The organism is Fibrobacter sp. UWB15, assembly GCF_900177705.1.
GTDB lineage: Bacteria > Fibrobacterota > Fibrobacteria > Fibrobacterales > Fibrobacteraceae > Fibrobacter.
The window spans coordinates 1-56,944 of sequence record NZ_FXBA01000009.1 but is presented as its reverse complement, the minus strand read 5'-3'; the positions used below and the strand labels follow the sequence as shown (position 1 = coordinate 56,944).

General features: G+C 49.5%; 61 protein-coding genes and 1 tRNA gene (1 of these 62 cut by a window edge). 11 read left to right on the top strand and 51 right to left on the bottom strand.

Going from position 1 to position 56,944, the window contains the following annotated elements:
• Both B9Y58_RS11880 and B9Y58_RS11875 read right to left on the bottom strand, forming a co-directional pair.
• Nucleotides 1–498, bottom strand: partial view of an NYN domain-containing protein gene (locus B9Y58_RS11880; RefSeq protein WP_073057124.1) — the 5' portion only. 201 nt of this gene lie to the left of the window's left edge; the window shows 498 of its 699 coding nt (coding positions 1–498); it begins with the start codon at nt 496–498; its stop codon lies off the left edge, out of view.
• Nucleotides 499–610: 112 nt separating this feature from the next.
• On the bottom strand, nt 611–1,546 hold the full coding sequence (locus B9Y58_RS11875) for a tetratricopeptide repeat protein (protein ID WP_233247953.1): 936 nt from the start codon (nt 1,544–1,546) through the stop codon (nt 611–613).
• A 410-nt stretch (nt 1,547–1,956) separates the two neighbouring features.
• On the opposite strand from B9Y58_RS11875, the gene B9Y58_RS11870 reads away from it, so the two are divergent.
• Complete coding sequence (locus tag B9Y58_RS11870; protein WP_073057121.1) at nt 1,957–2,172, top strand: hypothetical protein; 216 nt, start codon at nt 1,957–1,959, stop codon at nt 2,170–2,172.
• A 97-nt stretch (nt 2,173–2,269) separates the two neighbouring features.
• On the opposite strand, the gene B9Y58_RS11865 is transcribed toward B9Y58_RS11870, so the two are convergent.
• The gene (locus tag B9Y58_RS11865) at nt 2,270–4,063 is read right to left on the bottom strand and encodes a penicillin-binding protein activator (RefSeq protein ID WP_073057119.1); all 1,794 of its coding nucleotides are present in this window, start codon (nt 4,061–4,063) and stop codon (nt 2,270–2,272) included.
• 1 nt (nt 4,064) lies between these two features.
• Nucleotides 4,065–4,379: a DNA polymerase III subunit beta gene (locus B9Y58_RS11860; RefSeq protein WP_073057116.1), complete on the bottom strand. Its 315-nt coding sequence runs from the start codon at nt 4,377–4,379 to the stop codon at nt 4,065–4,067.
• 50 nt (nt 4,380–4,429) lie between these two features.
• Here B9Y58_RS11860 and B9Y58_RS11855 point away from each other — a divergent pair, with 50 nt between their 5' ends.
• From B9Y58_RS11855 to B9Y58_RS11835, 5 genes are all read left to right on the top strand, one after another.
• On the top strand, nt 4,430–5,647 hold the full coding sequence (locus B9Y58_RS11855) for a metallophosphoesterase (RefSeq protein WP_073057113.1): 1,218 nt from the start codon (nt 4,430–4,432) through the stop codon (nt 5,645–5,647).
• 130 nt (nt 5,648–5,777) lie between these two features.
• Complete coding sequence (locus B9Y58_RS11850; RefSeq protein ID WP_073057110.1) at nt 5,778–6,248, top strand: hypothetical protein; 471 nt, start codon at nt 5,778–5,780, stop codon at nt 6,246–6,248.
• Nucleotides 6,249–6,257: 9 nt separating this feature from the next.
• Nucleotides 6,258–6,719, top strand: coding sequence for a hypothetical protein (locus B9Y58_RS11845; RefSeq protein ID WP_073057107.1), 462 nt, complete (start codon nt 6,258–6,260; stop codon nt 6,717–6,719).
• On the top strand, nt 6,719–7,840 hold the full coding sequence (locus B9Y58_RS11840; protein WP_143154702.1) for a RodZ family helix-turn-helix domain-containing protein: 1,122 nt from the start codon (nt 6,719–6,721) through the stop codon (nt 7,838–7,840). Before B9Y58_RS11845 ends, B9Y58_RS11840 begins: the two co-directional genes overlap by 1 nt.
• Nucleotides 7,841–7,850: 10 nt before the next feature.
• Entirely contained in the window at nt 7,851–8,633 is a 783-nt protein-coding gene (locus tag B9Y58_RS11835; protein ID WP_073057102.1) for a hypothetical protein, read from the top strand.
• A gap of 44 nt (nt 8,634–8,677) precedes the next feature.
• Here the strand turns inward: B9Y58_RS11835 and B9Y58_RS11830 are convergent, their stop codons facing one another.
• The 9 genes from B9Y58_RS11830 to B9Y58_RS11790 form a co-directional block, all read right to left on the bottom strand.
• A complete protein-coding gene (locus B9Y58_RS11830; protein ID WP_073057099.1) occupies nt 8,678–9,343 on the bottom strand; it encodes a hypothetical protein in 666 nt (221 codons plus the stop codon).
• Between the two features lie 9 nt (nt 9,344–9,352).
• Complete coding sequence (locus B9Y58_RS11825) at nt 9,353–21,187, bottom strand: LamG-like jellyroll fold domain-containing protein (RefSeq protein ID WP_073057096.1); 11,835 nt, start codon at nt 21,185–21,187, stop codon at nt 9,353–9,355.
• A 23-nt stretch (nt 21,188–21,210) separates the two neighbouring features.
• Nucleotides 21,211–22,107 (bottom strand): hypothetical protein, encoded by an 897-nt coding sequence (locus B9Y58_RS11820; protein ID WP_073057093.1) that lies wholly within the window; start codon nt 22,105–22,107, stop codon nt 21,211–21,213.
• Nucleotides 22,104–22,847, bottom strand: a complete 744-nt coding sequence (locus B9Y58_RS14775) for an esterase/lipase family protein (RefSeq protein WP_073057090.1) — start codon at nt 22,845–22,847, stop codon at nt 22,104–22,106. The genes B9Y58_RS11820 and B9Y58_RS14775 overlap by 4 nt, the downstream gene beginning before the upstream one ends.
• A gap of 20 nt (nt 22,848–22,867) precedes the next feature.
• On the bottom strand, nt 22,868–23,794 hold the full coding sequence (locus B9Y58_RS11810) for a hypothetical protein (protein ID WP_143154701.1): 927 nt from the start codon (nt 23,792–23,794) through the stop codon (nt 22,868–22,870).
• A gap of 96 nt (nt 23,795–23,890) precedes the next feature.
• Nucleotides 23,891–26,380 (bottom strand): alpha/beta hydrolase, encoded by a 2,490-nt coding sequence (locus tag B9Y58_RS14770; protein WP_073057085.1) that lies wholly within the window; start codon nt 26,378–26,380, stop codon nt 23,891–23,893.
• 7 nt (nt 26,381–26,387) lie between these two features.
• Complete coding sequence (locus B9Y58_RS11800; RefSeq protein WP_073057080.1) at nt 26,388–27,329, bottom strand: hypothetical protein; 942 nt, start codon at nt 27,327–27,329, stop codon at nt 26,388–26,390.
• A gap of 230 nt (nt 27,330–27,559) precedes the next feature.
• The gene (locus B9Y58_RS11795) at nt 27,560–28,765 is read right to left on the bottom strand and encodes a glycosyltransferase (RefSeq protein ID WP_073057077.1); all 1,206 of its coding nucleotides are present in this window, start codon (nt 28,763–28,765) and stop codon (nt 27,560–27,562) included.
• 2 nt (nt 28,766–28,767) lie between these two features.
• Nucleotides 28,768–29,220, bottom strand: a complete 453-nt coding sequence (locus B9Y58_RS11790) for a hypothetical protein (RefSeq protein ID WP_073057074.1) — start codon at nt 29,218–29,220, stop codon at nt 28,768–28,770.
• Nucleotides 29,221–29,248: 28 nt separating this feature from the next.
• On the opposite strand from B9Y58_RS11790, the gene B9Y58_RS11785 reads away from it, so the two are divergent.
• Entirely contained in the window at nt 29,249–31,126 is a 1,878-nt protein-coding gene (locus tag B9Y58_RS11785; protein WP_073057071.1) for a DUF4954 family protein, read from the top strand.
• Nucleotides 31,127–31,131: 5 nt separating this feature from the next.
• Nucleotides 31,132–31,710, top strand: coding sequence for a M48 family metalloprotease (locus B9Y58_RS11780; RefSeq protein WP_073057068.1), 579 nt, complete (start codon nt 31,132–31,134; stop codon nt 31,708–31,710).
• Here the strand turns inward: B9Y58_RS11780 and B9Y58_RS11775 are convergent.
• A complete protein-coding gene (locus tag B9Y58_RS11775) occupies nt 31,707–33,062 on the bottom strand; it encodes a sodium:solute symporter family protein (RefSeq protein WP_073057065.1) in 1,356 nt (451 codons plus the stop codon). The two genes, B9Y58_RS11780 and B9Y58_RS11775, sit on opposite strands and share 4 nt — an antisense overlap.
• Nucleotides 33,063–33,135: 73 nt before the next feature.
• On the opposite strand from B9Y58_RS11775, the gene B9Y58_RS11770 reads away from it, so the two are divergent.
• The gene (locus B9Y58_RS11770; RefSeq protein ID WP_233247952.1) at nt 33,136–34,137 is read left to right on the top strand and encodes a hypothetical protein; all 1,002 of its coding nucleotides are present in this window, start codon (nt 33,136–33,138) and stop codon (nt 34,135–34,137) included.
• A gap of 6 nt (nt 34,138–34,143) precedes the next feature.
• On the opposite strand, the gene B9Y58_RS11765 is transcribed toward B9Y58_RS11770, so the two are convergent.
• The 5 genes from B9Y58_RS11765 to B9Y58_RS11745 form a co-directional block, all read right to left on the bottom strand.
• Nucleotides 34,144–34,632 carry a hypothetical protein gene (locus B9Y58_RS11765; protein ID WP_073057062.1) on the bottom strand — a complete coding sequence of 163 codons (489 nt, stop codon included), beginning with the start codon at nt 34,630–34,632 and terminating at the stop codon, nt 34,144–34,146.
• A gap of 36 nt (nt 34,633–34,668) precedes the next feature.
• Nucleotides 34,669–35,952: an ATP-dependent Clp protease ATP-binding subunit ClpX gene (clpX, locus tag B9Y58_RS11760; protein ID WP_073057059.1), complete on the bottom strand. Its 1,284-nt coding sequence runs from the start codon at nt 35,950–35,952 to the stop codon at nt 34,669–34,671.
• On the bottom strand, nt 35,952–36,542 hold the full coding sequence (locus tag B9Y58_RS11755; RefSeq protein ID WP_073057056.1) for an ATP-dependent Clp protease proteolytic subunit: 591 nt from the start codon (nt 36,540–36,542) through the stop codon (nt 35,952–35,954). Before B9Y58_RS11755 ends, clpX begins: the two co-directional genes overlap by 1 nt.
• A gap of 12 nt (nt 36,543–36,554) precedes the next feature.
• Nucleotides 36,555–37,814 carry a trigger factor gene (gene tig / locus B9Y58_RS11750; RefSeq protein WP_073057055.1) on the bottom strand — a complete coding sequence of 420 codons (1,260 nt, stop codon included), beginning with the start codon at nt 37,812–37,814 and terminating at the stop codon, nt 36,555–36,557.
• A 38-nt stretch (nt 37,815–37,852) separates the two neighbouring features.
• Nucleotides 37,853–37,932 (bottom strand) — tRNA-Leu (locus B9Y58_RS11745).
• Nucleotides 37,933–38,039: 107 nt separating this feature from the next.
• Here B9Y58_RS11745 and B9Y58_RS11740 point away from each other — a divergent pair.
• A complete protein-coding gene (locus B9Y58_RS11740; protein WP_073057052.1) occupies nt 38,040–39,032 on the top strand; it encodes an acyltransferase family protein in 993 nt (330 codons plus the stop codon).
• Nucleotides 39,005–40,237 carry an oligosaccharide flippase family protein gene (locus B9Y58_RS11735; RefSeq protein ID WP_073057049.1) on the top strand — a complete coding sequence of 411 codons (1,233 nt, stop codon included), beginning with the start codon at nt 39,005–39,007 and terminating at the stop codon, nt 40,235–40,237. Before B9Y58_RS11740 ends, B9Y58_RS11735 begins: the two co-directional genes overlap by 28 nt.
• On the opposite strand, the gene B9Y58_RS11730 is transcribed toward B9Y58_RS11735, so the two are convergent.
• The 32 genes from B9Y58_RS11730 to B9Y58_RS11575 all read right to left on the bottom strand — a co-directional run.
• Nucleotides 40,178–41,521, bottom strand: coding sequence for an O-antigen polymerase (locus B9Y58_RS11730; RefSeq protein ID WP_083532334.1), 1,344 nt, complete (start codon nt 41,519–41,521; stop codon nt 40,178–40,180). The two genes, B9Y58_RS11735 and B9Y58_RS11730, sit on opposite strands and share 60 nt — an antisense overlap.
• A gap of 3 nt (nt 41,522–41,524) precedes the next feature.
• Nucleotides 41,525–42,727, bottom strand: coding sequence for a Wzz/FepE/Etk N-terminal domain-containing protein (locus tag B9Y58_RS11725; protein WP_073057045.1), 1,203 nt, complete (start codon nt 42,725–42,727; stop codon nt 41,525–41,527).
• A gap of 6 nt (nt 42,728–42,733) precedes the next feature.
• The gene (locus tag B9Y58_RS11720) at nt 42,734–43,903 is read right to left on the bottom strand and encodes a polysaccharide biosynthesis/export family protein (RefSeq protein WP_073057041.1); all 1,170 of its coding nucleotides are present in this window, start codon (nt 43,901–43,903) and stop codon (nt 42,734–42,736) included.
• A gap of 153 nt (nt 43,904–44,056) precedes the next feature.
• Nucleotides 44,057–44,521 carry a 50S ribosomal protein L17 gene (gene rplQ / locus B9Y58_RS11715; protein ID WP_072799958.1) on the bottom strand — a complete coding sequence of 155 codons (465 nt, stop codon included), beginning with the start codon at nt 44,519–44,521 and terminating at the stop codon, nt 44,057–44,059.
• 2 nt (nt 44,522–44,523) lie between these two features.
• Nucleotides 44,524–45,498, bottom strand: coding sequence for a DNA-directed RNA polymerase subunit alpha (locus tag B9Y58_RS11710; RefSeq protein ID WP_072799957.1), 975 nt, complete (start codon nt 45,496–45,498; stop codon nt 44,524–44,526).
• Between the two features lie 18 nt (nt 45,499–45,516).
• The gene (gene rpsK / locus B9Y58_RS11705) at nt 45,517–45,957 is read right to left on the bottom strand and encodes a 30S ribosomal protein S11 (protein WP_083532333.1); all 441 of its coding nucleotides are present in this window, start codon (nt 45,955–45,957) and stop codon (nt 45,517–45,519) included.
• Nucleotides 45,958–45,968: 11 nt separating this feature from the next.
• A complete protein-coding gene (gene rpsM / locus B9Y58_RS11700; RefSeq protein ID WP_073057038.1) occupies nt 45,969–46,337 on the bottom strand; it encodes a 30S ribosomal protein S13 in 369 nt (122 codons plus the stop codon).
• Nucleotides 46,338–46,346: 9 nt separating this feature from the next.
• Nucleotides 46,347–46,463, bottom strand: coding sequence for a 50S ribosomal protein L36 (gene rpmJ, locus B9Y58_RS11695; protein ID WP_014546097.1), 117 nt, complete (start codon nt 46,461–46,463; stop codon nt 46,347–46,349).
• Nucleotides 46,464–46,491: 28 nt separating this feature from the next.
• On the bottom strand, nt 46,492–46,710 hold the full coding sequence (gene infA / locus B9Y58_RS11690; RefSeq protein WP_014546098.1) for a translation initiation factor IF-1: 219 nt from the start codon (nt 46,708–46,710) through the stop codon (nt 46,492–46,494).
• On the bottom strand, nt 46,710–48,071 hold the full coding sequence (gene secY, locus B9Y58_RS11685; RefSeq protein WP_073057035.1) for a preprotein translocase subunit SecY: 1,362 nt from the start codon (nt 48,069–48,071) through the stop codon (nt 46,710–46,712). Before secY ends, infA begins: the two co-directional genes overlap by 1 nt.
• On the bottom strand, nt 48,071–48,514 hold the full coding sequence (gene rplO, locus B9Y58_RS11680) for a 50S ribosomal protein L15 (protein WP_072799954.1): 444 nt from the start codon (nt 48,512–48,514) through the stop codon (nt 48,071–48,073). The genes secY and rplO overlap by 1 nt, the downstream gene beginning before the upstream one ends.
• A gap of 1 nt (nt 48,515) precedes the next feature.
• Nucleotides 48,516–48,695, bottom strand: coding sequence for a 50S ribosomal protein L30 (gene rpmD / locus B9Y58_RS11675; protein ID WP_072799953.1), 180 nt, complete (start codon nt 48,693–48,695; stop codon nt 48,516–48,518).
• Between the two features lie 13 nt (nt 48,696–48,708).
• Nucleotides 48,709–49,191, bottom strand: coding sequence for a 30S ribosomal protein S5 (gene rpsE, locus B9Y58_RS11670; RefSeq protein ID WP_072799952.1), 483 nt, complete (start codon nt 49,189–49,191; stop codon nt 48,709–48,711).
• 11 nt (nt 49,192–49,202) lie between these two features.
• The gene (gene rplR, locus B9Y58_RS11665; protein ID WP_072799951.1) at nt 49,203–49,574 is read right to left on the bottom strand and encodes a 50S ribosomal protein L18; all 372 of its coding nucleotides are present in this window, start codon (nt 49,572–49,574) and stop codon (nt 49,203–49,205) included.
• Nucleotides 49,575–49,583: 9 nt separating this feature from the next.
• The gene (gene rplF / locus B9Y58_RS11660; RefSeq protein WP_073057031.1) at nt 49,584–50,123 is read right to left on the bottom strand and encodes a 50S ribosomal protein L6; all 540 of its coding nucleotides are present in this window, start codon (nt 50,121–50,123) and stop codon (nt 49,584–49,586) included.
• Between the two features lie 2 nt (nt 50,124–50,125).
• Nucleotides 50,126–50,521 (bottom strand): 30S ribosomal protein S8, encoded by a 396-nt coding sequence (rpsH, locus tag B9Y58_RS11655; protein ID WP_073057028.1) that lies wholly within the window; start codon nt 50,519–50,521, stop codon nt 50,126–50,128.
• 13 nt (nt 50,522–50,534) lie between these two features.
• Entirely contained in the window at nt 50,535–50,720 is a 186-nt protein-coding gene (locus tag B9Y58_RS11650) for a type Z 30S ribosomal protein S14 (protein WP_072980638.1), read from the bottom strand.
• 9 nt (nt 50,721–50,729) lie between these two features.
• A complete protein-coding gene (rplE, locus tag B9Y58_RS11645; protein WP_072980636.1) occupies nt 50,730–51,269 on the bottom strand; it encodes a 50S ribosomal protein L5 in 540 nt (179 codons plus the stop codon).
• A 9-nt stretch (nt 51,270–51,278) separates the two neighbouring features.
• Complete coding sequence (rplX, locus tag B9Y58_RS11640) at nt 51,279–51,578, bottom strand: 50S ribosomal protein L24 (protein WP_072799947.1); 300 nt, start codon at nt 51,576–51,578, stop codon at nt 51,279–51,281.
• Nucleotides 51,578–51,946: a 50S ribosomal protein L14 gene (gene rplN / locus B9Y58_RS11635; protein WP_072799946.1), complete on the bottom strand. Its 369-nt coding sequence runs from the start codon at nt 51,944–51,946 to the stop codon at nt 51,578–51,580. The genes rplX and rplN overlap by 1 nt, the downstream gene beginning before the upstream one ends.
• Before the next feature lie 21 nt (nt 51,947–51,967).
• Nucleotides 51,968–52,222 carry a 30S ribosomal protein S17 gene (gene rpsQ, locus B9Y58_RS11630; protein WP_072980632.1) on the bottom strand — a complete coding sequence of 85 codons (255 nt, stop codon included), beginning with the start codon at nt 52,220–52,222 and terminating at the stop codon, nt 51,968–51,970.
• A gap of 18 nt (nt 52,223–52,240) precedes the next feature.
• Nucleotides 52,241–52,432, bottom strand: coding sequence for a 50S ribosomal protein L29 (gene rpmC, locus B9Y58_RS11625; RefSeq protein ID WP_072799944.1), 192 nt, complete (start codon nt 52,430–52,432; stop codon nt 52,241–52,243).
• Nucleotides 52,432–52,845, bottom strand: coding sequence for a 50S ribosomal protein L16 (gene rplP / locus B9Y58_RS11620; protein ID WP_072799943.1), 414 nt, complete (start codon nt 52,843–52,845; stop codon nt 52,432–52,434). Before rplP ends, rpmC begins: the two co-directional genes overlap by 1 nt.
• 2 nt (nt 52,846–52,847) lie before the next feature.
• Nucleotides 52,848–53,507 (bottom strand): 30S ribosomal protein S3, encoded by a 660-nt coding sequence (gene rpsC, locus B9Y58_RS11615; protein ID WP_072980628.1) that lies wholly within the window; start codon nt 53,505–53,507, stop codon nt 52,848–52,850.
• Between the two features lie 5 nt (nt 53,508–53,512).
• A complete protein-coding gene (gene rplV / locus B9Y58_RS11610) occupies nt 53,513–53,860 on the bottom strand; it encodes a 50S ribosomal protein L22 (RefSeq protein WP_072799941.1) in 348 nt (115 codons plus the stop codon).
• Complete coding sequence (rpsS, locus tag B9Y58_RS11605) at nt 53,860–54,144, bottom strand: 30S ribosomal protein S19 (RefSeq protein ID WP_072799940.1); 285 nt, start codon at nt 54,142–54,144, stop codon at nt 53,860–53,862. The genes rplV and rpsS overlap by 1 nt, the downstream gene beginning before the upstream one ends.
• A 3-nt stretch (nt 54,145–54,147) precedes the next feature.
• On the bottom strand, nt 54,148–54,978 hold the full coding sequence (gene rplB / locus B9Y58_RS11600; protein WP_073057025.1) for a 50S ribosomal protein L2: 831 nt from the start codon (nt 54,976–54,978) through the stop codon (nt 54,148–54,150).
• 2 nt (nt 54,979–54,980) lie between these two features.
• Nucleotides 54,981–55,289, bottom strand: coding sequence for a 50S ribosomal protein L23 (rplW, locus tag B9Y58_RS11595; protein ID WP_072799938.1), 309 nt, complete (start codon nt 55,287–55,289; stop codon nt 54,981–54,983).
• Complete coding sequence (gene rplD / locus B9Y58_RS11590; protein WP_073057022.1) at nt 55,289–55,909, bottom strand: 50S ribosomal protein L4; 621 nt, start codon at nt 55,907–55,909, stop codon at nt 55,289–55,291. The genes rplW and rplD overlap by 1 nt, the downstream gene beginning before the upstream one ends.
• Nucleotides 55,909–56,526 (bottom strand): 50S ribosomal protein L3, encoded by a 618-nt coding sequence (rplC, locus tag B9Y58_RS11585; protein ID WP_072980618.1) that lies wholly within the window; start codon nt 56,524–56,526, stop codon nt 55,909–55,911. The genes rplD and rplC overlap by 1 nt, the downstream gene beginning before the upstream one ends.
• Nucleotides 56,527–56,531: 5 nt before the next feature.
• Nucleotides 56,532–56,840, bottom strand: a complete 309-nt coding sequence (rpsJ, locus tag B9Y58_RS11580) for a 30S ribosomal protein S10 (protein ID WP_073057019.1) — start codon at nt 56,838–56,840, stop codon at nt 56,532–56,534.
• A 9-nt stretch (nt 56,841–56,849) separates the two neighbouring features.
• Nucleotides 56,850–56,944, bottom strand: a 95-nt coding sequence (locus B9Y58_RS11575) for an EF-Tu C-terminal domain-related protein (protein ID WP_139258114.1), incomplete at its 5' end; no start/stop codon positions are given.

The following is a 56,944-nucleotide window of genomic DNA, read 5'->3' as shown; positions in this document are numbered from 1 at the left end:
CTTGTACTTCGCCTTGGGATAGACAAAATCCCAACCCAGCACCAGCGTAGGCACTCCCATGAGCCGGAGCCTGTCCGGAAGCGGCGCATACTCACCCTGCGTACTTAAAAGCACTACCGCATCCAGCTTGCGGTACATGGCCATCAGCAAGGCATCTTCCATCAACGACAAGTTCGGCCCCACGCAACTCGTTTCTGCGGGGTTGTTGAAATGCACGCTGTAGCCGCATTCCATAAGGGTCTGTTCCAGCCTGAACACGCCCTCGCAGTTACGGGCATACACATGCGGATCGCGATACGGGTGATAGTAATGGGATTCCATTTCCAGTTTGCGGTAACGGTCCCCTTCAAAGTAGCGGATTGCCTGCATCTCAACCCAGAGCCTAAGGCTCCTGAAATCCAGGCTAGAATGAAACCGGTGAACGTTGCGGTAGTAGTCATTCACCTTCTTGAGTGTATAACCATCTAGGAAAAATCCTATACGGAGCGGTCTCGGCATAATACCTCCATCAAAAAACGTGCCTCTTTATTAACACGCTTTTTTCGGGGTACTGAATACCGTTTTCAGATGTTAAATTTTCTATACAAACTATCAGACACTTTCGACACACTTAAAGAAGCTTTCGATTCTTCAAGTCATCCATCAGCGAACCCGGCATCCAGGCCTTGAGTTCGTTGTACTTCGGATCGTCTAAAGTCTTGCGCCACTGTTCCGCTTTAGCCTTGTCGCCCTTGTCGCTGTAGATACGGATCAGGTTCAGCGCCGAGCACCAGTAACGGATACTTTTGCCCGTACGCTTCAAGTAATCGGCAGCACTCTTTTCATAAATGTCGGCCGCTTCGCCATAGCGCTTCAGGCGGTAGAGCATGTCGGCCTTGATCTGCAGCAGGACCGGGTGATTCGGCGCGCGCTTGAGACCGCGTTCGGCAAGTTTCAAGCCTGTCGCAAAGTCTTCCTTGTCGTAATGCATCCAGATGAGCGGCGTCAAGAACAGCGGCCAGAATCGTTCGGACTTTTGCGAGGCGCTATCGAGAGTGGCCAAGTAAAGTTCGCGGTTGTCCGACTTGAAGGGCACCCAGCTAAAACTCTTGTCGATGTAGTAGGCGTAAATGGCAAAAAAGGCACGGGCCTCGAGTTCCTTGGAGTCTTCGAATGCCTTAGCCGCAGAACGCGTCGTCATGGCCCCCTTGACCGAATGCCCCGTCTCGCCCTGTACGTAACCGATTTCAAAACGGCGCAATGCATCCCAAAGTCCACCGGTCTTGCAGCTTTCCAGGTACTTGCCCGCCTTTATGAGTGCAGTCGTATCGCCCTTGTCGTCGTACACGCTAATGCGTACCACGTTTTCGAGCACGCAGCCGACACCCTCGTTTTCGGCTCGCAACTGCTTGGACAGTTCAAAAGCCTCGCCATAGCGCAACGCCATGGTGGCAGAAGTCGCTCTGGACCAAAGTTCGGCTTGCTCCTTGGGGAGCGAAAGCGTAAGAGGTTCGCCGGCAACACAAACAGTAGCCAAAGCAAAAAAGATCGTCTTCAAGAATCGCATTAATGCAAATTTAGAAAATATGACAACCCGTGAAACCCCTAAAAACTGTTGATAAACTATGGACAAAAATCACGAATTCACTATTTATCCACAAAAAATGGCTCCGTTTGGACAGTTTCAGAAGGCCCGATTTGCTTACTTTTTAGTCCAAATTGGAATATAGTCGAAAGCCTTTGACTGGGGTCGCAAACGAGGTGTGAAGGCGCATTCTAACGCGTTGACAGGCAACAATTTAGCAAATGCCATTTTGGACAAATATGCCAAAATTTCGCAAAATTCCCCAAAAATACGGAATTGTTTCTTAAACCTTACATGAATTTTTAGTATTGCCTAGTCACCCAAAATTATCTATAACTGGTATAGGAGGTCAACAACTTATCAACATGTAAGTAACACGCGACGGAGGTCTTATGAAACTTTTCCATAAAACATCTGCATTGTCATTCTACATGATCCACTCCGGCTTCATGGCATTCAAGGCCCGCGTCAAGGAAGAACTCGACGCTGCCGGCGGCGGGAACCTGGACGACCTCCTGGACGACGACAGCCTGCATGCCTATTACCGCAACGGGGACTCCCCGGACTACGTGGCGGCATCGCTCTGCCCCACCTGCGAAGACGACTGAATTTCTCTCCCTCCTAGAAACAAAAAAATTCCCGCAGCTCGCCGCTGCGGGAATTTTTTGATATCTATTCTAAGTTCTAAGCTCTACCAACTAAGCTCTATTTCGCCGGGCAGCCTTCGACGGTTTCGAACTTGCCCTTGTTCACGGTCACGATCTTGGTGTTCATGTTCATGCCGCGCTTGAACTTGATTTCGCCGTACACGCCCTGGAAATTCGCAGTGTAGTTAATCAGGTTCGTGAGGCTGTTCGGGTTCTTGGCCATGGAGTTGAACACGATGTTGGCGGCGTCGTAGCTGAGTCCGCTGACTCGGTCTTCGCCGGGTTCTGCACCCCAGCGTTCCTTGAAGTCGCTCACGAATTTCTTGAGGCCGTCGTTGTTGCCGCCCATGTCCATGGCAGGCACGCTAAAGTAAGAACTGTCGACCTGGCGCTTGCCCTGGATCAAAAGTTCGCGGCCGTACCAGCCGGAAGCACCCAGCAACGTTCCCGAAATCTTGTTAAAGGCCACCTGGCCCGCCATGAGGCCGGCATCGCCCGGGTTCGTTGCCGGAATGAAGATGCCCGGAATGTTGAACGTAGAATCCTGCATGTAGAAGCGGCGTTCCTTGGCGTTCACGGCGTCGAGATCGGAGGCACCGCGGGCAATGTTCTGGCGGCGGTTCAACTGCTTGAATCGCACGTCGCGAAGCAGGCTGAATTCGGTCTTGTAGTCGGGGCGGCCTTCTTCATAGTTACGGAAGGCAATCACGGAGCCGCCGCGACGTTCGACGGCGGTGGTAAAGCTCTGCGACATCGAGGCGCCATAGCCACCGAGCGGGCTTAAGATGGCGTATTCGCGGATGTTCAGGCACTTGGTAGCGAAGTCGGCGATGCTCTTTGCCAGGTTATCCATGGTGATGTTCACCTGGAAAATGTTCGGGCCCATCTTCGCAATGCCGTCGTCGGTTGCTGTCGGGGTGAGCATCGGGATGTGCTGGAAGTTACTGCCAAGCCAGGCGGCAACGGTCGCAGCCGGGGCACTCATAATGGGGCCGATAACAGCCACAATGCTATCCTGGTTAATGGCCTGCTGCGTACGCAAAAGCGCCTGGGCGGCGTCAGCACGGGTATCGGCCACGCGCAGGTTCACCTTGCCCTTGAGTCCGGCTTTTTCTTGGGCGAGAATCACGCCCTGGATAGCCGCCGCGCCAAATTCGGCATAGTCGCCCGAAAGGGGGGCGAGCACCAAGACCGTCGGCATACCGGCGCCGCGGTCTTCCAAAGATTCAAGTCCCTTCTCGGCAGTGTTGGAGAGGTTTTCGGCTACCCCACCTGCAATCACCTTCTTGTACCAGTAACGGGCGGCTTTGTAGCGCTTGGAATTCTGGCATTCGCGGCCGATCTGCAGCTGCATCCAGCCCACAATGTCCTTATCGACCGGGTACTTTTCCAAAAGGGCCTGCAACTGGTCGGCGGTCAAGAGAGAGGCGGCCAACGTCTGGATGGCGACATCCTTGGTGCGGCTGCGGGCAGCCGGATTCTTGGAGTAGGCCAGAATGCGGAGCATGGCTTCTACACCTTCGTAAACGCTACCCTTTTCGACCAGCACGATCGCGTTAGCCAGTTCCATGCGTTCGCGGTAAATCGTGTTCACGTAGTATTCCAGGAATCGGGAAGAAAGCTTCAAGGCTTCGTCGCGCTTGTGTTCGCGCAAGTAGCATTCCGTGAGCATCACGGCGGCCTTTTCGCCCGAGGATTTGCGGAAGCTGGACTTGTAGACCTTCTGGAGCGGGGCAATCGCCTCGGCGCACTGGCCGTTCTGGATTAAGTTCTTTGCCTCACGAATTTCGTCCTGGGCAAAAGCGAAAGCGGCAAGCATTGCCACCAAAGCAAAGGGTAAAAGACGTTTCATACTAGGATTCCGCAGCGGCTTGAACCACGTCGTGTTCTTTCTTGATTTGTTTTTGGAGAGATTCGGGGAGCTTAGCCCAGTCCATGACATCGACCCGGAACGGGAGTCCGCTATCGACAAAAGCCTTTTCGACGGCGGTCATCGCCTCGAAAGAAAGGGGACTGTCTGAAATAACCACCAACTCCAGTTCCGTATCGGGCGTGAGATCCACCCCCGTCACGCGGGCTCCATGCGCCCAAACTTCCAGCCCCTCGAAATGGAGGGCCAAGATCCTCTGGACCTTTTCCAAATGATCAGATTCAATACATAAAGCCATACGGGGTCAAATATAGCTAAACTCGAAAAAAGTTTTGCTATTATTGAAACATGATTGCCTTTCTATTTATACTGCTTATAGGCCTTGTGCTGATTTATATTAACGTGAGCAGCGTCGCCAAGGGAAAAACGGGTAAAATTATCGGTGCCGCAGTGCTGTTCGTGCTCTTTTTGGGCATGTTCTTGCGCTCTACGCTTATCGGAAGTTTGATTGTCACCTTTTTTGCGGTTTGGCTCCCGAACTCTCTAATTCTTTACATTCCCTGGACGCTCTACAGAATCGGTTACTACTTTACGCAACCGCATCACTTGAGCCGCCACCTGGTACGCCGCGTAAGCCGCTACCTGCTCGGAATCACATGCGCATTCACGTTCATATTCATCGGCTACGGCATGCAGCACAATGACGATTACAAAACGAACTTGCTCACTATCGATTTGCCGAGCCAGTATACCGAAAACTTCACCGCGATATTCTTTAGCGACATTCACGTAGACCCGCTGTTCAAAGCCCAAAAGCTTGAACGCTTTATTGCACAGGTCGATTCTATTAAGCCCGACTACTTGTTATTCGGCGGTGACCTCGCAGATATTACCACCGAAAAGATGGACCACGCGGGTTACGATAGTTTGTTCAAAAAACTGACCGCCGGAGCGAAAGTGGCGGCAGTTGCCATCAACGGAAATCACGAAGCGTTCATGGCGAACTCGGACAACAGCCCCGAAGAATGGATGCGCAAGGTAGGCTTCGTGGTGCTCGACGATTCTACCGCATGCCTCGGCAATGTCTGCTTTACGGGCCGCACCGACTTTACGGTTGCCCGCAGCAGGGACACCGAACGCAAGCCGCTTAGCGAACTCATTCCCGATTCTATAAAGATCGTGGAACACGTAAAAGATTCTACGGACTCGCTCGCAGATTCTACAAGGACAGTTGCCGCCGCCCCTGCAATTACTTACGACACGATTCCGCTTTACCGCCCGTGGATTCTCTTGGACCACCAGCCCAAGGGAATCGAAAAAACGCATGCCGGCAGACTCCCGGACTTCGCGCTTTCGGGCCACACGCATAACGGCCAATTCTTCCCGGTCACCTTTCTTATCGACTTCGTGTGGAAAATCGCCTATGGCAAGGGCGCACTCAGCGGCGTGCTCTGGCTCGTGAGTTCCGGCTTCGATTGCTGGGGCCCGCCTGTGCGCCTAGGGAGCGACTCCGAAATCTGGGTGATTAAATTCAAGGCGAAAGAAGCCGATTCAAGCGATCAATAACAGCAGAGCGACACATAGGTTTTCATTATAACTAAAATAAAACCTTGACCCTTTGCAATTGTTTTGATATATTTACATTAGACTGATGAAAATCCGGACTCCTTCCGGATTTTTTTTGAGGGAGCATTTTATGAAAAAGAGCATTTTCGCCTTAATCGCCTTGACAGTGTTATTCCTTACCGGTTGTGCATCCACATACGGCCTCAAAGAAAACTGGGTCGATGACGATGACATGCAAACCATTCTCGCCGAACCGAACATCCAAAAAATCGCGCCGCTTCTCGGCACACCGGTCTTTACCGAATACCGTGGCGACACCGTGGAATTCGTGTACAACTACAGACCCCACCTTTACAAGTCCGTGCGTGACGGGCGCGACTTTAAGCCAAATGACAAGGACCGCGTCGACTTGTGGAGCGTTCGTACCGAACTTGTGGGAATCCTGGTCGTGAACAACCGCATTATCGGACTTCGCCCAAGACCCGACTACGCCGCAATCCAGAACAACACCGAAGTGTCGCAACATACCCCCGTTTGGTTAATTCTACTTGGCATTTTAGCCATCGCAGGAGTCGTGACAGCGGTTATTCTTTCTGAGTAGGGGAATGTCATGCTCAAGTTGTTTTTATCCATTTTATTCGCTAGTTCGTTTGCCTTTGCCGTAACAAACGATGCCGCCTGTGTCGATTTCTGCAAAAAATGCACCGAAGAACAGTCGGAATTGTGCACCGAAATCATCGAGACATGCCAATGCAACGAGTCTGGCGAAACTGTTGTAAATGACGATGAAAGCGCACAAGCCGAAGAACCCGAAACCGTGAGCGAAACCGTCGAGCCCGCTCCAAGCGCACCTATCATGAAGGCTTCTTTTGCGCCGCCTCCAGAAAAAAAGAAAAAGAAAGACGGCGCCATCATGAACGTCAACTTCGGTTACAAGGGCGACAGCGAATACACCGCCGAACTGCAAGCCGACGGTTCTTACGAAATGAAGGAAAAGAGTAATACGGGGATATGGGTTGCCATTGGGGGCGGCATCGTGTTAGCACTCGTCATCATCTTAGCATCACTATAATGAAAAATAAAATCCTCCCGTACCTTTTATTCTTATCAATTAGCGTTTTCGCTAACGACACCTGCATTGAATTTTGCGGATCCTGCATGGGCAAAAGCGATTCCCCCGCTTGCGCCAAGGTGGAACTTCTTTGCAAATGCTCCGAGATGATTGACAGCATTCCCGCAAATACCGTTGCCGCAGACACCGTTTTAAGCGATACCGCACAAAGTTTCGACTCAACCGCTGTAACAGAAGCTGATTCTGTAAACGCAGCTGACACTTCGGCAAGTATCAGCGACAGCTCTGTTGTTCCGCCACAAGACGCCATCGCCATAGACACTGCAACTCGCGATACCGCCACTCAAGAGGCGGCCCCCGACACAAACCATGCAATCATTACGCCCTCCGCCCCGCAACACGTGGAAGTGAGTCCAGACCAAAGGAAGCGTTCTTTCTACAAGGGCATTTCGCTTGGATTTGATTATTTCCAGGAATATGAAGTCGCGAACCACGAAGTGAATCGGATACACGATTTCGGAACCGATCACATCGGAGCGAGCCTAGGCTTTTTATTACGTTGGTATTTTTACCAATGGGGTTCTTTCCAGACGGGATTAAATATTGTATACCACCATGCAGACTATTACTTTAAAGAAGATGACTTGTATAACTACAATGCCGATAATGCCTATGGCGAAATAGACTATCACAGCATTCTATTTGAAATTCCCCTGCAATTCCGTTTTGGATTCCCTATCGGGAAAACAAAAGAAATCAGTCCCTTCGCAAGCATAAGTACGCTTATCAGAAAACCCATATACGCCTGGATTCCCCACTACTATGCAGACTGGAGCTGGGAAAATAGAATATATGATGATTATTATTACGGCTACGACAATGGTTATAACACCTATTATACTAATTATTACCATACAGACAATTCATTTGATTGCGACGGGGCATTCACTATCGCGGACTGGGAATTTCTTGAACACCTGGGATTCGGTATAGAATTCTATAGGCATTTTTCAATACAATGGCAGATTCTCTTGATTTCGTTACGAACGAATGTTGATGAAATTTTCGCCTACGTGAGCGGCCTCTATACTTGGCGAATAAGCATGGATTTTGCATGGTAGGAGATTCAGTATGAAATTCTTTAAAAGCATTATCAGCATTCTATGTTTAGCTTCTACCATTCCGTTTACGGCATGCAGCAAAGAAAGCCCTTTTGAAGTGGCAGAAGACGAAATAGCAAACGCCAGCGACGATGTTTACGACGCCAAAAGAAAAAGCATGTGCTTTAACGACAAGGACGAATACAATAGCTGGTGTTGCGAAATGTTTGGCGAAAAATGCAGCGTCAAATATTCCAGCAGTTCCAGCTACGTAAGCGAATCCGAAAAATGCCGCCTGGGTACAAGTACTTACAGTAACAGTTACTGTTGCTCCAATTATGGGTATCAATGCAGCTATTCTAGCAGTTCCTCCCGCTATGTATCTAGCAGTTCCAGCGCTCTCTATTACTTGACCACAGCAAAGTCAATGAAAATTACCCTGACCTATTACAAACAGCTTTCAAGTAATTGGGACGGTTTAGACAACGCTGGCGACCCGGAAGTTTCGTTCACGATTTACACTTACAGCGACGGCGTTTTAGGGCAAACCATAAACACCACCACCTTTATCGACAAGCAAGATACCAGGCTATGGAGCGGTTCCGTCACCAAATCCTATACAATCAACAAGGGGACGGACCAGATTAAAATTTGCCCCAAAGTCATCGACGAAGATGTTTCGGTAAACGACTCTTATACTTCAGGTAAATGCTTTACGACTTCCAATATCGGGTACCTAAAATCTACCGATATCAAGGAGCACGAAGATTACAACAGCAACTACGACCTTGAATGGAAATGGTACTTGTTTTAGCTTGTTGTAAGCGTCTTTGAGAAAAATGCAGTCTTTCTGCAACCTCACTCCACGTCAAACATCTTCATCGGAAGAACGCGTCTTTGTTTTGCCTTAAGTACTTCTAAAACAACCGTACTTTCGCCGCCCTGAGGCGCGGAAGTCCTTATCGTCACCTTCTTAAGCGTTCCCGGCAACGGGCAAGAATTGTCGCAATATTCGAACTCGCTTACGGCATTCGCCCCGTTCACGACTACAGACATTTTCATGACGCGCTTTTTCTTTTGTGAATAGTATAGCGTTGGCTTGGACGGGTCCTTGGGTGTAATCTTCCAGAGGTTCCCTTCGGCGACAGGATTGTTATAATCTTCGGGAGAACCCATCTGTTTGTTCACATCGGCTGGGTTCTGCGCAGGCATATTCTGCGCCGGGAGTTTTTTCCCGGTTTTCAAGTCCGTGACCTTCATGCGTCCGTTGTTCTGTACCATTTCCATCTGCATCATGCTGGACTTGATGGTTGTAATGGACTTGTTTTCACCGGCGGTAAGCAGGGCCATATTCACAACCTGAGGGGACATATTGGGAAGCGTCACCGTGGTACGCATCTGCATTTCGCAAGTATCCGGGAAAGCGGATTTCTTCTGGTTGTCAAAGACCGTCTGTAGACTCAGTGCATTGGCTTGAATGACAACAAAGGAAACGGCGGCAAAAATTTTAAACAAGTTATTCATTATTTATCCTTACAGCAAAGATAGATTTTTCGTTGATTTAATTGAGCCATTCACCTTGAACATCAAATACGTTTTATTCATGTCAATACCGGCCCAGTCAACCCGCACAAATTGTTCGCCCGGAGCAAGAGTACCGGCAAAGATATTTTTTACGGGAGCACCCTTTGCCGTCACCAGACTCAGTTCTACATAGGACCAGTTATCCATCGTGACAACGAGTCCTTCCGGCGTACGTATCACGGGTATGGAATTGCCCGGCGCACGGTAGCCGAAATCGACATTATATACGGAATCAGGGTTGACTTCATCCGGAGCGGGCAGTGCCCAGACAGGCGTATTGCCGTAGAGCATGTACCCCGTGGAATCGAATACGCATATGCCGCGAGTTTCACGCACAGTCGTTCCCAGACTATCGTGACTCGGGTCATCGTTCGCATTCCATATTTCCGCCCAACCCGGCAAGTGCAGCGCAACCTTCACCGGATTCTGCCACGTCTTACCCGCAGCAAGCGGCTTGTCGCAATGGACCGTCACCTGCCAACGGCCAGAGCCGAGGTTTTCCATCGAAGCCGATGCACACTCTGACTTGTCGTCGAGTTCATAATCAGGTGCGAGCCCCTCTTCTACGAAGAAGTAGTAACGCACGTCGAAGTTCTTCAACGAGACATTGCCCGTATTTTCCACATTGAAGTGAATCTCGCTTGCCAGCTTGTCGCCACGCACATCGGCAGCCAGCACACGGACCTTGGTTTCGAGCGATACGGGATCTTCCATCTCGGCGCAGGAACCGCCTATCAGGTTATTGTCCTTATCCAGGACGACAACGCCAACATCTTCATAGAAGCCGTCAATATTTGCAACCAGGCCAGAATTCGGATCCACGAAGGACGGGTCGTCGGAAGCATCCCACGGCACATTGCCGGAATTATAGAGACCGAAATGCGGCCCGTCGCCACCGAACACTGTTCCGGCAACCGGAATCGTTTCGGCAAACGACCATTCCACGTAACCCGTATTGGCGCTCTCGGAATGAACTGCAGGGAATGTTGGTCCGTAGTTCGGCCAATAACGGTCAACTCCAGCCTGCGAGGCATCCTCGCCACGGAAATAGTAGCGGACAGAGAACCCATTCACGGGCTCATTGGATACGTTACGCAGGCGAATGCGCGGACGGAGCGTAGATGATTCCGGGTACCCCTCGTAGCGCAAGTACGACTTAACCTTGCGAGCCGTATCGGCAGGTACAATTCCTGCCACCTTGTCAGAGGTGCTTACACCCCAGGCAATCATCGAGGCTGGAATGTTGACCGTCGTAAGTGCCGCGCCACCAATCTGAACACCGGCAGGAACCCTCAGCGTCAACGTATGCGTACCCGCTGCAAGATGAACGGACACGCCAGAAACAGTCACCGCGCGCCAGGTATTGGAAACGGCAGCCGTCCCGGCCAGCAAGCTTGATTCGCCGACATAGACCGGCTTATCGCCAGCCGTAGCGGATCTTGCGTACAGCACGACATTATAGTCCGCAGCATTTTCGACGATTACGGACATCGCGAGTGTCGCCGAATCGCCCGACACAAGGTACTTGTTACCGGCTACGGAGCAGGAGAATTCGTTCAAGAATCCGCTCATCGCCTCCATATCCTTCACGGCGATGACGATGACATCGGAAACCTCGCCCGCATCGGTGACGGGCTTCGAAAGTTCCTCGACCTCCGCAGCAGTCAACGCACGCGAATACATGCGTATATCCGCGATGTTTCCGATATAGGAAGGTTCGCTACCCGCCTTGCCCATAGAGAACACACCTTCCATTTCACGTTCTAGAGAAATCCCGGAATTACGAGCAGCCTTCGATTCGCCGTCGACATAGAATTTCACGGAATCCGAATCTACCGTAACGACAACATGTGACCAGGACTTGTTTGTGATCGGCAAGATGGAACCCGTTTTCCAGTTATGCGAACACTCAACAAGCATCAAGGCCCGCTTATTCTGCAAAAGGCGAATGTCAAGAGCGTTTACGCCCTTAAAACTGAGTATTTCATGCCAAGCATTATCGTTGGGGTTCCCCGGCTTAATTCGGGCCTCGAAAGAATAAGAATTCGTGCTGCCAAAATCGACCGTGCCATTGCCATAGATATAATCCGTAGACTTGCTAAAATACAAGCCGGCATCGCTGCCCCAAGGACCGCCCATCTTTTTAAACAAATCAAGATCATGGCCCGTTCCCAACAACTCATGCACAAGGCGACCACCACCTTCACGCGCCGGGTACCACAGGGCAAGTTCCGTCGGATACGGGTAGAGTTTTTCAGATACATGTTTCTGTTCCGCATGGTTATGACCATAATCTTCCACACGAACTTCCATGGAGAGGTAGCAGCCGGTACATTCGGCAAGCTGCTTTCGGGAAATACGGATACTTGCAGACACATGACCAGCAGAATCAGGCACCACATTCATGACACGCAATGTATCGCCACCGAACACCGGCGTCACGACCACGCGGGCAACACCCGACTCGGAATCGTACACATCCGCAGTCGCCGTAAAGATGCGGTCAAGGACCTCGGAAGAATCCTGCACGGAGAAGTTCCTGATGGCAGGACGTGCAGAATCCGTATGGATTCTTGGCCCGGCCATCTGCATATCCATACCGAGTGCAGAGACTCCCACATAGCGAGATTCATAGACGCCCGTGGAAATTTTGCCCAAGCTTGACGCTCCGGTAGTCTTGGAACCGTCATAGATTACCGTATCAGGGATTTCGCCACGAATTTCGGCCACGACTCGTCCATCGCGATAGAGAGACACAAGTCCATACCCAGGATGCGTACAACTAGCTCCATAGGCCATGTAACCGTTGTCTAGACCGAGCCACAGCGAATCGGACGGAACGGTGCATGCGAACTGAGTATTCACGGTCAATGCACGAGCCACCGCCGGAGCAGCAGGCAATTCAACCACAGAACCATTCGAATCCGGTTCACTCAACGCAACCACAAACACATAACTTGTATCAATATTATTATTACGCGACGGCAACGTCACATGCGCAAAACCATTGGAATCCGCCGTAAATGCAAGAGTGTCTGGCGGGGTGACATCGTCACGGTTGGCCAACAACGAGTCATCATCTACGTACAGCCTAAATCTCGATATGCCGTCCACACGAACGGTACGATTGACAGCCGCAGCAATTTCGGGCAGGACGGTCACGCTGAAATTCGGAGTTTCCGCAATGGCGGAATCCATCGCTGTAAACACAGAGAACGTTTTTGTCTCAGCGGAAATCAGCAGGTAGGCCCATTGAGGATCTTCTCCTGCACAGCGAGTATCCGTCGTCTTGTTAGCATTGTTGCATTTAAGAGTATCAGTTCCATCCATAACAGCACTTCCATCTGCATTCAGGAACCCGTAAAGAGCGCTTTCAAGCGGGACAAACTGTTTATTTGCAAAATCAACCTTGTATAATTTTACCGTCTGCGGGGTAGCATTCATCGCAACCATTTCTTCACGACTTATCTTCATCTGGATTCGCGGAAGAGCTGTGGTATCCGCAAATGTCATCGATGGCAACACCTCGACAATCGGACCATTTAATGCCAGGTTATTGAAAACATCAAACGAATTATCCGCATCAACTGTACGGACAGTGATATCTTTGTTTTCAGTTAAGGAATTATCAAAGAACGTGACCGAAGCATCTTCCAAAGGCGAAATCACCGTTCTGGAAGCCCCCTTCGCAACAGCACCTCCCACAATCAAGTCAAATGTACTGTAATAATAGGCTTTACCATTCTGTGAGTTACCCCAAGTAAGCAGGAACTGCGTATTTCCTTGCAGCTTGTTCACATTAAACCAGCCAAGCCGATAATCTCCTGAAGAATCCGTCCATATGCTGTCACGCCATACAGAATCTAGCATTGATTTCGGAACAGAATAAAAAGTATTTCCGTTCATGTAAGCCAAGCTGTATTTAGTTTTCTCCTTCAGTTTTGCGCGAAGTTCAACATATTCTGGAATACGTTTTTCGCCGACTTTATCCTTATATTTAATGACAAAGTCTGACGCTGCGGGAAAATTCCCCGCGGCTTCGAAATGGGAATGTTCCGACGAATCAAGGAACATAAGGTAGGCAGAATCAATGACGACTTCCTTTTGCCACTGATTCGGCTCATAAATTACATCCATTCCAACACGAACAGGCTTTGTACGTTTCGGAATTTCCATTTTTTTCTCAATCCGGCGAATATATTTATGAGCGTTCCATCTTTGGGCTTTCACATACAGAGTATCATTTGACTGGCTATACAAAGATGTATCTAATCCGTCAAGGACATAGTTCAGATAATACTGCAAGCCAGCTTCGCTTCGAGGCGCTTTTCCAAGCGCTGCATAATATCGGCGAGAAGATTCATCATATTTACGAGAATCCAAGGAAATTATAACATTTCCCGAATCATTTTTAGTAATCAAAGAATCAATTAGACCTAATTCTTTTATGGAATTAGGATCCACATCCAAATTTACATCTAGTAAATTCACAAAACCAGCAGAATTCGCCAAATTCTTGAAATATGTTCCTCTAGAAAAGACTCTCTTCCATTTAGAACTATTGTAGTCATTCACATAATAATGAATTTTTGATGCAGCAGCATAATACTTAACCGTATCATTGCTTTCAGGAATAGAATCTTTTGCTAAAGGAAATGTAATCCAATATCCTGTAGTATCATTGAAGAACTTATCTGTTTCCGCAACGACCTTGTTATAACTGACAAAGACATCCATATCACCATGTTTGAGCATATCCGTAGAAAGAATACCGTTCTTTAGACTTGTAACCCAATTATGATAGGGAGTGCCGTTCTCTTCTTTTGCAATCACATCCGCAATAAAATGAGATAACGTATCTTTATCATAGAATTTAAATGTAAAACGAGATGGTTTTTCATAGTTTTTAATTTCATCTGGGAAAAGGAATATGTTTTCTTTAATATCCATTTCGGACGCCTTGAAAAACGGCAAATGTTGCGTTTCGAAGGCTGTTACACGTCCATACTTCTTATTGAAAGTCCATTTCGTTCCGTCATAATAATTATTGCGACGCGGATCTTTCGACAGACCTTGAGTTTTTTCAATTGCAAGCAGATAGCCCGATGTATCACCATAAATGGTCCCGTTCGTAGCGTCAAAACGAATTGTACGATTCACTAAATTGTCATAGCCAAAACCAGCATTCCAATAGAAATTAGGAATTCCAATCTGCAAAGTGAATGAAATTTGCTCAAAGCCTCTGTCATTATTATAGCACGATTCTCCATTTCGAACCTGGCCAAGATTATGATAAAAATAAGTCTTGTGTATAGGACATTGCTCTAAACCAATATCAGCCCAATCCATAGTCCATACCACCTTTGGATAACTATATTTGCGAATTGATTCACATTTAATTGATTGTGGTACAATTTCTAACATGAATAAATTCGCCTCGGAATTGTACCCCTCACTCTTGTACGTACAATCATGCAACGAATCTGCAATACATCCATCAGGCAGCTTGTTCCACGCCCCCCACTTGACAGCTATATCATTTTCATGGTTCCTTGTAGGAATAGGCATAGTATAATTAAACCAAGCAAAAGCTTGCCTCACATTACTAGCCAAAGCCTCTACAGAAGAATCCTTCATATACGCAGGAAATGCATAAACTTTCAACACTGAATTCTCATGTATAGAGAACGCACGGCCATCATCAATGGATCCTACATTTGCCGAGAAAAACAATGTATCAAGTTCCGTTTTACCCTTATAAAACCGAATGAATTTTTTCCTATACGCATGGTGCGATTCTCCATCATAAGTGGGCTTTCCCGAATCGCATCCGTTCTTATCCAATTTTTCATCAAAATCAATCAACACCACCAAATCCAAGGTGTCTCTCTGCCTCAAGATTCCGAGGCTGAATCTTTCTGCTTCGAAACCTAGAGGTTTCTGTTTACCCGTAACAGCTGTTTTCACATTCAACGAATCGCGAAGACTGTCCGGCAAATACCATCCACTTAAATTTGTACGCAAGAGATAATCGGCAACAGGTTCGTAACGGTATTTATCTCCAGAATAAGGGTCTTTTTTCGCCTCCGAAACATAGATACTGGGGCTAGTAGAATTCTTCGGGTCTTCAGGAGTCATCTTAAGCATTGACTCGGCATATTTTACGTTAAACGTCATCTCAGTAGAATCCGTTTGCACGGAATCCTTTCCAGAATCGCTACCAATAAATGATTTCGCCTTTAGCACAACCGTATATAATCCATCTGCATTTTCCGGGACATCAAAGGCATTTTTTCCGGACCATCTAATACTGTACGCAGAGTCAGATGCAAAAGCTCGATGCGGTATGCTATCCAGCAAGCTTGTGGCAAATGTCCCCTTCGAATCCTTTATGTACATCCAAACGCAAGCATCCCGGTTCTTGATGCCGTAGCGAATTTCCATGGAATCTAGCCGGTAAGCCACAGAATCCCCATTATCAATATTCTTGTTGAGAATAAGAAAATCCGGCACGGTGTTTGGAAGAACCACCTTGAGTACTGGTAGCTCCACATTTATCACCTTGGTTTCTACATGTACGTGCGGAGCTTTTGTTGTATTTTCTGTCACCTCGGCAACTAACCTTACAGGTCCTTCGGCAGGGAATGCCCCCGTTTCGGCCAACCCGTTCCACACAAAATTCAAACCATATCCCTGCGGATCAGCCGTCCATCCTGTCGTGAGCGGTGACATATACCGTTCTTCCAGGCCATTTACCCAATAAAAACCACTTTCTAGACTATTACCAAAATAAACTGGGATATTTACTCGATTTGTATCAACAACATAGCCCCTATCTAGCGCTATGCGGAAGGCCGCCTGTGCATTAAGAACAATATGCCCCGACTGCACAGAAAGTTTCATCACGCTGTCCGTATACGATGGCGGGATCCATTCGGGATAATCTTCCAGGTAAGTTTTGACAATGCTGGCAGAGGTAAAATCGAACAGCATCGATTCAATTTCACATCCCGATTCCATATTCTTGCCTTCGGGCTTCGCACAAGTCTGTCCCATTTTTTTCGAATCGTACATCACCTGTAGCCCAAGCGTATCACCGATATTTTTCCAGCGGAGATGATATGTCCCGGCTGAATCTTGATAGAACCAAACGCCCGAAGATGTCGCATTAACTAGTGAATCCGAGGGAATCCCATAATAAGGATTACGCCATACCTTTTGGGCGGCCCAGTCCTTTAAACCAACACCTTTTTTATCTTCCGCATATACACGAAGCTGGTAACTACTATTAAATGCGCCCTCAAGATGTAGTGTCACAGAAACAGAATCGTCACCAGCGGTAAAAGACTGTTTTGAAACATTGAAAACAACTGTCGGATGATTTACAGCACCGCTATCTTCAGGTGGAGTAACAATCACTTTTGACACATCCGCTTTCCAGTCATCACAAGTCAAACAAGATGATACCGCTAACTCGATACAAACAGAATCTTCGTCAAAGCCCTCATTTTTTAAATAACCAAGCACGCCTTCGGTACTCTGTGATATGCGTGAATAATTATGCAAGGAATCCTTTTGTTGCCGATTTGAGGCAACAACATCAATTTTATCTCCCAGCCATTCCTTATCGGCACATTTCTTGTAACGAAGCCGATAAACTGCAGTAAGGGAATCACTTGATGAAAGTGGCGGAGCTATTCCTACAATCGGTATAAGTCTTTCTGATGATTCTGTTTTGTTCGCAACAGGATATACAATGTTCGGTGAACGGAAACCTATATGGAACAAATCTGTACGCACAGATGCATTTCCTGCAGCATCTATACATGCCACCTCAAGATAGCGTTTTCCCTTTTCTGTTCCAACAGCGGTGCTATCTAGCGCAAAAGAAACCGAGTCCGATTTCAACAAGGAGTCTTTTCCGTTGCGTGAAATCACACGCCATGTTCGGTCGGCATCACCACCCGAAACACGATAATGGCAATACATTCCTGTTTTGTTGGAATCGGCATCATATGACTGATTGACCCTAATGGTTGCCGAGAAGGCATTGTCATCGTCCGGATAAACGAGGCGGCGACTTACGAGACTCACAATATTCGGCGCAGTACGATCTACACGGACCATTTTCATAGCAGTAGAGTCTGACACATTCCCTGCTCTATCGCGAACATTTGCACGAATCTTATAAATACCATCTGCCAGACGCAATCCCGATGGTTCTATCCAAGACTTTGTCGCGAGATCTTCTTTCACCCAAACAGAATCGCCAGCACGACTAACCTTCGCGGAGTCTCCGACATGCTCAAAATTCCAAGATACCAGAGCCAAAGCCGAATCTTGATCAGGATGAAGTTCTTTAATCTTATACGAAATTTTAAGAAGACTATCATCTGCAACATATGTAAAGCGACTGTCTCGCACCGGACGGGAAAGGGATGCATAAGGATTCGCCAAAATTATTCCTGTAGCAAAAGATGTACCCGTAGTATCAACAGCAAATGTCGCGCGCGGTTCTATTTGACTTACAATAGGGGCGGTCCTGTCTATACGGAACATTGCGTAGACAGTCGTATCGTTTAAGCGGGCAGAAGAATCACGGACACATTTCCAGTCCGCATCTGTCAAACTTTTGGGACTACCCATAATCTTGTTGACAAGGACATTCACGGAATCATACATCGCGCGATTAGGCACAGCATAATCCAAAGCGTAAGCCTTAATGCGATATAGGCCATCAGCAAGGTTCCTGCGAGTATCAGCAGAAATTTCATCCCACGAAATGGCAAAATTCCTAGCGGCCGCGTCATACATTGCAGGAAGACTAATAGAACCCGAACAAACCGCTTTACTTATAGCCGAATCACCATGAGCCAATACGCACGCCGTATCAAGATTCCAACGCATAGCGCGAATATCTGGGGTCTTAGAATCACCGCCATCCCATTTGTACCGAACGACAAAACTAGCGCTGTCTGGATTGACAAATCCGTTGTCCGTATACAGACTGAATTTTGGAGGAATTCGGTCGATTGTAAATGATGCGTTATAGAATTTTGATGTGTCAAGGGCCTTTTCCAGCGAATTATAGGCATAGGCTCTAAACTGCCATGTATATTGTCCATCAGAGAGCTTATCCATCTGCTGACGGGATTCAAAATCCATATCTTGCTCGCCATTTGGCGTTCCAGTCATCTTTAGACGGGTTCCGTGTTCAATATCGTCCCCCTTATAAACGACATCATAGGCACTGTCAACTCTAAAGCCTTGATAATTAAGAACACTTGCATGCGCTTCGAAACCTTCAACACTATTGAGCACCACATCTCGCGTAGGCCAATTGGATCCAAGCAAATCTTCAGTCGCTTTGTACATATAATAGAAGCGTTGCGTATTTGAAAGACCAATCTTGTTCACCGTCGAAATCGTAACTGTGTTCTGGTTGTCCTTCTGAATTGCTAACTTATTTGTTATGCCGTAATCGTCGGGAATAAAATCAAACTGGCCATTTTTCTTGACAGGGTGGCGAACCGTCTTTTTTGACTTACCCCAAGACTCGCCCGCACTCCGCTGATACACCTTACAAGCTTTTTCATCATCCTCTGCTTTTGTAATATCACACTCCCAAGCAATCTCAGTAACAAAATTGAAATTCATGCGTATTTGGCGTAACCTGTGCGGCATCAGGTCATCAACGACAAAAGAGTACTTGTTTATCCAGTCCTCGACCGTAATCGCGGGGACTTCATAACGCTCCACATGGCGAATAGGGACATAGTCCGAGGTATCCTTTCCTTCAGGGGTAAGTCCGTCCACTTTTTCCCAGCGGTCCACCTTCACGCCCATCTTGGACCAGTCGGATTCCGACTTGAAGCGGAGAGGCGTTGTCAAGCCCGAAAGGGATTGATTCTTATGGGTTGATGTCAAATCGTTTGACGACTTGAATAAACCTACAGCACAACTTGTCGTCTTTTTGACTACAGCGTCTTTCGCCGTATCGCCAGAAGCAATGTAATAGCAGTTATGGTTCAGGGTGGAGACATCCCGTGCGGAATCACTCATCCCCTGAAGTTGGTTCAATGTCGCCGTATCGTTCAACGCCAAGTTCACGAAAGGACGCTCGTAAAGGAAATCTTCCATGAGGTATGGAGTATATGAAGACGTCCCTGACTGTATCGGAGCAAAAAAGTTTTCGGCAGACTGCATTGTATCCAAATTAGATGCATAAAGTGGGATTTGATGAGAATTCGTAAGATCACTTATTCCTGACTTTAATGATAAAGCCATAGAATTGGCTATAAGAATCGCAGAAGCTGTTCCTAAAGCCATTTTTGCAATTTCAGCGGATGTTGGGAACAATAGCCCCACAGTGTAGTCAATTAGAAGTATTGCATCGGCACTCGTTTCAAGGATAAAAGCGGCATCACCAACATCACTTGATGTTGCAGGAGCCGCATTAAAATATGAACGATTCACATCAACTTCTTTATCATTGAGAATATCAACATTCTTTCCTTCGCTTGAAGTTGCAGGAACAATGCTACTTCCATTATCTTGTACTGGGATACCAGCAAAACCCATTATCGCAGATGTAATTGCATTCGCATTTCGCGCAGAAATATCCCCCGTTCCCATCAGTTGACTACCAAAATTTGCAAGCGGGAGCGTAAAATTGTCTGGAAATAGATAACGAATGAATTCAAAAAGTCCGTAATCAATTAAATCTGGATCTGTAAAAGTCATACCGTGTTTACTCGCAAGAATTCGAAACATCGGTAGCGAGTCTATTTTATTCTTGAAACTGAGTTTGTTAAGAGAATCTATTGTTTGATAACCGTCATTCAAAGGATCAACATAATAGACTAAGGAGTCGTCAGGATAATAGTATTCGGGGGCATTTACTTGAGTCAACCCATTTCCTATTTTTTCAATCGCAAAAGTCGCCCCCAACATACTCATTGCAATTTTAAACGCAGGGGCACTACCTTTCACTAAAAAACAAGGTACGGCAACTACCACTGCTGCGGGAATCGCCTTATAGAAATCTTTGACTATTTGTTCTGTAAAATTATCTATCCGAATACCTTTTTTCAATTGCATATTCAAAGCACCGGTCCCTTCATGCGGGCTATCAAGCGTGATTATCTTGTCCACATCGCCATTGTAGAAGTTTCCTTGCACATACTCGCGAGAAACAACACCACCCATCGAATGGCCGATAAGGATGTAACGGGAAGCTAGTTGACGGTAAAGATCAGGGTATTTACGGATGGAATCGAGGGCTGTCTGACCATGCAAGTCTTTTGTTGAATCATTTTCGTCAACAGCAAATCTTGCCTTCACTTCTTGAGCTTCTTCAAACAATGCACGCCGTTTACCAAATTTGAGATTACCATTTGTCTTAGCATTCCACATTCGGTCACCCATCTCATGAGCATTGTTCAAAGAACTATTTGCAGGATTTGTAAAGGAACGCCAATTGTAAATGTAGGCATTAGAAGGATTTCGTTCGTCTCCAATATCAGGTTCCTCAAAAATTTTTGAACCGATCCACTTTGTAATGCGGTTATCAGAAGTATAGGATCCAAGTGTAGCGTCACCTAAGTATTCTGAGGTAGAGTCAGCTTCCTTTAAATTTTTGTCCTCATCAATCCCTTTATCTGAACCATATGCTCCATGAACCATTAGAACATTGTAATTCGTTATAGCTTCCATTGGTTTTGGAACAGCCCAAGATATAGCAGTAAAAGCCATCAAAAGAAGACATACAATCAACCGCTTCATTATTTATCCTTTTTTTTCAACCCCTAATATGTAATGTATACATTGTTATCTTTATTTTTAAAGGAAATTCCTTTAGACGAAGCTGATGCAAAGCACGTAATTTTTCCATTCTCTAGCAGACAAACATCTCGTTCCAACAAAAGAATATGCCCCTGAAATTGCAAGACGGCTTCTGCAGTCCAGGAATAATTATTTTCCAATACGTGTTCCAAGCTATCATTTATAAACAACGAGGAAGTTCTTTCTTCTTTATCAAATTTCAAACAGTAAACATCATCACCCCATGCCCGTATATCACCACACTTCTGAATCCACTTTAAATTTTTATCCAGTCGCTTATAAGTTAACGTTTTCTCTACCGTATCCAAAACTGCATATTGACAACTGTCACCTCCAGCAAAGAGCTTTCCACCCAATGCAATAAAGCTATCGCCCAGCCACTGATGCATACGATTAACTTCAAATGTTTGCGAACATTCTTCGTTTTTTTTAAGCAATTTTATCTCATGAGCTGTTTCGCCAATTTTCCATAATAGAAAGTTTTTTCCTTCCCAACGCCATATAATAGAATCAGTCAATTGATACCATCGATAGCCGCCGCTTTTGTTTGTAAGGGAATCTGTCCAACGAGGTCCATTTTCCTGCACTCGGTAATTGTATATCAACATTCTATCATGGCCACAAGATGTTTCCTCGCTGTAGGATCCATTCCAACCTTCCGTAATCTCATGCCAATGTCTGCAATCCGTCACAATCACAAGCGAATCATTAACAAATCCAGCAACAGATTCATCACTGCGATATTTTCCCCATTCAAAAGAAACCTTGTCTCCGCACCCCCACATGCCTACACACGCAAACGCGAGCGCCAAAATCGCAAACAATCCTTCAATTTCAGACTTTTTCAACAAATTTTTCATACTCTATTCTCCTTAAAACTTTTTCTGCGCATTTTACTACAAAATAATAGCAAACCAAGTTGCATATTCAGTGCACCGGTCCCTTCATGCGGGCTGTCTAGAGTAATTATCTTGTCTACATCGCCATTGTAGAAGTTTCCTTGCACATACTCGCGAGAGACGACTCCGCCCATGGAGTGACCGATTAAGATATAGCGAGAAGCTAGTTGGCGATACAAATCTGGATGATTGCGCATAGAATCAAGAGCTTCTTGGCCATGCAAGTCCTTCGAAGTATCATTTGGATCTACTACAAACTTAGCCTTCACCTCCTGCGCTTCTTCAATCAAAGCCCGACGTTTTCCATATTTATCATATTTGTTCCAAGTTCTATCGCCAAGTTCCACAGCATTGTTTATAGAACTATTAGCAGGATTCGTAAACGCCCTCCATGTGTATATAGAAGAAGCACGAACAGCATCTTTAGCATTATCCCAATCAGGTTCTTCAAAAATATTTCGGCTAATCCAGTAAGTAATACGATCCTTGTGGTCGCCATATCGTCCAATATGACCAGACCCTCGATAACTGTCATATGTCGCCTCTGGAATTGATTTGTCTGCACCAAAGCCTTGATCAGCTCCTAAAGCACCATGAATCATCATCACATTGTAATTCGTAATGCTTTCCATAGGCTTAGGAACGGCCCAAGACACAGCTGTAAAAGCTACCAAAAGAATACACGCAATTAATCGTTTCATTATTTAACCTTTTTCAAGCCCTAATATGTGATGTATACATCGTCTTCTCTATTCTTAAAAGAAATTCCATTAGACGAAGCTGATGCAAAGCACCTAATTTTTCCATTCTCTAACATGCAAACATCTCGTTCCAACAAGAGAATATGCCCTTGAAATTGCAAAATAGCTCCTGCAGTCCAGTAATAATTATTTTCCAAAACGTATCCCAAGCTATCATTTACAAACAACGAAGAAGTCCGTTCTTCTTTATCAAATTTCAAGCAATACACATCATCATCCCACGCTCTAACATCATCACATTTCTTAATCCATCTTAAATCGTCGCCCAGTCTTTTATATGTAGTTGTTTTTCGAATCGTATCCAGCACAGCATACTGGCAGTATTCGCTTCCCAAACTATCCAAATCAAAACCCTCAATATCGGGATTTAATTTATTGCCCATTACCAGTATTTTCCCATCTAACCAAGGCCGCAATTTCGTGGAGTAACGAACATCTATAGAACATCCGTCAAACACTTTTTTTACTTTCATCTTGTGTGGCTTTGAGCCTATTTTCCAGAACGACACTTCCGATTTTGGGTCTCCGCCCCATATTACAGAATCTGAAAGTTGTCCCTTAACATAATTAAAATCTTCTATATCATCGTTATCCAACGTATCCGACCATCTAGGCCCATCTTCTTGAACGCGATAGTTAAAGACACGGAGCCTCTGATGACCAAAACCACTTTCATCACCATGATCTTGCACAAAGCTTCCCAAATCCCGGTGCCATTGCTGGTAATCATACACAATGGCCAAGGAATCATCAACGAAACCAATTACTTGAGCAGCTGATTTAGGAAATGTTTTAGACCATTCCACATCGCCACCGCACCCCCACATGCTTACACAAGCAAGTGCAGCCAAGGCAACAACAAATAGTTTTTTTACTTCAACCATCATAAAGGAGACCTCCTTTGTCACCAGTCCATAACTAGGAACGGCTCGGGAATATGTGACGAGAAACTCACATAAATATACTTTATATTTTGTACAAAATCAAGCAATACTGTAGAACCGCTGCGTGTTCGAAAGGCCTATCTTGTTCACCGTCGAAATCGTGACCGTATTCTGGTTGTCTTTTTGTAGCGCAAGTTTGTTATAGTAACCGTAATCATCGGGATTAAAGTCAAACTGACCGTTCTTCAGCACAGGATGCTTGACAGTTTTGAGGGTTCTTTGCTTCGCAACCTTTTTCCCATTTTCCATAACAGTGTCAACCACGACAACGGAATCCCACTGTCCGCCGCCAGTACGTTTATACACATTACATGCATCATCTGCCTGCGGATCCTTCTTTATATCGCACTCCCATGCAATTTCTTCCTGGAAGTTGAAGTTCATGCGGATCTGGCGCAACCTGTGCGGCATTAAATCATCAACGACAAAAGAGTACTTTTCGATCCAATCTTCGACCGTAATCGCGGGGACTTCATAACGCTCCACATGACGGATGGGGACGCCTTTCTTGTTTTCAGAGCCGTCCGGATGCAAGCCGTCCACTTTTTCCCAGCGGTCCACCTTCACGCCCATCTTGGACCAATCGGATTCGGACTTAAAGCGGAGAGGCGTTGTCAAGCCCGAAAGGGATTGATTCTTATGAGTAGATGTCAAATCGTTAGACGATTTGAACAAGCCCAAAGCACAGTTTACTCCATTCTTTGAACCAATGTAATAACAGTTGAGGTTTAGTGTTGATTTTTCACGGTCCGTTGAAGACATTCCCTGAAGTTGGTTCAATGTCGCCGTATCGTTCAACGCCAGGTTCACAAAAGGACGCTCGTACAGGAAGTCTTCCATAATCAGCGGGTTTATCGTCGTGTCGTTTACGGAGGAACCCGCAATCGGCGAAACCGAATTCGAATAATCCGCATGCCAGGTATTTTGGTTTGCATAAACACTATCTATTGGCAAATTATGCGATTTTATTGGCAAATTATGCGATTTCTCAATTTCTGCAAACAAATTTTCAGAAGCTAGTGATACAGCAATATTAGTCCCTGCGGCAACCGATCCCACACCCAAAGCGATATTTGCTGCCATCCTGGCACCTTCAAACCATGATAGCGAAACATCAACGGCCATACAAGCGAAAGCCGTTGACAACGTAATTGCGCTAACCACTCGCCATCCGTCCTCATCGTCAATCGGAGCAGCATCAAAATGGAAGCGTTTCACATCGGCAACTTCATCCTTCAAACTTTTGGTATTCTCCGCCCAACTTGAAGCTTTTGGCACAATATTTGTCCCCTGCTCATGAACAGCGGCAGACGCCGCAAAGCCCATCGTTGCGGCTTTGGACGCAAGGGTAAAAGCTTCTAGACTTGTAAAATCATCACTTTGGTCCAACTGGGATACAAAATTAACAACAGCATGTATTATTCCTTCGGGGATAAGATATCCCAATGGGGTCGTCACATACTTGTACGGATCTGAATAGGTAATGCTCTTCTCGCCACCCATTAGCCTAAACATGGGTTGATTTTCACTTGCTTCAATTTCTTTCAAATATGAGATATTCCCTTTTTGGGGTTTGTCACTTGGATTTACATATTTAACCAGAGGGTCTTCATCCGTGTAATCCTGCAAACCACCCTCTATTATGAACGGAGCAATGCTATTTGAAAGTCCATGCACGGTAGCCCAAATGGCAGCACCAAGTCCAACCATCTTTGACATAAATGAATATCTAGTATTTAGGGCAAAAAGACCCCATGCCACAGCAGTTGACACGACGCTTTCTGAAATATTGAAGCCATGCTTGACCAAATTGAGTTGCATCTCAAGTGCACCCGTGCCCTCGTGTGGAGAATCTAGAGTGATAATCTTATCTACATCACCATAATAATAGATGCTATTCTGCGTGTACTCACGAGCAACCACTCCGCCCATCGAATGACCGATTAGGATATAGCGAGAGGCTAATTGACGGTATAGATCAGGATTTTGGCGAATTATTTGGAGAGCCTTCTGCCCCTCCACCATTTGTCCAAGAGAATCAGGAACTTTCCATGTTTTAACTTCCTGAGCTTCTTCCACAAGTGCTCGGCGACCACCAAACTTTCCATCCGCATTCCATGTCCTGTTCCCCAATTCAATCGCATTTTCAATCGAACTATTTGGGGGAAGCGAAAATGCTCGCCAGTGATATACGCAGGAATTATGTACAGCCTCATAGGCACTGTCGTATACAGGTTCCTCGAATATTCGTGTTCTTAGCCATTGGTTCAAACGAGGTTTTTTCTCATTCACTTTTTCAACATAACGGCCAATATTCGCATTGCCAAGATAATTCATCGCATCGTAAGCTTGCGGAAGATTTGAATTTTCCTCAAAGCCCTGCAATTCTCCATCATCATTCTTATGGCCATAGGCTCCATGCAAAAGCATCACATTGTAGTTTGTAATACTCTCCATAGGTCTCGGAACAGCCCAAGACACAACGACAAAGGTCATCAAAAGTAAGCTTAACAAAAAAATTTTCTTCATATTTTCCCTATTTATAACTTACAATTTCACCACTTTCATTTTGGAATTCCGGTCTGCTAGCCGACAGCAAATAAGTTTCGTACTGACGAATAATTTTTCTCTTTTCAAAATCAACAGAATGTATGTTTCCATTAATTCTGAGCATTTTTCCGTACAAAATAAAATTTCTATTTCCCATATAACTTTTGGTCCATTCTGGATGTTCAATCATGTCTGATTCATCATTATCCACCCATAGACTAATTCCCAAAGAGTCTCTTTTCAAAGCAATACAAAAAATTTCATTATTATACGCACTCACGTCATCACATTTTTCAATCCACTTCAAGTTTTCGTCTAGTTTCTTATACGTAATCGTCTGCGCCACCGTATCCAAAACGGCGTACTGGCAAGCATCACCAGTAGCATTTAGAGATTTCTCATCCAACGCAAGAATGGTTCCGCCAAGCCATTTGCGTAATCTACTAATGCGAAAATCAACTTTACAACCATCCAAAACCTTTTCTATTTCCAGTTCATTCGGTTTTTCGCCTATTTTCCAAAAAGTCATCACAGGCCCTTCCCATACTTCAGTGTAAAGAGAAGTTTGCCCCCCCCATATAACAGAATCACTCAACTGGCCCAGGGCATAATTACATTCATCATTAAAATTATCCAACGTATCCGTCCACCTAGGACCAGCCTCTTGTACCCTATAATTGAAGACGCGAAGGCGCTGGTGACCACGCCCTTCAATAGCATACCCATCGCTAGTTTCTTGGGTCCATTCCTTGTCATCGGCAACAATTACCAAAGAATCGTCAATAAACCCAACAATATGGGGACGACTATAATAGCCAAAGAACTCTCTTTCCCCATCTTCAGGAAACCAATCCCCACATCCCCACATGCCTACACACGCGAGCGCAGCCAAAGCAACAACAAGTAGTCTTTTAATTTCAACCATCATAAAGGATACCTCCTTTGCCACTAGCCCAAAACCAGGAACGGCTCGGGTATACGTGACGAGAAACTCACATAAATATACTTTATATTTTGTTCAAAATCAAATATAGTGGCTTGGACCAGTCTGATTCGGACTTGAAGCGGAGCGGCCTTGTCAATCCCGAAAGAGACAGATTCTTTTGAGTTGAATTCAAGTCATTTGCCGACTTGAAAGGAGCTTGACATGGGATTCAATTATTTCAAGACTTTGTTGTAAACTTCAATCTGGCGGTCAATGATTCCGTCCCAGGTGAAGCATTCGTGGATGCGCTTCTGGGAACCCACGAGCAATTGCTTTACGAGCTCGGGCTCGGCGGCGAGGCGCTTGTAAGCGTTTGCGAGGGCCTCGGGGTCTTTTTCGGGAACGAGGATTCCCGTTTCGCCGTCAATGACAACGTCAGGGATTCCGCCCACATTGCTTGCCACAATGGGGAGGCCGAGTTCCATGGCCTCAATCAGCACGACGCCGAGGCCTTCGGTGTCGCCCTTGCTGTCGACAATCGCCGGGAGCGTGAAGACGTTGGCGGACTTGTATTCGTTGGCGAGCGCTTCGGGCGAAAGCTTGCCGGTGAAGATGATTTCGGCGGAATTACCGGAGACATGCGCGGCGAGTTCTTTCAGCTGTTCGGTCAAATCGCCGACGCCGACGATTCGGATTTCGAACTGGTCGCGGGGCAGGTACTTGGCCGCTTCAATCAAGTAGCAAATGCCCTTGCGTTCAATGTGGCGCCCGACGAACAAGATTTTGAACTTACCGTTTATTGCATGCGGTTCGGCGTTCCCCGTCCCCGTCTCTAAAGTTGTTCCGTACGGACTCCATTCAACATCCACATTGCGAAGCGCCTTGATTTTGCTGGCGGTAAAGCTCGAATTCGCAAACACGGCCTGCGCCTGGCTAATGGCAAATTTAAGGAGCGGCTTGACCCATTTCTTTTTGCGGATGAGCAGGAGTTCTGCCCCGTGGAAATTCAGCACCAACGGTATTTTGAACAACTTAGCGGCACCGAGCGCGATGTAGGCGTGCGGAAACGGCCAATGCGCATGGATGATGTCGGGCTTAAACTTGCGGCAGATTTTAATGCACTTGAAGAACCCGCTGATGATATAGGGAATCGCCAAAAGCTGCAACCAGGGCTTGTTCGCCATTTTGCTCGGGGCACCTTCTTCGTGGGTCAGGAATTCCCATTTGGCGGGCGCATAGCGAAAACGGTTCACCTTGACGCCGTCGATCTCGTGGCTCTTCAGCCCCTTGTACGCAGGCGCCAGAACCTGAATATCGAGGCCCGCCTTTTTGAGGTGCGCAATCGAGGTACGCAACCAAGGAACTTCGGCATCTTCGTGAAAGCGCGGGTAAACCGAACCGATGACTAAAACTTTTTGAACGCCGGATTGTTCTGCCATAACTACACAGCCGCCGGCGTGGGCACGTTCTGAATGCAAGCCGGGTAAAGGATCGGCTTGACAACTTTGTCCAAAATAGCCTTGATTTTTCCATTATTGTCGGCATCGGCCTTCTGTTCGATGCGGCCCTTCACGCGCAACCAGCCATCGAGTTTGGAATCGAGCAAAAGCATGCCGATTCCCGATTCGTGTTCCAGGAACCCGATAATATCGCTTCCACGGCTACCACTATTCAATACAGAAAAAAGAGCTTTCCAAAATTGATTGAACTTGTCTTCGTCAGGTAATTCCTTACGCAGGGTTTCAAAGTCGAATTCGAGATAAACAAACGAGCTATTATCCTCATCGCTACGGATAATTTCTTCTTGACAACGTCTTTCAAAGATCTCTTCGGTATAGATAGAGATGTTATACTTGTGTTTTCGTATCAAATTGTAGAGGAACTCTTTCATCATCGACTCAAATTTAGGCTATTTTTATACCATGCAACGATTGTTAAAATTGAAAAAAGTGCTCAAGAACAGCATTTTGGCGACCTCCGTCGAAAATTTCAAGGGAATCAGGTCCGGAACCGCAAAATACCGCCACCTGACCGCAGACGAGATCCAGGTTCTTGAAAAGAATGGCAACCGCTCTGAATCCTGGGACAAGATCATGGTCGAACCCGACTTTGATCCGAACCGCATTATCCGTTCATCCTTCATGGGCGAAGTCTACTTGCCGAAATTCTTTGGAACACTCCTGTTGCCGGGCGACGTGTCGTTCCCCACAGGCATTTACGACAGTCTTGTGCACAACTGCTTTATCGAAAATGCACTGGTCCATAAGGTGGCCATGCTCAGCAACATTCTGGTGCGCAGCAGTGCGGTTATCCAAAACGTAGGCTCCATTATCAGTAGCGGAAAAATCAGCTACATGATCGGGAATTCCATGCACGTGGGTAACGAAATGGGCGGACGCAAAGTCGCCGTGTTCCCCGAAATCACCATGGAACTCGTAGAAGCCCAGCTGTTTCACAAGCCGGACCCCGAAGTCGCAGCAGCCTTCGAAGAACAGCTCAAGGCTTACCGCGAAGAGACCGCATTCCCCTTTGGCATCGTAGGCAAGGGCGCAGTCATCTGTAACACCAACATCATTCGCAACAGCTGGATCGGCGCCCACGCCCGTATCGAAGGTGCCGAAAAAATCCGCAACTCCGTGGTGCTTTCGTCGCTTGAAGAACCGAGCCACGTTTACGATTCCGTGATTCTCGAAAATTCAAACGTGCAAAAGTCGGTCACCATTCACACCGGTGCCGAAGTACAGGGATCCGTGCTCATGAGCCGCACTACGGTCGCCTGCAAAGCGATTGTGAAGTCTTCGATTATTGCACCGTGCTGCCACATTGAAGAAGGCGAAGTGAACAGCTCCTATATGGGTCCCATGACCCAAATGCACCATCATTCCCTTTTGATTGCGGCCCTTTGGCCCGACGGATGCGGCAACTTGGGTTACGGCGCCAACGTAGGCAGCAACCACACTGGCCGTATGCCCGACCAAGAAGTCATGCCAGGCCAAGGCATGTTCTTCGGTCTCGGAGTAAACATCAAGTTCCCCGCGAACTACCGTGAATCGCCATTTACCTTGATTGCAACCGGGCTCACGACGCTCCCGCAGCGCGTCAAATTCCCGTTCTCGCTGATTCGCCCGGGTGACCCGCAACTGGTGGGAGTGGCTCCTCGCCTGAACGAAATCGTACCCGGTTGGAACTACGCCCACAACGCCTACGCGCTTGACCGCAACCTCTACAAGTATTCGCTGCGCGGCAAGGGCATTGTACCAGCCACCTTCTACAGCATCTTTAGCCCCGAAACCGTACGCTATGTTTTCGACGCTTACCAACGCCTGCAAGTGAGCGCTATTCGCGACATTTACACCAAGGAACACATTGACGGTCTCGGCGAAAACTTTATGCGCGAACGCATTCGCCAGCAAGCGCTCAAGACGTACCAGGAATACCTGGAACGCTATGCTCTTGAACTGATTATTACTTTGGTCGTAAACGATCCTAGCTTACAGACGCAACCCGTCAAGGAACTGCGCCGCATGGCCACAAACGACATCAACAAAGATGCCATTCGCGTTGTCACGTTGCCCGAAACCTTCGACGAATTGCTCAAGCGTTACCGCCTGCTAGAAAAAGACTGGTTCGAACGAGTAACCCACGGACTTGACAAAGACAACGAACGCGGTCGAGAGATTTTCGACGACTATGACGATGCGCACCCGATTGACAAGGGATTTACCGAATGGGAAAAATCCCGCGTCGAAGAAAAACTGCGCAGGCTGAATTCCATTGTCAAAACAGCCAAGCCCGAATAGCCCCGATGAGTTCTGCCACGCTGTTACTCGCCTTTTTGCTTGCCATTGAATTCATGGCACGGCTCGTGCTTGAAATTCGTGAGCGCAGACTTACGCAAATGCGTGGCGGCATTTTTGCCGTACTGCGCCTGGTTCCGCTATTGAACGATATCGTGCCGCTGCCGGAGAACCGCAAGGAACCGGCCGAAAACGAATTCGTGAAAAAGCACGAAGAGGGCCACAAGGAATTGCGCCATAGCATTTTGCGGAATCTGGCTAAAATTGCATTGTTGCTTTTGGCCGTGTGGCTCTTCGCCTTTTTGCTTGCAAGCCACGATATGTCGCTTGTACACTCAATCCTTTGGTTACACCTGGCAGCGATTCCATTTCGCACTCTTTTCCACTTGTACTGCTGGCACCAAGAATACGAAGCTGACCGCTATGCTTTCGAAAAACTCGGCAAAAAAGTCGCCAAGGCGGCCATGCGAAACCTCGCCGAAAGCGAAATCCCCTATACGAAATTATTCGCAGTAGTTTACCGCGAACACCCGACTGTCGCTATACGCAGTCAAAAGATCTTGAACAAAGAAATTAAAGCGGCTTAAGCCTCTTTAACGCTACGAGATTCGCGGCCGAGGGCAAGGATAACCGCATTCACCGCAAATGCGGCAATCAATAAAATATCCCCGGTATGGGCACCCAACGCCCCTGCGGGGCAAAGCTTACCGGCGAGGGCGAGGATTCCCCCTGCAATAATGGCCGCTCCCACGAACTTGGGCCTTGCCTTAAGGCCCCAAAGCCCCCACAAAACAGGAACGGTGAACGCTCCAGCATAAACCGCAAGAGCCAAAAGCAAGGTTCCGATAATGTCGGTAAACACCAGTGCAAACAGCAGGGCGACCATACCGTTCATAAAGATAAGGAATCTTGCCTGGAGCAGCGAGGGCTTGCGGCAAAAACCGTTAATGATGACAGAGCTACTCAGGAGAGTGGTGTCGGCACTGCTGAGAACCACGCTCAATAGCGCCAGTGCAAATAAGGGAATCAAAGCCGGCGGAAGCACCGCATTCGCAATGGCCGTAATGCGGGCCCCTTGTACGTTTTCAAGACCCACACCGAAAACGGCCAGGAATCCGATAATGAAGGCCACAGGAATCAGCGTACATGCCGCAATGGCAATGGCCTTCCTGGCGGTGACAATGTCCTTGGCGCAGAATACACGACTATAAATGTCGGGACCCGCCGTATAGGTAGTGCCATAAGTAAGAATCAGCAGGAACAAATCGAGAGGAGAGAAACTCTGGTTGAAGGGGAATTCAGGAGCCCCCTGCAAAATAGACGAAAGTGAAGCCGGAGTTTCGGTAGAACCGGACACTCCTCCAAACAGCGCAAAACCTGCAAGCAGGACAAGCCCCAAAATAATGAGGCAAGCCTGCAAAAAGTCGGTGCGCAAAATCGAAAGCTGACCGCCCGCGAGCGTGTAGCCCGTAAATACCGTTGCCGAAACAATGGCCGCCGCCGTGTACCCCATAGAAGTAAAAGTCATGAGCAGTTTTGCCGCGGCAATAATTTGAGCGGCCACAATGCCTGTCCACGCCACCGGAATCACAACAGACGCGACCACACGCGGGCCTTTGCCGTAAAGGTTTTCAACCAAGTCGGGTAGCGAGTATTTGCCATGGTTATAAGCACGTCCGGCAAAAGGAATCAACGCCAAAAGCCCGAGTGCGCCCACCAGCATAAACCAGCTCGCGGCCCCGCCGAGTTTTGCGCCGCTATCCACGGCGCCAATCACGGCCGACCCGCCAAGAATCGTCGCCACCAAGCTACCTGCAACCGCTTTCGCAGAAGCTGCCTTGCGCGCCACGAAAAAATCGGGAATGTCCTTTACGCGCCACGCACTGCGCAGGGCGATAAGCACCAGAACAACGAGGTAAGCGACTAAAGCGTAGGTCATGAGGATTCCTAAAACCATTAAAAATCGGCCTTAAAGATACAAATTTTGTATATTCTTTTGCACTGAGGTTTATATGTCTCGAATTTATAGCTCACTCGCAATTCTTTTTACCGCAATCGCATTTTGTGCCACAAGCGCCCTCGCCTTCGACGTGTCGGTCAAGGCGAACGTCGATAACGCCCAGGTGTTCGTGGGCGACATGTTCAATTACGAAATCCAGGTCGTGGCCCCCGAAAACGCAATCGTCGACTTGCCGAGCTTCGTCGGAAATCTCGGCAGTTTCGAAGTCAAGGAAATGAAGAACGAAAAGGTGACCGAGGGCATGCCCAAGGGTACCGCCAAATTCACCTGGCTTGCGACGCTCAACACCTTCGTGAGCGGCGATTTTTTGATCGCCCCGCAGCAAGTGAGCGCCGTCGTCGGTAGCGACACCGTCAAGACAAGCACCGACCCCGTGGCTGTCAAAGTTTCTACCCGCACCACCGGCGAAGAAGATGACATCCTGGAAGTCGAAGACCCGCTCGACGACCCGCGTCTCCCGCAATGGCTCTACATCGTGCTGATTGTCGTGGGGGTCGCGCTCCTCGTGTTCCTCGGCTGGTTCCTGCATAAAAAATTCGCAAAGGCTGGGGCAGTCCCGCGCTTGCCGCCGTACGAAGAAGCGGTACTCGCCCTCAAGGAACTCCGCCAGAAAAATTACCTCGCCGAAGGAAACCAGGGCGACTACTTTATGGCCCTCGGGTTCATTACCCGCCGCTACATAGAGCGCCGTTTCGAAGTCGATATTCTGGATGCCACCGTGGCCGAACTCAAGCAGCGCATGGCGCACGTGGCAGGCCTTCCGCAGGCCTACAAGGAATCGGTCGTGACGCTTGCCGTCGAAACAGAACCGGTCAAATTCGCCAAGATGAAACTCGAAGGCGAACGCTGCCGCTTCTGGGACGAATGGGCCGACCGCCTTTTGGAAGACACAAAGCCGACGCCGGAAGAGGAGCAGGCCAAAAAGGATGCGCTCAAGGCAGCGGTACAAACCGTAAAGGCAGAACGCGCCAAGGCATCAAAAAAGAAATCGTAGCAGATTCTACGAATTTCCTTTCAAGATTTCTTCGATATCGCCACGGCTCAAATAGAGCCGTTCATTTAGTGCATTTGCAATTCCGCAAAGGGACTTGCGACATGCCATCAAGATGTTGAAATCCTGCTCCACCACACTGGTTTCCGCCAGCTGAAAGTAATAGCAGGCCGCCTGGAAGCGCTGGTAATCCGGATCGCTCTTGTAAAGTTCCGCGGGCAATTCCTTCATGACCGTATCCAGATCGCAGGCAAAATCCTTGCGCATCAGGAATTCCGCCAAATGCCCCGCCATAGCGATATGGGCATCGCCCTCCAGCTCGCTGCCGGCAATGTGGGTAATGCCCGGACGTTCCTTGGACATGTCCATCTTCACGTATTCCAGCGGGCGCTTGAACAGATACGCAATCAGGGCGTGTCCCGCCTCATGATTGCACAACTTCTTGAATTCTTCTTCGCCGAAGAATTCCACCATGGATTCACGATTTAATTCTGACATTGTGTAAGCCAGCTATTGATAACGAATTCTTTCGTTTTAAGACGCCTTCTTGCGGCTTTTCTTGGCAGATTCCGGCTTCTTCTCCGAAGGAGCCTGCAAGCCGCTCTTCACAATTTCTGCAGTCACCACGAACTGCTTGTTGCCGGAGCCCGGCATTTCAAACATCGCCTTCTGCAAGGTCTTTTCCATCACGGAACGGAGGCCGCGAGCACCTGTCTTGCGGGCCATCGTTTCATGGACGATTTCCTTGAGGGCGTCGTCTTCGAACTTGAGCTCGATACCGTCCATTTCGAACAGGCTCTTGTACTGTTTGACAAGGGCATTCTTCGGCTGGGTCAGAATATTCAGGAGCGCAGCTTCGTCGAGTTCTTCGAGCGCAACAGCCACGGGCAAGCGGCCCACGATTTCAGGAATCAGACCGAACTGGATCAGGTCATCGGGTTCCAGGAGCTTGAAGAGTTCTGTCAGGGAATTTTCTTCGGCGCTGCGGATGTCGGCACCAAAGCCCATGCCGCCCGTATTCACGCGGCGAGAAATAATCTTGTCGAGCGTCTCGAAAGCACCACCGCAAATGAACAGAATGTTCTTGGTATTCACCTGCACCAGCGGCTGCTCGGGGTGCTTGCGGCCACCCTTCGGCGGCACGGCAGCCACCGTACCTTCCAAAAGCTTCAAAAGCCCCTGCTGCACGCCTTCGCCACTCACGTCGCGAGTAATGGAGGGGTTCGCCGTCTTGCGGGCAATTTTATCGATTTCGTCGATAAAGATGATACCACGTTCGGCGCGGGCCACATCGTAATCGGCAGCCTGCAACAGGCGCACAATGATGCTGTCCACGTCTTCGCCCACGTAACCGGCTTCAGTCAGCACGGTCGCATCGGCAATGGTAAAGGGCACATCCAAGAAACGCGCCATAGTCTGGGCCAAGAGCGTCTTACCCGAACCGGTCGGACCCACCAACAACAAGTTGGACTTTTCTACTTCCTGCGCATCGGGGTGGGTCTGCTTGTAACGCAGGCGCTTGTAGTGGTTGTACACCGCCACGGAAAGCGCGGTCTTCGCCTGGTCCTGGCCGATCACGTATTCGTCCAGGTGGGCCTTGATTTCAGTAGGTAGCGGGAGCGGCTTGGAAGAAGCCTCGGCAGCCGCAGATTCCTGCTTGGCGCGCACGCGGTCTTCTTCGATAATGCGGTGACACATCGCAACGCAGTCGCTACAAATCTGCACGCCTGCGCCCGTAATCATCTTCTCGACGCGTTCTGCAGGCTTGCCGCAGAAACTGCAAGTAACCGTCGGGTGATTTTTCCCGCTACGATACATTAAACGCCCTCTTTACGCGGAACAAAGATTTCATCGATGACACCGAAGGCCTTCGCTTCTTCGGGGCCCATATAGAAATCGCGGTCGGTCTTTTCGCGGACTTCGTCAATGGACTTGCCAGTATGCTTGGCAACGATTTCGGCCAGGGTTTCCTTGGTGCGCACGATTTCTTTTGCGGTAATCTGGATATCGGTCGACTGACCGGTAGCAGCACCCGACGGCTGGTGAAGCATAATGCGGGAATGCGGGAGCGCATAGCGCTTGCCCTTGGTACCTGCCGCAAGCAACACTGCAGCCATCGAGGCGCAGTTACCAATGCAGATGGTCGCAATGTTCGGGCGAACATGCTGCATGGTGTCGTAAATAGCCAAGCCTGCCGACACGTAACCACCCGGGCTGTTGATGTACAGCGTGATATCCTTTTCCGGATTCTCGTATTCAAGGAAAATCAACTGGGCCATGACGTTGTTCGCCACTTCGTCGTTAATCGGAGTGCCCAAGAAGATAATGCGTTCCTTAAGGAGACGGGAATAGATATCGTAAGCGCGTTCACCGCGTCCGGTGGTCTCAATGACGGTAGGGATGATCATTCAGTATACCTCTTACTTGTTTTCTTCAGCAGCCGGGCGGATACCAACGATGAAGTCGGCAGCCATCTGAACGCGGAGTTCGTCGCGGAGCTGGTTGATACGGCCGGACTGACGGAAGTGACCCTTGAGGGTTTCGAAGTCCACGTGGTAAGCGTCGGCCATCTGCTTCAGGCGAGCATCAACGTCAGCCTGAGCCGGCTTGATCTTTTCCTTGGTAGCAACGAAGTCGAGAATGCGGTGCTTCTTGATTTCGCGGATAGCTTCCGGAGTGAGACCGTTCAGCTGTTCTTCGGTCGGTTCCACCACGTCCTTTTCGCTCTGGGCATTACGGTTCAAGGTCCACTTGATGAGGTCGTAAACGCGAGCCTTCGGCACTTCGAACGGGTTAGCTTCGATAATCTTGTCGATAGCTTCGTTGATAGCCTTGTTCTTTGCGGCATCCTGCTTCTGGTTAGCGAGGCCTTCGGCGAGGTTCTGCTTGAGTTCCTCGACGTCCTTCACGCCGATCTGCTTGCAGAATTCTTCGTCCATGGTCGGCGGAACAATTTCGCGCACGTCGGTGATTTCCACCTTGAACTGGGCAGTCTTGCCGCGATAGCGTTCGTCCTTGTGGTCATCCGGGTACTTGAAGTTGATTTCCTTCACTTCGCCAGCGGTTGCACCGGTGAGGCCTTCGTCGAATCCCGGAGAAGCGGACTGGCCGAGCAAGCTACGGAATTCCTTGTTTTCCGGGAGTTCCTGCTTTTCGCCGTCGATCACCACTTCGAGGTAGTTACCAACGACCACGTCACCCTTGGCGGCAGCGCGGTCCACATGTTCGTCCTTGCTCCACATCTGGATCAAGCGGTCATATTCTTCCTTGACTTCTTCTTCGTGCACAGCCGTTTCCGGAACGGTGACACCCGTATCGGCATAGCCCTTGATGTCGATTTCCGGATCCATTTCGACTTCCACCTTAAGTGCGATGTCGTTTTCCTTGTCATCCTTGAAATCAACGACCTTCATCTGGCCGACGGGGATAATGTTTGCGTTCTTGAGAGCGTCCTGAACGAGCTTGTTCACGACTTCGTCCACGGCTTCCTGACGGATAGCGCCGCCAAACTGCTTCAGGATCATTGCCTTCGGCACCATGCCCTGACGGAAACCCTTCATGGAGACCTGCTTCTTGTACTGGCCCAGCTTCTTTTCGAAGGGAGCAGTGAGGTCTGCCTGCGGGATGGTGATTTCGAGGGTGCGCACGGTTGCGCTTGTTTCTTTGATTTCTACGCTCATATGAACTCCGAGAGTCGGTTAAAAAGTATTGAAAAACATGCGAGAGGAGGGAGTCGAACCCTCACACCGAAGTGCCAGATCCTAAGTCTGGTGCGTCTGCCAATTCCGCCACTCTCGCGATTTTGCACCCAAAGATACAAAATTTTTCAATTACCGATATCTCCATTCACCTTATTTATCGTTACGAAGGGCGATTTTGTAAAAGAAAGATGCTAATTTTTAGTCATGGAAATCACACCGACCAAAAGACAACTCTACCCCGATATCGCCTGCGGTTTTCTGATTATCCATATGGTATTCGGCCACATCACGCAACATGCGGGACTATGGCAAGGGCAACAATCCCTGTACACTTTTTGGTGCAGCCTGATATTTTTCATGATGCCCTGGTTCTTCTTCAAGGCCGGAATGTTCTTTCGCGAAAAACCGATTCTCGTCGAATTCAAGGCCTCGGCAAAAAGGCTCCTGATTCCTTTTGCCTTATTTTCGTTCTTCGGCGCCTGCCTCGAATACGCCGCCAAAATGAGTCACGAAGGCTTTACGACCGCAGGCTTTATTCGAGAAAACTTACACGACCTCCTTATGGGCGGCGCCCTCGAAAGTAACCCGCCGCTTTGGTTCCTGTTCAGCCTTTTCTTCGCAAGAATCATTTTCAACATTCTTTTCAAGAAACTGCCCGACTACATCATCGCCATCATAGGCCTCCTTGCCGCCGGCGCCTTCTTGTACGCACCCTTGGACCTGCCCCATTATTTCGGAAACATCTCTGCAGGTCTATTTTTCCTTGCCGCTGGACATTTCTTAAAAGACAAGCAATTCAAACTTCCATTCCTGATTGCCTCCATCGTAACATTCATCGCCATCTATGCCGTCAACAACCCACAAGTGGACATGCATCTCCACCATGTCTCTGGCGGTTCGTATTTCTTATGGCTCCCGGCCTCCCTTGCAGGCATCGTTATTCTCGACCATATCGCCAGAATCCGCCTACTCGAAAAAACAAGGTTGCAGCTCATCGGTAAAGATTCCATGACCTATTACGTTTGGCACTGGCTCGTCATCGTGTGCGTATCGATTGTTGTCAAAAGAGTCTTGCCCGACGCCTCCACAGAATTAAAGATTGCGCTCTATACCATCGCTTGCGTCATCATCCTCCCCCTCACCGTCTTTATTCAAAAGCACCTCAAATCATGCAAGCACTCAGAAACATCAAGATAGGCGTTTTCATATCTCTGGTCAATGTCCTCATCCAGGGCGTTTCTGTCCTTGTCCAGAACCTTATCGCAAACAATTTGGGAATTGTCAAATTCGGTTCCTTCGGAATCTTGCAAAGCGACTACACCATCTTCTGCGCCCTCGCCGATTTTGGAATGGCAACGCTGATTCTCGCCTTTTTCGGCAAGCGCGCCACTAGCGGAGCCCTGTTCACCAATGTTTTGCAACTCAGGCTCTTCATGACAACCGTAGCGGCCATCGCCATGGTCGTCTTCGCATTCACCGTCCGAAGAGGGAGCGATGTCTTCGAAGGCGAACTGGTTCTTGCACTTGGGTTACTCTTCCAGCACGCTTTCTTTGACTGGTACTTCATTTGCGGCAACTTCTGGAAAAAACTCCTGATTTCCAAAGTTCTCCATACGCTGTCCTACTGCACCGTCATGGGGATCGCCCTCTGGGTACTCAAACTCGATTCTATTCCATTGATTGCGCTTGCCATGGTCATCGCGGCTCTGCCCGCCTTCGGTTTCGGCGTCGGCCAGGCATTCACCTTGAAGATCTTCCGTATCGGCTTGCATACCGTACAATTCTTCAAGCTCATGTTCAAGTCGGCATGTCCCTACGCACTTTCGAGTATCGCAAGCTTTGCCTACCTGCCCGTAGGCCTTTATACGGTCGCACACTTTACGACACCCGAATTCCTGGGTGCCTATAACTTCTCGCACAAGCTTGTCATTCTCGCCTCGGGGCTCATGGTACATTTCATTTCGTCGAGCCTCATAACGCTCCACCAAACCGATACACGCGTCCTCCACTTGCGCGACCAAGCCGTATTCACACTTTTCATCGCCGCAGCAACGACACCCTTCTGGCTGTTTCCGCAATACACGCTCCGGATTATTTTCTTTGCCGCCCCTTGGACACCCGACGTCCTTGAAACCAGCTGTTACTGCCTGCGCATTCTCGCCTGCTCCCTGATTCTGCAAGCGACACGCATGGGAATGATTTCGACCTTGCTCAAGGAAAAACGCACATGGCTCTACGGCACCATGATTACCATTGGCGGCGTGATAAATATTGCAGTCTGTATCGGTGGCGCAAGCCTGCTCAAGGCGCCCTACATCCCGGCCCTCACGCTTTCGGGCGATTTATGCCTGAGCCTGTTCCTGCTCGCTTACTTTGTCAGAAACCGCAGGTTCCGCTGGTAATTCTTTTTCCGTGCCGCGCTTTTGCCACATACACACGGTAGAAACAAAATAAATCACCGCACCCCAGATGCAGAAAATGCCCTGCTTGTAACCCGCCGTAAAGAACCACCATCCCACAAAGTAGATGAAATAGGTATACATCAGAATCTGCCGCGGGGTAAAGGGTCTACATAAGCGCAAATGAAGTACCGTGAGGCCGATCCCGCACAAGAGCGGAAACAGGAACACTCCGAACAGGTGGAAATCCTTGTAAACTTCCCAAAGGTAGTTCACCGTATTGAACCCCTCCACTTTCTGGATCTTATTGTTGAAGGAATCGTCCCAGTGAAAACTGTTCCTGAATGAACCCGTGAGTTTCGCATATTCGAAAATGCCGTTAAAGAAATCGATTCCGTATGTATGCGGATGGATTTCGCGATCATTCGGCGGGTTCAGGGCATAATCCAAATTCCAGTAATTGTTCGCCAGGTACTTGTAAGGCAGTTCCAGAACCACATCCATCGCCTTGCCTTCGGCAGAGCCGCCACCGTACTGGTCACGAAGGCTACCGATCGATACGAAAACCGCGATGGCAACCACCAGAAGCGCCGCAATGACAATCGGCGAAATCCGCTTGTACAGGTAGTTCACAAAAATCAAGAAGAAACCGACATTGAAAAACAGAGTCGTTCTGTTCGGGTACGTCATCAGGTTTATGGCAATCGTTACAAACACCATGACAACGGCCACACGGCGCACCCACTGCACGTTGTTGAACTTTTTAAATGCCGCCACACCAAAAAGCAGGACACACAACGGACCGCTATTGAACAAAAGAGCGTAATAGCCGTAGTTGATATCCTTCGTCATCCACTTGGCCGGGCTATCCGTAAATATGATCAGGTTGCCCACCACCGAGAATACGCCGTAAACGCCCACAAGGAACAAGCAGAATACGCCAAACGAAAGTACCAGGTGAACCGTCCAGTTGTAGCGTTTCGGGGCTACTGGCTGGGCGACGTTGACCGGCAACGCCTTCGACTTCGCATGAAGCCTTGCGATAATACAGCCGCTTGCAAACGACAAGAATCCCAGGAGCCACACGCCCCAGGTATAAAGCTTAAAGTCACTCATCGCCCTGTTTATCTGCAAATAAGAGATAGCGAGGGTAATGCACTGCGCAAAGCAATAGACATTGAGCGGACTGAAGAAATCCTTCTTGAACCACCAAGACTGGAATAGGCAAAAAATGACTACCAGAAAAAGGGCGGCGCTGACCGGATATTCTATCACCCACGAAAACACGGGCTAGCCCTTGTTCTTTTTAAAGAATCCCTTGAAGGCGTTCCATTCCACAGCCACCGAGGAGCCGCGCTTCGATTCGCAGGCCAGGTAGCCGAGCAAGTTGCAGACGATCGTCGCAATAATGCAAGCCACAGAGAAAACGAAAATCAAGGTGACACCCCTCAACGGGTAAATCTTCTTGTCGTTTTCCCAAGGCGGTTCAAGCACGTGCAGGTTCGTAAGCATCTTCGCTTCTTCCATGCGCATCTGTTCGCTCTGTTGACGAAGCAGCTTGTACATGGCTTCTTGCACGCGGATTTCCGTTTCGCGACGCATGTATTCGGCGCCTAGTTCCGGAGACTTCTTGAGGGCGACCATGCCCATGTTCTCGTGGCGGCCCTTCAATGCGCCGTGCAATGCAGAATTCACGCCCTGGTAGCGCTTGGTCAATTCATCATAGCGCTTGCTCTTTTCGCCGCGGTCCGCCTTTTCGAATGCCATTTCGATAGACACTTCTTCGCGCTTGGCCTGCAAGGCACCCAGGTACTTAATTGTCGATTCGAGCTGTACATTCGGATCGTAGAAATTGTTGTCCACCTGGAACTTCACGAAATCGGCCAATAAGGAATCCAGGGTCTGTTCGCAGGAATCGAGCCTGCTCTGGAAATAAATTCTAGACTGCCTTGCCTGCGCCGTCTTGAATGCGTTAAAAGCGGAGTCCGCCTTCTCAAGCATGAACGAGACCATCTTTGCTGCAAGCCTAAAGTCTTCGTCTTCTATGGTGATAGCGAACATGTCTTCCTTGTTGAATTCCACTTCGAAATTCTTGCGGAATTCCTTCAGCAAGTCCGCATGGAAATCACCGTCGAATTCATAATGTTCCGCCAGATTGAATTCCTTGATCACCTGGTCATGCAATTCCCATGAATTGAGAATGGTCCAAACAGCGTTTTCGTCTTCGTTGGCATTGGCAAAACCGAGGAGCGAACTCATGCCAGAGGCGCCGCCCAGCATAGAACTTAAACCACTCAACGAAGTCTGAGACGGAGACGGAGGAGTCACGATAGCCGTTGCCGCATACACGGGCTTGATCACCCACATGACAAGAATAAAGGTGACAAGCGTAGGGATGAGGACTATCGCCGCACACAACTTGAAATGCTTCAAGTCATTATTCAGCAGACGAAGACAGACTTCAATAAAACCGACCGATTCCTGCTTTTCCATACAAAACTACTTATAATTGACGTAAATGATGAATGCCGAAGAAATCACAGTCAAGAGCGATGCAAGGAACAACGTGAAATCCTTGAAGGATTCATAGCGACTCTTCGGAATTTCGATATAGTCGCCCGGCAAAATCTGGTCTTCGGTCACGCTCAGGTAAAGTGGCTCTGGCTTCTTGCCGCGCCACACCTTGATCTGGTTCCATGTACCCGTAATCGTATTAATTCCCGACGCCGCCACGTAATCAAGCGCATGCCACGAGGGGTTGTAAGGGTGTCTTCCGATATAGCTTACTGAACCACCCACGTACACAAGCATTTCTTGCACCGAGAATTCAACTTCGGTATTCGGGGCGACAGTCGTCTTGCTCATTTCAGAAATATCGAGCCAACGCGGAGCTGCTCCGGGTTCGCGAACGCATAACGCCTTGTAGCCATAATTATGCAAGCGGAAACCGCCCACAAGATCAAAGTATTCCTGCAAGGTGCGTCCTTCCTGGTACGAGGCACTGGTCCTGTAACCCGGGAAAATCAAGGTGACATTCTGGCCCATCTTCACGAAGGGTACGTAAACCTTGTCGCCCTGTTCCAGCATAATGTCGTTGGCAAATTCACCCTTCATCGACATGGCGCTGTAATCGACATGGATCGTGTCACTACCGCGAATCACCTGCACGTCTTCGATATTGGCACTCGGGAGAGTTCCGCCCACCTTGCGCAAGAACATACTCAGTCTCGTCTGCGGTTCCACCAGCTGCTGGCCCACCTGTACAATGGCGCCCATGGCGTTCACCTTGAACTTCTTGAGCGCTGCAAGCTGGACAAAGCACTGGTCACGCTTGTAACGCTTGGCAACAAGATCCAAAATCAATTCGCGTGCTTCGGCAAGCGTCTTGCCACCCACGACGACACCGCCGCATTCTTCAATGGCCACAGATCCGTCCGGATATACCTGCACCGACAAATAATTTTCTTCGAGCATCAAGTCCAGGAAATCGCCCGGGCCAAGCACATAGTTTGAATCCACGGGAGATTCAGCAAAAGAAGGCTCCATCGCGACAGAACTTCTCGAAGAGATTCCACCTTTCTTCGCAGAAAGCACACCCGAGCTAAAAAGATCGTCTTCGGCAAAAATGCTAACGCAAAGTAAAGCTATGAATAGTATAAAGTTACGCATGTCTCTATAAAATACAAAAATAATGACTCAAGGTACAAATTGTGAGCTAATTGTAGCTTGGATTTTTTATCTAAAAACTCAAAGGCTAATGATAAAAAAAACAGGGCCCGATTCGCATCGGAACCCTGCTTTAATCTTTTGCACAAAGATCAATTATGCCTTGCTTTCGCCTTCGACCATGCTCACAGCATCGGACTTGGCAGGTTCAGCAGCCTTCTTGGTCTTCACGACGATTTCGTCTTCGACGAGACCGACGAGAGCCATTTCGGAAGCGTCACCAGCGCGGTTCGGGCCGAGCTTGATGATGCGGGTGTAGCCGCCGTTACGGCCAGCATAGCGAGGACCGATCGTTGCGAACAGGTCCTGCACAGCCTTCGGGCTCATCACGAAGCGGGAAGCTTCACGACGTGCAGAAAGGTCACCCTTCTTTGCATAAGTGATCATGCGATCCACGCAGCTGCGGACGAGCTTAGCCTTGTGGAGAGTAGTGCGCACGTAGCGGTTGCTCTGCTCGGCTTCCATGCCCTTCTCAAGAATAGAAGTGGTAAGAGCGCGGAGGATGGCACGCTTGTGCTGGGCATTCACGCCCAATTTCTTGTTTTTTACACCGTGTCTCATGTTTAATCCTTCAAGTAGTCATCGACGTCCATGCCAAAGGAAAGGCCCATGGAGGTCAACACCTCGTTAAGTTCCACCAAGGACTTCCTGCCGAAGTTCTTGTATTTAAGCATATCGTTTTCCTTGTTGCGCACAAGTTCGCCGACGGTATGGATGTTAGCCATACGGAGGCAGTTGCTGGAGCGAACGGAAAGTTCCAGGTCGTCCACGCGGGTGCGCAGGAGCTGGGCGATACGCTGACGTTCTTCATCCATTTCAAGTTCTTCGGGGCTTTCGAGATCGCCTTCGAAGTTGATGAAGATTTCCAAGTGGTCCATGAGGAGCTTTGCAGCGTATGCAAGAGCGTCTTCCGGATCGATGGAACCGTCAGTCGTGATTTCCAGTTCCAGACGGTTGTAGTCCGTCTTCTGGCCAACGCGGGTATCGCTGATGTGCATCGCGACTTTCTGCACCGGGTTGAAGTTGGCGTCCATGGCGATCACGCCAATCGGAGCGTCCTTGTCCTTCAATTCGTCGGCAGTGACGTAGCCGCGACCGCTGGAAATCTTCACTTCCAGGGAGAGCGATGCGTTACCGTTCAAAGTAGCGATATGGACATCCGGAGTCAAGATGGCGACATTCGGATTGTCCATGAAGTCCTTGGCCGTGACTTCGCCTTCGCCGGACATGTCCAGGCGGAGCGTTTCGTCGTGGTCGGACAGGAGCTTCACGCGGATGCTCTTGAGATTCAGGATAATGTCAGTGACATCTTCCTTTACACCCGGAATCGTCGAGAATTCCTTATCGACGCCTTCAATTTTCACGGAGACAATAGCCGCACCCTGCAGAGAGGAAAGGAGCGAGCGACGGAGGGCGTTACCGAGGGTAATACCCCAGCCACGTTCCAAAGCCTCTACGACAAACTTGGCGTAGCGACCATCTTCGCCGGTTTCCACTTTCTGGAAGCTGCGCGGCATCTGAAGTGATTTCCACATCATTGGCGATACCTCTTTTAATTAGACTCTTCTCTTCTTTTTAGGACGGCAACCATTGTGCGGAACGCCCGTCACGTCTCGAATAGAGAGAACTTCGAGGCCCGCATTCTTGATAGCACGGACAGCGGATTCACGACCGCCACCTGCGCCCTTGACGCGGACATCTACCTTGCGCATACCGAGGTCGAAAGCCTTGTGGGCAGCGACTTCAGCGGCGAGCTGGGCAGCAAACGGAGTGCTCTTGCGAGAGCCCTTGAAACCGGAGTTACCCGGAGAGCCCCAAGCGACCACGTTGCCGCGAGCATCGGTGATAGAAACGATTGTATTGTTGAAGGAAGCGAACACGCAGGCGATACCCTGAACGTCAATACGCTTCTTGCCCTTCTTGACCTTTTCTTCTGTAGCAGCAGCGACCGGAGCTTCGGCAGCGGCAGCAGTTTCCTTAATTTCTTCTTCAGCCACGATGAATCTCCTTACTTCTTCTTGTTAGCCACAGTCTTCTTGGGGCCCTTACGAGTGCGGGCATTGGTACGGGAGCGCTGACCGCGAACGGGGAGACCCTTGCGGTGGCGGAGGCCACGGTAGCAGCCAATATCCTGCAGACGCTTAATGTTCAAGGTGATTTCTGCGCGGAGCTGACCTTCCACGGAGTATTCGTCTTCGAGGAGATGACGAATCTTACCTTGTTCTTCTTCAGTCAGGTCGTCACACTTCTTGTTCTTGTCGATGCCCAGCTGAGCACAGACCTTATTAGCGGTGAACAGACCGACACCATAGATTGCCGTCAGACCGTATTCAACAGTCTTGTTTTTCGGTAAATCGACACCAGCGATACGTGCCATACGATCTCCTTATCCCTGCTTCTGCTTGTGACGGGGGTTCTTCGAACAGATGATGCGCAATACACCCTTACGGCGGATGATCTTGCAGTTTTCACATCTGGGTTTGATGGAGGCTTTGATTTTCATAGGTTTGACCTTTCTTTGAAAATACCTATTACTTGTAACGGTATGTGATTCGCCCACGATTGAGATCGTAGGGAGAAATCTCTACCAACACTTTGTCGTCCGGCAAAATTCGAATGAAATGCCGACGCATTTTTCCTGAAACATGAGCGAGAATCTCGTGGCCATTTCCGAGTTGGACACGGAAGAAAGCGTTGGGGAGAGCTTCCAACACAACACCTTCTACTTGTATTCCTTCTTCTTTAGCCACTAAGACGCCATCCTGCCGCGAATGCGGCCATGCTTGAGGAAACCTTCATAATTCTTGGTATGCAACTGGGCTTCGAGTTGACGGAGCGTATCCAGCGCCACACCGACCACGATAAGTACCGAGGTGCCCCCAATATAGAAACTCATATTGAGTGCGTCTTTGAGATGGAGCGGACCAACACTGATTAAAGCGAGGAAAAGCGATCCAGGCAAAGAAATTCTCGTGAGAACGTGGTCTATGTACTTTGCAGTTTCGTTACCCGGACGGATTCCCGGAATAAATCCACCACTTCTCTTGAGGTTTTCGGCAATGTCGTTAGGGTTGTACTGGATTGCCGTATAGAAGTAGGTGAAGAATATAATCAGGAGAGCGAAGATCACACTATAGGTAATGTGACCCGGGATGAACGCAGCCGCAAAGGACTGCATCGCAGAAACGTTCGGGAACCAGGAAGCGATCATGGCCGGAATGAACATGATGCAGCTTGCAAAGATCACGGGAATCACGCCAGCGGTATTCACCTTGAAAGGCAGATAGCTGGACTGGCCGCCCACGACCTTGGAACCTACAGTCCTGCGAGGACTTTGGAGTGGAATGCGACGGTTCGCTTGCTCGACGAATACGATAAAGCCGATAATCAGGATCACGACAGCGAGAATAAAGATCTCGATGGCGAGAGGCTGGATATCTTCCTTAAACATTTCAATTTCTGCAAGGGCAGCCCGCGGAAGGCCGCCAACGATACCGGCGAAGATGATAAGAGAAATACCGTTACCCACACCATGCGAGGTAATCTGCTCGCCCAGGTACATCACGAAGATCGTACCGGCGGTGAAGGTCAGGGTAGCTAGTAAACGGAAACCGATGTTTCCGGCGCCCGTAGCGAAGTCATCAGCCAAGACAGACACTCCGGCACCGGTAGCGGTTGTCACCTTAAGGGACGAAAGCCACACAGAAATGCCCCATCCCTGCAAGGCAGCGAGAGCTACCGTAAAGTAACGGGTATATTGGTTCAGCCTGGCGCGCCCTTCCTGACCTTCCTTCTGAAGCATCTGGATAGCGGGAATCACGGAGCCCATCAACTGGATGATAATGCTCGCGCTGATGTACGGCATGATACCTAGGGCGAAGATAGTCGCTTTAGCGAATGCACCGCCCGTAAAGGAGTCATACAGACCGAACAAATTATTCGAGTTACGGAAGAACTCCGCCAGAACGGCAGAATTCACTCCGGGGATAGTGATGTGTGCGCCAAGGCGATAGATAATCAAAACACCGAGCGTAAAAAGGAGCTTTTTACGCAGGTCTTCGATCTTGAACGCATTAGCGAACGCATCAAGGGCTTTCTTGAGAGCTTCCATTAGACGATCTCGACTTTGCCGCCAGCAGCTTCGATCATGGCCTTGGCCTTTTCGCTGATGGCGTTAACCTTTACATTGATTGCCTTGTCGATGGTACCGAATGCGAGGACCTTGATAGGCAGTTCGATGTTCTTGATGAAACCCTGGTCAAACATTGCCTGGGCGTCGAAGTCCGTCACGCTGCAAGAAGCGAGCTTCTTGAGGTTAACGATCTGCGTGTCCTTGGCGAAGTGAGACTTGAAGCCACGCTTCGGGATGCGACGGTGGATCGGCATCTGGCCGCCTTCGAAGGCGACGCGACCGGCCTGAGCACTCTTACGAGCGCCGGCACCCTTCTGGCCACGGCCAGCGGTGGTGCCCCAACCGGAACCCGGACCGCGACCAATGCGCTTGCGGCTCTTGCCCTTGGCAGCCTTGCCAGGATTGAGAGTATTGAGTTCCATCTTAGATCTCCTCGACCTTCACCATGTCAGCCACGGCATTGATCATGCCCTGGATGCTGGGGGTCAAAACGTGTTCAACAGACTGTCCGATCTTACGGAGGCCGAGAGCAGCCACGTTAGCGCGGTGCATCGGGAGACGGCGGACAGTACCCTTAATCAAAGTAATACGAACTTTCTTCATCGTGTATTACTCCTTAGGCATTGGCACCGCGGAGAGCGGCGCAGTCCTGTTTGTTCTTCTGAGCCAAGAGACCTTCGAGGCAGGCGCTCACGACAGTGCTCGGGTTGGAAGAACCGTGAATCTTGGTGAGGATGTTGCGCACACCGGCCAGTTCGAGAACGGCACGGGCAGCGGCACCGGCGATAACACCAGTACCCGGAGCAGCCGGCATCAAGAGAATGCGGGTTGCGCCGCTCTTGACTTCGATGTCGTGGGGAATGGTGCCGTCGAGAAGCTGCACTTCAACGATGTTACGCTGAGCGGCTTCGGTACCCTTGCGGATAGCTTCGGAAACTTCCTTAGCCTTACCGAGACCAACACCGACCTTGCCGTTCTTGTTGCCAACGACAACGAGAGCGGAGAAGGACATACGGCGACCGCCCTTGACGGTCTTAGCGCAACGGTTGATGTGTACAACCTTGTCTTCAAATTCAGAAACTTGAGCTTCGCGTTCCAAAGTGTACCTCACTAGAATTTGAGTCCGCCTTCACGAGCTCCCTCAGCGAGAGCCTGAACGCGACCGTGATAGATGTAACCGCCGCGGTCAAAGACCACGGATTCAATGCCCTTGGACTTCGCGACTTCAGCAATCTGGATACCGAGCTGCTTGCTCTGTTCCGACTTCGTCATTTCACCAAACTTAGCCTGGAATTCCTTGGCAGTCGTGGTGAGCTGGACGAGAGACTTGTTGTTTTCGTCATCGATAATCTGGGCGACCATGTGAGACAAGGAACGGCGAACAGCCAAACGAGGGCATTCTGCAGTTCCGACAACAGACTTGCGCACACGTTCGTGGCGTGCGATTCTGGACTGGATTCTTTTCTTAGCAATTGCAGTCATAGTTTACCCTTATTTACCTGTCTTCTTACCTTGCTTACGACGGACAATTTCGCCTTCGTACTTGACGCCCTTGCCCTTATACGGTTCAGGCTTCCTGTACTTGCGGATTTCTGCCGCAGCTTGGCCGACCTTCTGCTTATCGATGCCCTTGATAGAGATCTTCAGCGGGTCAACAGCCTTGAGTTCAACGCCTTCCGGGGCCTTGAAGATAACCGGATGAGAGAAGCCGAGAACCAAGTTGAGGTCCTTGCCCTTCTGTTCCACACGGTAACCAACGCCGACGATTTCGAGCGTCTTCTGGAAACCCTTGGTCACGCCTTCGACCATGTTGGCAACGAGAGCGCGAGTAGTGCCATGGATGGCACGGGTGAACTTCTGATCGTCAGGACGGGAGAAGGAAAGCTGGTTGCCTTCGAGCTTGATTGCAATCAGTTCATGAACGTCGGTCTCGAGCTTGCCGAGAGGACCTTCAACCTTGATGTTCTGACCATTGACGGCGACTTTCACGCCGGCCGGGATATTGATAATAGCTTTACCGATACGGGACATCTTTACCATACCTTTGCGATGACTTCACCACCCACGTTTTCCTTGCGGGCTTCGTGGTCGGTCATCACGCCTTTAGATGTGGAGATGATAGCATAGCCAAGGCCGTTGCGGACGCGCGGAAGCTTAGCAGCGTCGACATAGTGACGCAGACCAGGCGAAGAAATGCGCTGGATGCCCTGGATAGCGGATTCGCCCTTCGTGTAACGGAGGAGGACCTTGAGGATGCCCTGCTTACCGTCATCGACGACGACGAACTTTTTAATGAAACCTTTTTCCTGCAACACGCGAGCGATTTCACGCTTCAAGTTGCTGGCAGGAATGTCCACCACGGGGAGCTTTGCCGAAGCGGCATTGCGGATACGGGTGAGCATATCGGCGATAGGATCTGTCATTGCCATGAGTATACTCTCCTTACCAAGACGACTTTGTGATACCGGGGATTTCGCCGGCGAGTGCCATTTCGCGGAAGCAAATACGGCAAAGGCCAAAGCGGCGCATAAAGGCGTGCGGCCTACCGCAACGCTTGCAACGGTTGTACCCACGAACGGTATACTTCGGAGTACGCTTGCATTTTTCAATCATTCTTTTGCTTGCCATGGTATTACCTTACTTCCTGAAGGGGAGTCCAAGTTCTTCAAGCAGGGCGCGGCCTTCGTCGTCCGTCTTTGCAGAGGTCACGAAGGAGATGTCCATACCGAAAGTACGAGAAATCTTGTCAATGTCGATTTCAACAAAGATGGTCTGTTCCTTGATGCCGAGGGTGAAGTTACCCATGCCATCAAAGCCACGGCGTGCGAGACCACGGAAGTCACGGACACGCGGGAGGTCGATGTTGATGAGACGGAAGAGGAAGTCCCACATGTTGTCGCCGTGCAGGGTGACCTTGGCACCGATGCCGATACCTTCGCGCAGGTGGAACTGGGCGATAGCCTTCTTGGCGTTGGTGACGACGGCCTTCTGGCCGGTAATTGCGGTCAGGGTGTCAACGGCTTCATCCAGGATCTTGCGGTTAGAGGCGGCAGCGCCGACACCCATGTTGAGCACGATCTTCTGGAGGCGGGGAATTTCCATCACGTTCTTGTAAGCAAACTTCTGCTGCAAGGCCGGAACTACTTTTTCGAGATAAAATTGCTTCATCTGGTTCATGTGTTACCTCTAGATAGCCTTGCCGGACTTGACGCTCACGCGGGAAGCCTTCTTGCCGGCTTCGCGCACGATACGGGTACGGACAGGAGTGTTGCCTTCGAGGAGCATCACGTTGGAAATGTCGATCGGCAGTTCCTTTTCGATGATGCCACCAGTCTGATTGGTCTGAGACGGCTTTTCATGACGCTTGCGGACGTTCACGCCCGAAACGGTCACCTTACCGCCCTTGACACTAATCACGGTGCCGGTCTTGCCCTTGTTGGCACCGGAAATCACCTTGACGTTATCATTCTTCTTGATGTTTGCCATTAGAGAACCTCAGGTGCGAGGGAGATGATCTTCATGTATTTCTTGTCGCGGAGCTCACGAGCCACCGGTCCAAAAATACGGGTTCCACGAGGTTCGCCATCCTTGTTGATGAGAACCACGGCGTTGTCCGAAAAACGGATGAACGTGCCATCCGGACGGGCAATTTCTTTGCGAGTGCGCACGACGACGGCGTCAGCTACGGAACCCTTCTTCACCTTGCTCTGGGGGATTGCGTCTTTGACGGCAACCTTGATGACATCACCGATGCTGGCATAGCGACGGTTGGTGCCACCCAAAACGCGGATGCAGGCGACTTCCTTGGCTCCACTGTTATCGGCCACGACGAGTCTGGTTTCTTCTTGAATCATATTCGCCTTACTCCAAAACGATTATTTCTTCTTAGCTACAATGCGAACGAGGCGCCAGCGCTTCGTTGCAGAGAGCGGACGAGTTTCCATGATTTCCACCAGGTCGCCTTCACCGGCTTCGTTGTTTTCATCGTGAGCCTTGAGCTTCTTGGTGGTGGTCATGATCTTGTTGTACACCGGGTGACGCTTACGGTTTTCAACTACGACGGTGATGGTTTTGTCCATCTTGTCAGAGCTGACGACACCCTGTCTTACCTTACGAAGGTTTCTATCCATTTCCTGCTCCTGCCCGGCTTATGCCTTGGCCTTTTCGGTGAGGATGGTCTTGACCCTAGCGATATCCTTGCGGGTATTGCGGATCGAAGAGGGTTTTTCCAAGTTACCAAGCTTGGCAGCCATACGGTAATTGAACAAATCGAGATTCAACTGAGCCAGTTTTTCCTTGAGCTGGTCAACGCCCAGTTCCTTTAATTCACGTGCCTTCATTAGATCTCCGATTCTTCGATGATTTTGCACTTGAGGGGGAGCTTCTGTGCTGCGACATGGAGAGCTTCCATGGCCAGTTCACGTTCGACACCACCCATTTCGAAAATGATGCGACCCGGGAGGATAACGGCTGCCCAGAATTCGACGGCGCCCTTACCCTTACCCATACGGGCTTCAGCAGGGTGACGGGTGATCGGCTTATCGGGGAAGACGCGGATCCAAACGCGGCCACCGCGCTTGATCTTACGGGTCATGGCGATACGAGCGGCTTCAATCTGACGAGCAGTCAGCCAGCACTTTTCAAGAGCCTGAATGCCGAATTCGCCGAAGGCGATGGAGTTGCCGCGGGAGGCAATGCCCTTCATGCGGCCTTTCATCTGCTTACGATGTAATGTTCTTTTAGGACTCAGCATAATTACTTCTCTCTCTTGTTATCGTTCATGACGTCCTTGCCAATCTTTTCGCCGTGCATGATCCACACCTTGATACCGATGGCACCATAAACGGTCTTAGCAATGGCAGTCGCGTAATCGATGTCTGCGCGGAGAGTGTGCAGAGGCACGCGGCCTTCGGCATACTTTTCAACGCGGGCAATTTCGGCACCACCGAGGCGGCCACCGCACTGCACCTTGATACCTTCAACGCCCATGCGCATAGCGGACTGGATAGCGCGCTTCATGGCACGACGGAAGGAAATACGCTTTTCGAGCTGACGAGCGATGTTTTCGGCAACCAGCTTGGCATCCGTTTCCGGGCGCTTGATTTCCTGGACGTTAATATAGATTTCTTTACCGGTGAGGAACTGGAGTTCGCCCTTGAGCTTTTCCAATTCTTCGCCCTTACGGCCGATCACGATACCCGGACGGGCAGTGAAGAGGTTCACGTTCACCTTCTTGACGGTGCGTTCGATGCCGACCTTGGAAAGGGAGGCATGTTCAAAACGCTTCATCAAGTAACGGCGGAGCACGATGTCTTCATAGAGAAGATCGGCAAACTTGTCTTCGGCATACCACTTGGATTCCCAGCCGCGGATAACGCCAAGACGAAGACCATTCGGATGAGTTTTCTGACCCATTGTAATTACTCCTTGTTGGCCACAACGACTGTGATGTGAGAGAGCGGCTTTTCGATACGGAAAGCACGGCCCTGGGAACGGGGGTGGATACGCTTCATGATGGTACCACCGTCGGCAGTGATGGTCTTGACGACCAGTTCTTCGGCGGCAACGGCACCAGCGGCCTTCTGCTTGAAGTTAGCGACAGCGGACTTCAGAGCATTTTCGACCAGCGGAGCACCCTTGGTCTGCGTGTGGAGAATAGAAAGCATTGCGAATGCTTCTGCAACGGACTTGCCGCGAACCAGGTCGACAACGCGACGGAGCTTGCGAACGCCGTAACGGACGTTTTTCACTTTAGCAACAGCTTGCATTATTTCTTTCCTCCAGCAGCGGTTTCAGTCTTACGGTGACCGCGGAAAGTACGGGTCATGGAGAATTCACCCAGCTTGTGGCCGACCATGTTTTCGGTCACGTACACGGGGATGAACTGCTTGCCATTATAGACGGAGAACGTAAGTCCGACCATATCAGGAATGATGGTGGAACGACGGGACCAGGTCTTGATAGCCTGTTTCTTGTCGGAACCGGCCATAGCCTGGGCTTTGGTCATAACGTGGGAATCCACGAAAGCACCTTTCTTAAGGGATCTAGACATGAATTAGGCCCTCTTCTGACGACGACGTACGATGAATCTATCGGTACGCTTATTGTTACGAGTTTTGGCACCCTTAGAGTTCTTACCCCAAGGAGAGCACGGATGACGACCACCAGAGGTACGACCTTCACCACCACCAAGGGGGTGATCGACCGGGTTCATAACGACACCGCGGACGGACGGGCGAATGCCGAGCCAGCGAGAGCGGCCTGCAGAACCCGAGGATTCATTCATGTGATCGATATTGGAAACCTGACCCACGACGGCGAGGCAATCTTCCGGAATGTAGCGAACTTCGCCACTCGGGAGCTTGACCTGGCAGAGCTTGCCGTCTTTAGCGACGAGTTCTGCACCTGCACCTGCGGAACGAGCGATCTGAGCGCCCTTGCCCGGTTTCATTTCGATGTTGTGGATAATGGTGTTCAGCGGAATGTCGCGCAGCGGAATAGCGTTACCGATGCGGAATTCGGCACCTTCGCCAGAATTCAGCACATCACCAACCTTGACGTCAGCCGGGGCGATGATGTAGCAGCGCTTGCCGTTCTGGTACTTGACCAGGGCGATACGAGCGGAACGGTTCGGATCGTATTCGATGGTTTCGACAGTGCAGGGAATGCCAGCAAACTGACGCTTGAAATCGATGATACGATACAGTTTCTTGTGACCACCACCGCGACGGCGGGAGGTGATTTCACCGGCGTTGTTACGGCCGGAGCTACGCTTGATGCCTTCGGTGAGCGGCTTGTACGGCTTGTCCGCAGTGATTTCCTTGCGGTCACCAATCTGCTTGTAGCGCAGCGTCGGGGTAAGCGGGCGATAAGACTTCAGACCCATGATTATACTCCTTCGAACTCGGCAATCTTTTGCCCGGCCTTAAGCGTGATGTAGGCCTTCTTCCAGTTGGACTTCTTGCCGGCGACCATGCCCATACGAACGCGCTTCATCTTGCCGCGGTTGATAAGGGTATTGACGGAATCGACCTTGACACCGAAACGCTTTTCGATAGCGTCCTTGATCTCGGTCTTCGTTGCGGTCTTGGCAACCTTGAATACATACTTGTGCACGTCATTGCGAGAAGCAGCCATCAGACGGGCAGTAGCTTCGGTAATGTGCGGTGCAACGAGGATTTCGTGAAGTTCACTCATTAGCGGCCTCCTTCCAGTTCGGCGAGAGCTGCCTGGGAGATGACGACGTTGTTGGCGCGAACGATGTCGTAAGTGTTGACATCGGCAACGCGTGCGCAACGGCACCAAGGAATGTTGTTAGAAGACAGGTAAAGGTTCTTGTCAGCTTCGCTCACGAGGAAGAGAGCGTTGCGCTGTTCGAGACCGGCCTTGTTAAGGACGGCGAGGAGATCCTTGGTCTTCGGGGCGTTGAAAGCGAGAGCTTCGAACACCTGCACCTTGCCTTCGGCAGCCTTAGCAGCGAGAGCAGAGCGGAAAGCGATCTTCTTGACCTTCTTGTTCACCTTTTCAAAGTAGTCATGGGACTTCGGACCATGAGCCTTGGCACCACGAACCCACACAGCAGAGGTGTTCTGACCGGAACGAGCGCGGCCCGTACCCTTCTGCTTCCAGGGCTTCTGACCACCACCGCTAACGGCGGACTTGTTCTTGGTCTGGGCAGTGCCCTGACGGTTGTTGTTCAGGATAGCCTTGATATGCAAGTACATGCAGACCTTGTTGACTTCCTGATCGAACATGGCCGGGAGCTGAATATCATTCTTAAAATCGCCAGTAGCGGCGAAAAGCTTTGCTGTAGCCATTAGTCTTTCCTCACCACGATGATGCTGTTCTTTGCACCGGGAACTGCGCCGCGGACAAAGATCAGGTTGCGGTCGCCGTCAACCTTGACGACCTGGAGGTGCTTCACGGTCACTTTCTTGTTACCGAACTGACCGGCCATACGCTTGCCCGGGAAAACGCGGCCCGGATAAGAGTGAGCGGACGTACCACCCGGTTCGCGCATGTTGTGCGTACCGTGAGAACGAGGACCGCTGTGGAAGTTATGGCGCTTGATGGTACCGGAGAAGCCGTGACCCTTGGAGAGGCCAGAGACATTCACCATCTTCACATCGGCGAAGTCAGCTGCACCGAATTCCTTGCCAACCGGCCAGGCTTCGAGATCAGCGACATCGAATTCAGCGAGGTGTTCACGAACAGCGACATCAGCCTTCTTGAAGTGGCCGATTTCAGCCTTGTTGGCGCGCTGTTCTTTCTTGAGACCAAAGCCGATCTGGACAGCAGTGTAGCCGTCCTTCTCTTCTGTCTTATGGCAAACGACCACGCACGGACCGGCTTCGAGAACCGTTACAGGAACGCGTTCGCCCTGTTCCGTGAACACTTGGGTCATTCCCAATTTCTTTGCGAGAATACCGTTCATTGTTATTAAACCTTAATTTCGACTTCAACGCCTGCCGGCAAGTCAAGTTTCATGAGGGAATCAACAGTCTGCGGCGTAGCATCAAGGATGTCGATAAGACGCTTGTGCGTACGGGATTCGAACTGTTCACGGGAAGTCTTGTTGATATGCGGAGAGCGGAGCACCGTATACTTCTGGATCTTCGTCGGAAGAGGGATGGGGCCGGCAATGCGTGCCCCAGTGTTCTTAGCTGTATTCACGATGTCTTGAGCGGAGCGGTCGATCATACGATGATCGAAGCTCTTCAAGCGAATACGAATGCGTTCACCAGCCATGATAATTCCTTACTTGATGATTTCGGTTACGGAGCCAGCGCCAACGGTACGGCCACCTTCGCGGATTGCGAAGCGGAGCTGCTTTTCCATTGCCACCGGGGCGA

Bases quoted from the DNA above. Each gene is read 5' to 3' on its own strand.
- B9Y58_RS11860 (WP_073057116.1), bottom strand. From the start codon at position 4,379: ATGGCTTTATGTATTGAATCTGATCATTTGGAAAAGGTCCAGAGGATC.
- rpsS (WP_072799940.1), bottom strand. From the start codon at position 54,144: ATGTCTAGATCCCTTAAGAAAGGTGCTTTCGTGGATTCCCACGTTATG.
- B9Y58_RS11850 (WP_073057110.1), top strand. From the start codon at position 5,778: ATGAAAAAGAGCATTTTCGCCTTAATCGCCTTGACAGTGTTATTCCTT.
- B9Y58_RS11770 (WP_233247952.1), top strand. From the start codon at position 33,136: ATGTCTCGAATTTATAGCTCACTCGCAATTCTTTTTACCGCAATCGCA.
- rplC (WP_072980618.1), bottom strand. From the start codon at position 56,526: ATGAACGGTATTCTCGCAAAGAAATTGGGAATGACCCAAGTGTTCACG.
- rplB (WP_073057025.1), bottom strand. From the start codon at position 54,978: ATGGGTCTGAAGTCTTATCGCCCGCTTACCCCGACGCTGCGCTACAAG.
- B9Y58_RS11800 (WP_073057080.1), bottom strand. From the start codon at position 27,329: ATGATGGTTGAAATTAAAAGACTACTTGTTGTTGCTTTGGCTGCGCTC.
- B9Y58_RS11835 (WP_073057102.1), top strand. From the start codon at position 7,851: ATGAAATTCTTTAAAAGCATTATCAGCATTCTATGTTTAGCTTCTACC.
- tig (WP_073057055.1), bottom strand. From the start codon at position 37,814: ATGAGCGTAGAAATCAAAGAAACAAGCGCAACCGTGCGCACCCTCGAA.
- B9Y58_RS11720 (WP_073057041.1), bottom strand. From the start codon at position 43,903: ATGCGTAACTTTATACTATTCATAGCTTTACTTTGCGTTAGCATTTTT.
- B9Y58_RS11845 (WP_073057107.1), top strand. From the start codon at position 6,258: ATGCTCAAGTTGTTTTTATCCATTTTATTCGCTAGTTCGTTTGCCTTT.
- B9Y58_RS14770 (WP_073057085.1), bottom strand. From the start codon at position 26,380: ATGAAGAAAATTTTTTTGTTAAGCTTACTTTTGATGACCTTTGTCGTT.
- rpsQ (WP_072980632.1), bottom strand. From the start codon at position 52,222: ATGGATAGAAACCTTCGTAAGGTAAGACAGGGTGTCGTCAGCTCTGAC.
- clpX (WP_073057059.1), bottom strand. From the start codon at position 35,952: ATGTATCGTAGCGGGAAAAATCACCCGACGGTTACTTGCAGTTTCTGC.
- rplQ (WP_072799958.1), bottom strand. From the start codon at position 44,521: ATGAGACACGGTGTAAAAAACAAGAAATTGGGCGTGAATGCCCAGCAC.
- B9Y58_RS11710 (WP_072799957.1), bottom strand. From the start codon at position 45,498: ATGATGTGGAAATCACTTCAGATGCCGCGCAGCTTCCAGAAAGTGGAA.
- rplE (WP_072980636.1), bottom strand. From the start codon at position 51,269: ATGAACCAGATGAAGCAATTTTATCTCGAAAAAGTAGTTCCGGCCTTG.
- rpmC (WP_072799944.1), bottom strand. From the start codon at position 52,432: ATGAAGGCACGTGAATTAAAGGAACTGGGCGTTGACCAGCTCAAGGAA.
- rpsJ (WP_073057019.1), bottom strand. From the start codon at position 56,840: ATGGCTGGTGAACGCATTCGTATTCGCTTGAAGAGCTTCGATCATCGT.
- rpmJ (WP_014546097.1), bottom strand. From the start codon at position 46,463: ATGAAAATCAAAGCCTCCATCAAACCCAGATGTGAAAACTGCAAGATC.
- rplV (WP_072799941.1), bottom strand. From the start codon at position 53,860: ATGCAAGCTGTTGCTAAAGTGAAAAACGTCCGTTACGGCGTTCGCAAG.
- rplN (WP_072799946.1), bottom strand. From the start codon at position 51,946: ATGATTCAAGAAGAAACCAGACTCGTCGTGGCCGATAACAGTGGAGCC.
- B9Y58_RS11735 (WP_073057049.1), top strand. From the start codon at position 39,005: ATGCAAGCACTCAGAAACATCAAGATAGGCGTTTTCATATCTCTGGTC.
- B9Y58_RS11765 (WP_073057062.1), bottom strand. From the start codon at position 34,632: ATGTCAGAATTAAATCGTGAATCCATGGTGGAATTCTTCGGCGAAGAA.
- rplO (WP_072799954.1), bottom strand. From the start codon at position 48,514: ATGGAACTCAATACTCTCAATCCTGGCAAGGCTGCCAAGGGCAAGAGC.
- B9Y58_RS11840 (WP_143154702.1), top strand. From the start codon at position 6,719: ATGAAAAATAAAATCCTCCCGTACCTTTTATTCTTATCAATTAGCGTT.
- B9Y58_RS11865 (WP_073057119.1), bottom strand. From the start codon at position 4,063: ATGAAACGTCTTTTACCCTTTGCTTTGGTGGCAATGCTTGCCGCTTTC.
- B9Y58_RS11780 (WP_073057068.1), top strand. From the start codon at position 31,132: ATGAGTTCTGCCACGCTGTTACTCGCCTTTTTGCTTGCCATTGAATTC.
- secY (WP_073057035.1), bottom strand. From the start codon at position 48,071: ATGGAAGCTCTCAAGAAAGCCCTTGATGCGTTCGCTAATGCGTTCAAG.
- rplX (WP_072799947.1), bottom strand. From the start codon at position 51,578: ATGGCAAACATCAAGAAGAATGATAACGTCAAGGTGATTTCCGGTGCC.
- rpsC (WP_072980628.1), bottom strand. From the start codon at position 53,507: ATGGGTCAGAAAACTCATCCGAATGGTCTTCGTCTTGGCGTTATCCGC.
- B9Y58_RS11855 (WP_073057113.1), top strand. From the start codon at position 4,430: ATGATTGCCTTTCTATTTATACTGCTTATAGGCCTTGTGCTGATTTAT.
- rplP (WP_072799943.1), bottom strand. From the start codon at position 52,845: ATGCTGAGTCCTAAAAGAACATTACATCGTAAGCAGATGAAAGGCCGC.
- rpsM (WP_073057038.1), bottom strand. From the start codon at position 46,337: ATGGCACGTATCGCTGGTGTCGATTTACCGAAAAACAAGACTGTTGAA.
- B9Y58_RS11785 (WP_073057071.1), top strand. From the start codon at position 29,249: ATGCAACGATTGTTAAAATTGAAAAAAGTGCTCAAGAACAGCATTTTG.
- rplR (WP_072799951.1), bottom strand. From the start codon at position 49,574: ATGACTGCAATTGCTAAGAAAAGAATCCAGTCCAGAATCGCACGCCAC.
- B9Y58_RS11825 (WP_073057096.1), bottom strand. From the start codon at position 21,187: ATGAAGCGGTTGATTGTATGTCTTCTTTTGATGGCTTTTACTGCTATA.
- B9Y58_RS11830 (WP_073057099.1), bottom strand. From the start codon at position 9,343: ATGAATAACTTGTTTAAAATTTTTGCCGCCGTTTCCTTTGTTGTCATT.
- B9Y58_RS11875 (WP_233247953.1), bottom strand. From the start codon at position 1,546: ATGCGATTCTTGAAGACGATCTTTTTTGCTTTGGCTACTGTTTGTGTT.
- B9Y58_RS11755 (WP_073057056.1), bottom strand. From the start codon at position 36,542: ATGATCATCCCTACCGTCATTGAGACCACCGGACGCGGTGAACGCGCT.
- rplD (WP_073057022.1), bottom strand. From the start codon at position 55,909: ATGGCTACAGCAAAGCTTTTCGCCGCTACTGGCGATTTTAAGAATGAT.
- rplW (WP_072799938.1), bottom strand. From the start codon at position 55,289: ATGAGTGAACTTCACGAAATCCTCGTTGCACCGCACATTACCGAAGCT.
- B9Y58_RS11725 (WP_073057045.1), bottom strand. From the start codon at position 42,727: ATGGAAAAGCAGGAATCGGTCGGTTTTATTGAAGTCTGTCTTCGTCTG.
- rplF (WP_073057031.1), bottom strand. From the start codon at position 50,123: ATGTCCCGTATCGGTAAAGCTATTATCAATATCCCGGCCGGCGTGAAA.
- B9Y58_RS11810 (WP_143154701.1), bottom strand. From the start codon at position 23,794: ATGATGGTTGAAGTAAAAAAACTATTTGTTGTTGCCTTGGCTGCACTT.
- B9Y58_RS11650 (WP_072980638.1), bottom strand. From the start codon at position 50,720: ATGGCAAGCAAAAGAATGATTGAAAAATGCAAGCGTACTCCGAAGTAT.
- B9Y58_RS11775 (WP_073057065.1), bottom strand. From the start codon at position 33,062: ATGACCTACGCTTTAGTCGCTTACCTCGTTGTTCTGGTGCTTATCGCC.
- B9Y58_RS14775 (WP_073057090.1), bottom strand. From the start codon at position 22,847: ATGAAACGATTAATTGCGTGTATTCTTTTGGTAGCTTTTACAGCTGTG.
- rpmD (WP_072799953.1), bottom strand. From the start codon at position 48,695: ATGAAGAAAGTTCGTATTACTTTGATTAAGGGTACTGTCCGCCGTCTC.
- B9Y58_RS11870 (WP_073057121.1), top strand. From the start codon at position 1,957: ATGAAACTTTTCCATAAAACATCTGCATTGTCATTCTACATGATCCAC.
- B9Y58_RS11795 (WP_073057077.1), bottom strand. From the start codon at position 28,765: ATGGCAGAACAATCCGGCGTTCAAAAAGTTTTAGTCATCGGTTCGGTT.
- B9Y58_RS11740 (WP_073057052.1), top strand. From the start codon at position 38,040: ATGGAAATCACACCGACCAAAAGACAACTCTACCCCGATATCGCCTGC.
- B9Y58_RS11820 (WP_073057093.1), bottom strand. From the start codon at position 22,107: ATGAAAAATTTGTTGAAAAAGTCTGAAATTGAAGGATTGTTTGCGATT.
- rpsH (WP_073057028.1), bottom strand. From the start codon at position 50,521: ATGGCAATGACAGATCCTATCGCCGATATGCTCACCCGTATCCGCAAT.
- B9Y58_RS11790 (WP_073057074.1), bottom strand. From the start codon at position 29,220: ATGATGAAAGAGTTCCTCTACAATTTGATACGAAAACACAAGTATAAC.